This window comes from Photobacterium marinum (genome assembly GCF_000331515.1).
Lineage (GTDB): Bacteria > Pseudomonadota > Gammaproteobacteria > Enterobacterales > Vibrionaceae > Photobacterium > Photobacterium marinum.
On sequence record NZ_AMZO01000038.1, the window covers coordinates 1 to 57,671 of the forward strand.

Annotated in this window: 50 protein-coding genes (1 of these 50 running past the window's edge); 26 read left to right on the forward strand and 24 right to left on the reverse strand. The window is 44.1% G+C overall.

Going from position 1 to position 57,671, the window contains the following annotated elements:
• The first annotated feature begins 266 nt into the window (after positions 1-266).
• Positions 267-1,403, forward strand: a complete 1,137-nt coding sequence (locus C942_RS21590; protein ID WP_007470329.1) for a patatin-like phospholipase family protein — start codon at positions 267-269, stop codon at positions 1,401-1,403.
• A 183-nt stretch (positions 1,404-1,586) separates the two neighbouring features.
• On the opposite strand, the gene C942_RS21595 is transcribed toward C942_RS21590, so the two are convergent.
• Positions 1,587-1,952 carry a hypothetical protein gene (locus C942_RS21595; RefSeq protein WP_007470331.1) on the reverse strand — a complete coding sequence of 122 codons (366 nt, stop codon included), beginning with the start codon at positions 1,950-1,952 and terminating at the stop codon, positions 1,587-1,589.
• Between the two features lie 220 nt (positions 1,953-2,172).
• On the opposite strand from C942_RS21595, the gene C942_RS21600 reads away from it, so the two are divergent.
• The 4 genes from C942_RS21600 (at position 2,173) to C942_RS21615 (ending at position 4,696) form a co-directional block, all read left to right on the forward strand.
• Positions 2,173-2,730, forward strand: a complete 558-nt coding sequence (locus C942_RS21600; RefSeq protein ID WP_007470334.1) for a glutathione peroxidase — start codon at positions 2,173-2,175, stop codon at positions 2,728-2,730.
• Between the two features lie 100 nt (positions 2,731-2,830).
• Positions 2,831-3,490 (forward strand): HEPN domain-containing protein, encoded by a 660-nt coding sequence (locus tag C942_RS21605; protein WP_007470336.1) that lies wholly within the window; start codon positions 2,831-2,833, stop codon positions 3,488-3,490.
• Positions 3,491-3,595: 105 nt separating this feature from the next.
• Positions 3,596-4,312: a hypothetical protein gene (locus C942_RS21610; RefSeq protein WP_157372675.1), complete on the forward strand. Its 717-nt coding sequence runs from the start codon at positions 3,596-3,598 to the stop codon at positions 4,310-4,312.
• A gap of 102 nt (positions 4,313-4,414) precedes the next feature.
• On the forward strand, positions 4,415-4,696 hold the full coding sequence (locus tag C942_RS21615; protein WP_007470339.1) for a hypothetical protein: 282 nt from the start codon (positions 4,415-4,417) through the stop codon (positions 4,694-4,696).
• Positions 4,697-4,782: 86 nt separating this feature from the next.
• Here C942_RS21615 and C942_RS21620 read toward each other — a convergent pair whose 3' ends face one another.
• Entirely contained in the window at positions 4,783-6,768 is a 1,986-nt protein-coding gene (locus C942_RS21620; RefSeq protein ID WP_007470341.1) for a bifunctional metallophosphatase/5'-nucleotidase, read from the reverse strand.
• 602 nt (positions 6,769-7,370) lie between these two features.
• Here C942_RS21620 and C942_RS21625 point away from each other — a divergent pair.
• The 6 genes from C942_RS21625 to C942_RS21650 all read left to right on the forward strand — a co-directional run bounded on the left by C942_RS21625 (position 7,371) and on the right by C942_RS21650 (position 16,067).
• Positions 7,371-10,016 carry a TIM-barrel domain-containing protein gene (locus C942_RS21625; protein WP_007470343.1) on the forward strand — a complete coding sequence of 882 codons (2,646 nt, stop codon included), beginning with the start codon at positions 7,371-7,373 and terminating at the stop codon, positions 10,014-10,016.
• 117 nt (positions 10,017-10,133) lie between these two features.
• A complete protein-coding gene (locus tag C942_RS21630; RefSeq protein ID WP_007470345.1) occupies positions 10,134-10,850 on the forward strand; it encodes a tRNA-uridine aminocarboxypropyltransferase in 717 nt (238 codons plus the stop codon).
• Positions 10,851-11,065: 215 nt separating this feature from the next.
• Positions 11,066-11,974, forward strand: coding sequence for an N-acetylglucosamine kinase (nagK, locus tag C942_RS21635; RefSeq protein WP_007470347.1), 909 nt, complete (start codon positions 11,066-11,068; stop codon positions 11,972-11,974).
• 149 nt (positions 11,975-12,123) lie between these two features.
• Positions 12,124-13,410 carry a DEAD/DEAH box helicase gene (locus C942_RS21640; RefSeq protein ID WP_007470349.1) on the forward strand — a complete coding sequence of 429 codons (1,287 nt, stop codon included), beginning with the start codon at positions 12,124-12,126 and terminating at the stop codon, positions 13,408-13,410.
• Between the two features lie 271 nt (positions 13,411-13,681).
• Positions 13,682-14,986: a GGDEF domain-containing protein gene (locus C942_RS21645; RefSeq protein WP_036801434.1), complete on the forward strand. Its 1,305-nt coding sequence runs from the start codon at positions 13,682-13,684 to the stop codon at positions 14,984-14,986.
• 91 nt (positions 14,987-15,077) lie between these two features.
• Positions 15,078-16,067 (forward strand): Gfo/Idh/MocA family protein, encoded by a 990-nt coding sequence (locus C942_RS21650; protein WP_007470356.1) that lies wholly within the window; start codon positions 15,078-15,080, stop codon positions 16,065-16,067.
• Positions 16,068-16,206: 139 nt separating this feature from the next.
• On the opposite strand, the gene C942_RS21655 is transcribed toward C942_RS21650, so the two are convergent.
• Complete coding sequence (locus tag C942_RS21655) at positions 16,207-17,577, reverse strand: SLC13 family permease (RefSeq protein ID WP_007470358.1); 1,371 nt, start codon at positions 17,575-17,577, stop codon at positions 16,207-16,209.
• Between the two features lie 552 nt (positions 17,578-18,129).
• On the opposite strand from C942_RS21655, the gene C942_RS25660 reads away from it, so the two are divergent.
• Positions 18,130-18,255, forward strand: a complete 126-nt coding sequence (locus C942_RS25660) for a hypothetical protein (protein WP_007470360.1) — start codon at positions 18,130-18,132, stop codon at positions 18,253-18,255.
• Positions 18,256-18,316: 61 nt separating this feature from the next.
• Here C942_RS25660 and C942_RS21660 read toward each other — a convergent pair whose 3' ends face one another.
• Both C942_RS21660 and C942_RS21665 read right to left on the reverse strand, forming a co-directional pair.
• Positions 18,317-18,997 (reverse strand): SanA/YdcF family protein, encoded by a 681-nt coding sequence (locus C942_RS21660; RefSeq protein ID WP_007470362.1) that lies wholly within the window; start codon positions 18,995-18,997, stop codon positions 18,317-18,319.
• Positions 18,998-19,313: 316 nt separating this feature from the next.
• A complete protein-coding gene (locus tag C942_RS21665; protein WP_036801436.1) occupies positions 19,314-21,002 on the reverse strand; it encodes an NAD-dependent malic enzyme in 1,689 nt (562 codons plus the stop codon).
• Between the two features lie 442 nt (positions 21,003-21,444).
• On the opposite strand from C942_RS21665, the gene C942_RS21670 reads away from it, so the two are divergent.
• Entirely contained in the window at positions 21,445-22,803 is a 1,359-nt protein-coding gene (locus tag C942_RS21670; RefSeq protein ID WP_007470365.1) for an MBL fold metallo-hydrolase, read from the forward strand.
• Positions 22,804-22,814: 11 nt separating this feature from the next.
• Positions 22,815-23,273 (forward strand): hypothetical protein, encoded by a 459-nt coding sequence (locus C942_RS21675; protein ID WP_007470368.1) that lies wholly within the window; start codon positions 22,815-22,817, stop codon positions 23,271-23,273.
• Positions 23,274-23,444: 171 nt separating this feature from the next.
• Here the strand turns inward: C942_RS21675 and C942_RS21680 are convergent, their stop codons facing one another.
• Complete coding sequence (locus tag C942_RS21680; RefSeq protein ID WP_007470370.1) at positions 23,445-23,729, reverse strand: hypothetical protein; 285 nt, start codon at positions 23,727-23,729, stop codon at positions 23,445-23,447.
• Positions 23,730-24,151: 422 nt separating this feature from the next.
• On the opposite strand from C942_RS21680, the gene C942_RS21685 reads away from it, so the two are divergent.
• Complete coding sequence (locus C942_RS21685) at positions 24,152-26,530, forward strand: DEAD/DEAH box helicase (protein ID WP_007470373.1); 2,379 nt, start codon at positions 24,152-24,154, stop codon at positions 26,528-26,530.
• Between the two features lie 82 nt (positions 26,531-26,612).
• Here C942_RS21685 and C942_RS21690 read toward each other — a convergent pair whose 3' ends face one another.
• Positions 26,613-27,068, reverse strand: a complete 456-nt coding sequence (locus C942_RS21690; protein WP_007470376.1) for a tellurite resistance TerB family protein — start codon at positions 27,066-27,068, stop codon at positions 26,613-26,615.
• A gap of 246 nt (positions 27,069-27,314) precedes the next feature.
• Between C942_RS21690 and hrpA the strand changes: the two genes are divergently transcribed.
• Positions 27,315-31,196, forward strand: coding sequence for an ATP-dependent RNA helicase HrpA (hrpA, locus tag C942_RS21695; RefSeq protein ID WP_408633483.1), 3,882 nt, complete (start codon positions 27,315-27,317; stop codon positions 31,194-31,196).
• A gap of 165 nt (positions 31,197-31,361) precedes the next feature.
• On the opposite strand, the gene C942_RS21700 is transcribed toward hrpA, so the two are convergent.
• On the reverse strand, positions 31,362-32,666 hold the full coding sequence (locus C942_RS21700) for an inosine/guanosine kinase (protein ID WP_007470379.1): 1,305 nt from the start codon (positions 32,664-32,666) through the stop codon (positions 31,362-31,364).
• 261 nt (positions 32,667-32,927) lie between these two features.
• Positions 32,928-33,623: a DUF2786 domain-containing protein gene (locus tag C942_RS21705; RefSeq protein WP_007470381.1), complete on the reverse strand. Its 696-nt coding sequence runs from the start codon at positions 33,621-33,623 to the stop codon at positions 32,928-32,930.
• Between the two features lie 173 nt (positions 33,624-33,796).
• Between C942_RS21705 and C942_RS21710 the strand changes: the two genes are divergently transcribed.
• Complete coding sequence (locus tag C942_RS21710; RefSeq protein ID WP_036801437.1) at positions 33,797-34,774, forward strand: hypothetical protein; 978 nt, start codon at positions 33,797-33,799, stop codon at positions 34,772-34,774.
• Positions 34,775-34,854: 80 nt separating this feature from the next.
• Here C942_RS21710 and C942_RS21715 read toward each other — a convergent pair whose 3' ends face one another.
• Positions 34,855-35,298, reverse strand: a complete 444-nt coding sequence (locus C942_RS21715; RefSeq protein WP_007470386.1) for a DUF411 domain-containing protein — start codon at positions 35,296-35,298, stop codon at positions 34,855-34,857.
• Between the two features lie 113 nt (positions 35,299-35,411).
• Complete coding sequence (locus tag C942_RS21720; protein ID WP_036801438.1) at positions 35,412-35,807, reverse strand: hypothetical protein; 396 nt, start codon at positions 35,805-35,807, stop codon at positions 35,412-35,414.
• Positions 35,808-36,098: 291 nt separating this feature from the next.
• On the opposite strand from C942_RS21720, the gene C942_RS21725 reads away from it, so the two are divergent.
• From C942_RS21725 to C942_RS21760, 8 genes are all read left to right on the forward strand, one after another.
• Positions 36,099-36,455: a helix-turn-helix domain-containing protein gene (locus C942_RS21725; protein WP_007470389.1), complete on the forward strand. Its 357-nt coding sequence runs from the start codon at positions 36,099-36,101 to the stop codon at positions 36,453-36,455.
• A 340-nt stretch (positions 36,456-36,795) separates the two neighbouring features.
• Entirely contained in the window at positions 36,796-37,461 is a 666-nt protein-coding gene (locus C942_RS21730) for a LuxR C-terminal-related transcriptional regulator (RefSeq protein WP_083882390.1), read from the forward strand.
• Positions 37,458-37,907 (forward strand): CsgE family curli-type amyloid fiber assembly protein, encoded by a 450-nt coding sequence (locus C942_RS21735; RefSeq protein ID WP_036801439.1) that lies wholly within the window; start codon positions 37,458-37,460, stop codon positions 37,905-37,907. Before C942_RS21730 ends, C942_RS21735 begins: the two co-directional genes overlap by 4 nt.
• An 11-nt stretch (positions 37,908-37,918) precedes the next feature.
• Complete coding sequence (locus C942_RS21740; protein WP_007470396.1) at positions 37,919-38,320, forward strand: curli assembly protein CsgF; 402 nt, start codon at positions 37,919-37,921, stop codon at positions 38,318-38,320.
• A 13-nt stretch (positions 38,321-38,333) separates the two neighbouring features.
• Complete coding sequence (locus C942_RS21745) at positions 38,334-39,167, forward strand: CsgG/HfaB family protein (RefSeq protein ID WP_007470398.1); 834 nt, start codon at positions 38,334-38,336, stop codon at positions 39,165-39,167.
• 312 nt (positions 39,168-39,479) lie between these two features.
• On the forward strand, positions 39,480-40,037 hold the full coding sequence (locus C942_RS21750) for a hypothetical protein (RefSeq protein WP_051035886.1): 558 nt from the start codon (positions 39,480-39,482) through the stop codon (positions 40,035-40,037).
• A 21-nt stretch (positions 40,038-40,058) separates the two neighbouring features.
• Positions 40,059-40,838, forward strand: coding sequence for a hypothetical protein (locus C942_RS21755; RefSeq protein ID WP_007470401.1), 780 nt, complete (start codon positions 40,059-40,061; stop codon positions 40,836-40,838).
• A 3-nt stretch (positions 40,839-40,841) separates the two neighbouring features.
• Entirely contained in the window at positions 40,842-41,156 is a 315-nt protein-coding gene (locus C942_RS21760) for a hypothetical protein (RefSeq protein ID WP_036801449.1), read from the forward strand.
• A gap of 25 nt (positions 41,157-41,181) precedes the next feature.
• Here C942_RS21760 and C942_RS21765 read toward each other — a convergent pair whose 3' ends face one another.
• A complete protein-coding gene (locus tag C942_RS21765) occupies positions 41,182-41,886 on the reverse strand; it encodes a phosphatase PAP2 family protein (RefSeq protein WP_007470405.1) in 705 nt (234 codons plus the stop codon).
• 358 nt (positions 41,887-42,244) lie between these two features.
• Here C942_RS21765 and C942_RS21770 point away from each other — a divergent pair, with 358 nt between their 5' ends.
• Positions 42,245-43,801, forward strand: a complete 1,557-nt coding sequence (locus tag C942_RS21770; RefSeq protein ID WP_051035887.1) for a BCCT family transporter — start codon at positions 42,245-42,247, stop codon at positions 43,799-43,801.
• Between the two features lie 75 nt (positions 43,802-43,876).
• On the opposite strand, the gene C942_RS21775 is transcribed toward C942_RS21770, so the two are convergent.
• From C942_RS21775 to C942_RS21830, 12 genes are all read right to left on the reverse strand, one after another.
• Positions 43,877-45,340 (reverse strand): cytochrome-c peroxidase, encoded by a 1,464-nt coding sequence (locus C942_RS21775; RefSeq protein WP_007470408.1) that lies wholly within the window; start codon positions 45,338-45,340, stop codon positions 43,877-43,879.
• A gap of 470 nt (positions 45,341-45,810) precedes the next feature.
• Positions 45,811-47,250 (reverse strand): cytochrome-c peroxidase, encoded by a 1,440-nt coding sequence (locus C942_RS21780; protein ID WP_007470410.1) that lies wholly within the window; start codon positions 47,248-47,250, stop codon positions 45,811-45,813.
• Between the two features lie 480 nt (positions 47,251-47,730).
• A complete protein-coding gene (gene rsgA / locus C942_RS21785) occupies positions 47,731-48,771 on the reverse strand; it encodes a ribosome small subunit-dependent GTPase A (RefSeq protein WP_007470412.1) in 1,041 nt (346 codons plus the stop codon).
• Positions 48,772-49,038: 267 nt separating this feature from the next.
• A complete protein-coding gene (dgcA, locus tag C942_RS21790) occupies positions 49,039-50,007 on the reverse strand; it encodes an N-acetyl-D-Glu racemase DgcA (protein WP_007470414.1) in 969 nt (322 codons plus the stop codon).
• A gap of 13 nt (positions 50,008-50,020) precedes the next feature.
• Complete coding sequence (gene dgcN / locus C942_RS21795) at positions 50,021-51,025, reverse strand: N-acetyltransferase DgcN (protein WP_007470416.1); 1,005 nt, start codon at positions 51,023-51,025, stop codon at positions 50,021-50,023.
• Positions 51,026-51,805: 780 nt separating this feature from the next.
• On the reverse strand, positions 51,806-52,351 hold the full coding sequence (locus tag C942_RS21800; RefSeq protein ID WP_007470421.1) for a hypothetical protein: 546 nt from the start codon (positions 52,349-52,351) through the stop codon (positions 51,806-51,808).
• Positions 52,352-52,490: 139 nt separating this feature from the next.
• On the reverse strand, positions 52,491-53,213 hold the full coding sequence (locus C942_RS21805) for a DUF3581 domain-containing protein (protein ID WP_007470423.1): 723 nt from the start codon (positions 53,211-53,213) through the stop codon (positions 52,491-52,493).
• Between the two features lie 235 nt (positions 53,214-53,448).
• Positions 53,449-53,895 carry an NUDIX domain-containing protein gene (locus tag C942_RS21810; RefSeq protein WP_007470425.1) on the reverse strand — a complete coding sequence of 149 codons (447 nt, stop codon included), beginning with the start codon at positions 53,893-53,895 and terminating at the stop codon, positions 53,449-53,451.
• A 355-nt stretch (positions 53,896-54,250) separates the two neighbouring features.
• Positions 54,251-56,029, reverse strand: coding sequence for a bifunctional molybdopterin-guanine dinucleotide biosynthesis adaptor protein MobB/molybdopterin molybdotransferase MoeA (locus C942_RS21815; RefSeq protein WP_007470427.1), 1,779 nt, complete (start codon positions 56,027-56,029; stop codon positions 54,251-54,253).
• Positions 56,026-56,610, reverse strand: a complete 585-nt coding sequence (mobA, locus tag C942_RS21820; RefSeq protein WP_007470429.1) for a molybdenum cofactor guanylyltransferase MobA — start codon at positions 56,608-56,610, stop codon at positions 56,026-56,028. Before mobA ends, C942_RS21815 begins: the two co-directional genes overlap by 4 nt.
• Entirely contained in the window at positions 56,597-57,301 is a 705-nt protein-coding gene (locus C942_RS21825; protein ID WP_007470431.1) for an ABC transporter ATP-binding protein, read from the reverse strand. The genes mobA and C942_RS21825 overlap by 14 nt, the downstream gene beginning before the upstream one ends.
• Positions 57,302-57,316: 15 nt before the next feature.
• Positions 57,317-57,671: the 3' portion of an ABC transporter permease gene (locus C942_RS21830; protein ID WP_007470433.1), read on the reverse strand. The gene runs 347 nt beyond the window's last position; the window shows 355 of its 702 coding nt (coding positions 348-702); its start codon lies beyond the right edge, outside the window; it ends in the stop codon at positions 57,317-57,319.

Below are 57,671 nucleotides of genomic sequence, written 5' to 3' on the forward strand. Positions count from 1 at the left end.
TGAAGTGCATGAAAAAGCCAGCTGGGATTTCCTACTGGCTTCATAAAAAAAGCGTCAACCTATTTTAGGACTAGACATACAAGCTTCTAATATTAGCTTCAATTTGGTCAGTATTTGTCGAGGTGATAATGAGATGGACATCTAAGTTTATTATCTATTGCCTAACTAAAGTTGTACTAGGGTAATGGTAAAGGTTGTTGATCTGAAACTAATTTAGGTTGGCAACGTTCGTTGAGTTTATGAAATAGATTTTAAGGATGAATATTATGGAGAACAAGATCGGCCTTGCAGTGTCTGGAGGTGGGTATAGAGCAACACTTTACTCATTAGGGGCTATTTGGCGTTTAAATCAGTTTGGGCTCCTACCTAAATTGAAAACAGTCACAAGTGTATCGGGAGGAAGTATTACGACTGCCTATCTAGCGATAAAATGGGACCAATTGCATTTTAATAGTGATGATGTGGCAACTAACTTTGATGAAGTTGTAGCTTTACCTATTCAGCGATTTTGCTCTCGAACAATTGATGTTGAATCCGTATTATCTGGTCTATTCTCTCTTAAAGATACCGTTGGTGATAAAGTTGCTAAGGCTTATGATAAGCATCTTTTTAAGGAAGCAAATATTCAGGACATCCCGAATCATGCTCCGGAGTTTATTTTTTATGGGACTAATTACCAAACTGGTTCAAGTATTCGTATACAAAAATCAGGGATTACAGATTACAAGATAGGAAAATATCCAGTTCCTGATTTGCCTATAGCCAAAGTTGTGGGAATATCCAGTGCCTTTCCACCAGTTCTATCGCCAGTTACACTTAAAACGAATCCCAATTTATGGGAGAAGACGCAATATGCAGATTACTTCGAAAATCCATCATTAAGAACGAAGTTGCAACTTACTGATGGTGGTCTTTATGACAATCTTGGACTGGAAGCTCTCACTAAAGGTAACGGCGATTTTACTCATGTGATTGCCTGTGATGCGGGTGCACCGTTTAAAGTGCAGACGAACATAAAAACTAATCATGTAAGTCAATTATTACGAATGACGGATTTGATGACAGATCAACAGCGAGCTCTCAGAAAGCGCAAGCTAATAAGTGATTACAAAAAATTGGATGGTCAGGGACAGCATCAAGTATATGGTGGGACTTATTTTGGTATTAGCACTAAGATTAATAACTATGATTTTACTGATTCAATGACAACAGATTCAGATTTAACTGCAAATCTGAAAAATTTCCGGACTCGACTTAATGCTTTTAGTGCTGAAGAGCAGGGACGTTTAATTAATTGGGGATACGCGCTGTCTGATACGGCTATAAGAAAATGGGTAAGAGAACTACCGGCTGAAAAATTGTTAGTACGCGGCCAGTGGCCGATCATGAAGTATGCTCTTTAAGTGGTGAATAACAGGCTAAAGTGTTCTGTATGTTATTTTGCTGCTTGTTATAAATTAGAGGGCAATCAGTTGATATTTGGAGAGAATAGCAAGAGTTGATGCCAATGGCGTCTGACCGGAGTTGTTTGGACAAGTGCTCCTTGGGAATAGGTCTCACAGACGCCACGGGGAGAGTGAAGCAGGTTATTTAGCTGGCTTCAGCATTTCTTCCAGATATCGAACCACGAAAGCTGCATCCTGAGCCGTTGTGTTGATCTTTTCGATAATTGCTTTGGCACGCGCATCATCAGCATTCAGGCTGGCTGTTACTTTTTCGTTCATTGCGATAGCCATTTCACATTTCTGCTTACAATCAGCAAGCAGCGCATTCAGAAACTGCAGCTCAACTTCTCCACCTTCGATGAACAGCTTTGAGGCAATGGTATATACAGTGTGGAACTTGTTGGCCATGTCTTTCTGACCAGATTGACTTTCTTTTTCCCAGTCAGCAGCCCAGCTTTTGAAAATAGTTGCAAGATGCGGGTTGGCAATGATGTTCACTTGTTGCATTAACACAGAGTCCTTAGGTTCGGGTTAAGCGTGAATAGTAAAATAGCGTGAATCATGATGAAAGGGTTTATCGAGGGGATTTCTTTACCTGGATGAAAAGTGATCATTTTAAGAGTGTATGGCGTATCGAATTAAAGTGATTCGCAAACTGAACTTATCTGCCTCATTATGATTTAAATGAGAAAAGAGAAGGTAGCGCAACATATCCACGGAGAAGAAAATGATCGGGAAAACATTCGCCATTGCCATACTGATGATGTCAGCTTCAATGGTTGTTCATGCTAATGATGAACCACCAGCTGAGTGTGCTGATGTTTTGAATCATACTTTCAACAAGTTAAATTCGTCGGAAGCACTGTCGATGTGCCAGCAGTTCAATGGGAAGGTGTTATTGATTGTTAATACAGCCAGTCAATGTGGGTTTACTTCTCAGTTTGAGCAACTTGAGAATATTTATCAACAATACAAAGGTCGTGGATTTACTGTCATTGGATTTCCGTCAAATGACTTTCGGCAAGACAGAGGAAGTGAAGCCGACACTGCGAAGGTTTGTTATTTAGACTACGGTGTCACATTTCCTATGATGGAGCGTACTCAGATTCGAGGGGTGAGTGCTAATCCAGTGTTTAAAGTATTGGCAGAAAAGAGTGGTATTACGCCGAAGTGGAATTTTTATAAGTACTTAGTCGATAGAGACGGTGAAGTAGTAAGTGTGTTTGCGAGTAGTACTTTGCCGACGGATGACGCCATCACTGAAATGATTGACAATTTGCTTTAATCATTAATCATTAATCATTTAAAATTTATGTGACACAGGTACAACTCACTGCTCTTACCAGATAGTAAACTTGTTGCTTAATGTTTGTGAGAGTATGCCTATGTCCCTTAAACATGCCGGCTTGAAAACTCGTCACCGCAAAGAGCGTTCAGGCTACCCCAAATCATTATCAATGCGGGTACATCGAGCTTTGAGTTGGCTTGAGAAATCTGAGTTGTGCGAAGACTTGGATTCCCAGTACATTTTTTTGTGGATAGCATTTAATGCTGCTTATGCAAACGATCTTGATCTTGTTAACCGTCCGAGTGAGCGGGAATTGTTCCGGCATTTTCTAGCTCGTCTGGAAAAGATAGATACTAAAAGCAGGCTCTATAATTTGGTTTGGCAGTCATACTCGAATACGATTCGGGTACTGCTTGATAACCCTTACATCTTTGAACCGTTCTGGGACTATCAGCGGGGCAACATTACTAAACGCGCCTGGCAGGAGAAACAAAATAAAGTAAGTGATAAGGCAAACTGGGCTCTCGCCAATAAAGACACCGTATCCCTCCTTTCAATAATCCTCTGTCGTTGTTATACCCTTCGAAACCAATTAGTCCATGGTGGCGCAATGTGGCAAAGCGATATCAACCGTGAGCAGGTTCGGGATTGTACCCGCATGTTGGCGGACTTGGTGCCGTTGATTATTGATTTGATGATGGATGGTAAAGATTTAGGGTGGGGTGATTCAGTCTATCCCAACCTTAAAGCAAGTTAGTGATTATATTCTCGTAATTTCCAACGTTTTGGCTGCCAACTGGCAGCCTTTTTTCTATTCAGATCAGACTATGCGGAATTAAGGTGTATTAAAGTTGTTGCATATATGGTCGATACCTATAACAGATGGAATTGCTTAAGTGTTTCTGCTTTAGGGATACTTCAGATGATGGGGATGAAAGGCATGGAAAGGCTTATTCAGATGATTAACAGAAAATCTACTGTATTGTTTATCATCTTGTTTTCTTTAATAACTGCGCCATTTGTCAGTGCAAATCCTTTAGTCGGTAAAATGTATGACTATGAAAGTATTGGCGAGTCATTTTGTGATCAGCTTGATCAGGTTTTATCTTTTGAAGGTCGTCTCCAGGCAATTAAAAGCAATAAGCTGGCTTTCTTATCAGATAAGCAAATAGATGAAGTAAATAGAACTCTGACTAAGTTACGCCATATCAAGCAAATTCATGGTTCCAGAGATCAAGCTAATTTCTATGTGTTGGGTCGAGATATTGTTGATTCATCTTTGATGGATAATCACTGCTCAGTTCGAAATGTATTGCTAACGACAACCCAGACAATTCAAATCAGTTGTAAGGGACTGGGTTATGAACTGGATGGTGAGAACCTGTTTTCTGAATATGAGTACTCAAACTTCTTTCTGACCACCAAACAAAATAATGGTGAAGTTGTCATTAGTGCATATGTTGACGGAAGGCTGTCTCGTCTGAAACAACAGATAACAGTGGTTGATGATGATATCTCCCGTGTTTATGCCCCGATCCTGCAAGAAAATCAGCGAGTATTTAAAACTCCCAAGTCGTAATGACTGAATTTATTTGATCAATACGGTGTTTTTATTCACTTGTATTGTAAGTACTCAAATAAAGGTCTACTGTTAATATATACAGTGGGTTTGGAGGTGCTTATGATACAAGTAAACTTCGAGCTGGCGAAAAAGTCCTATGCGAAGGTACTCAAGTTTCCTTTGGGTGGCGAAATTGAGGAATATGAATACCTTGCTCTCAGGGTCTTTCGCTGGGATTTATGCCGGGCCGGGATGCCGATTGATCGGTCATTTGATTTACGCCTGAAAGCATCCGGTTACCGGATGATTGCAACTAAGCCGCCAAGTGCACATCGGCCGCTGCCTGCCTGTATCCTTGAAAAAATGAGTGATGATTGGAAACGGGAACATGGTTATCAATAACACGAATACAGAAGCGTTATAAAAAAGGGCCTTCTGAGTCAGAAAGCCCTTAGCTTGCTTGTTATGCGGTTTTTTGCATAGTGGTGTTATTGCGCGCGGTTGAACGTCACAACTTCATAGCTAAGCGGTGCCAGTGCTGGCTGTTCGTCAGCGACATAATCGATAACCGCTTGAGCATCTGTATTACAACGTGTGTTAGCTGCTTTACAGTTCGGGCCGCTCACTTCGTAGTGAACTTTATATTTTCCGCTCACTTCTTCAATGTTCTTTACTTTAAAGCCGGTTAGTTTGCCATCAACATAAGCAAGGTCCACGCGACCAGAATCTTTCTGCTGAGCTTTAAACAGCGGTGTCCAGCCATCGTTACCGGTTGCGTTGTAGTTGTTGATAGCAACGTTATAGATCTTGCTGTCAACGATTGGTGTCCAGCTTGGATCCGCTTTTGTACCCGTCATTACTTCCACGTAATCCAGCTTACCTTTCTGGTGAGTGGTTGTTTCAGTGTACTGGTAACGGATGTGACCGCCGTAAGGGAATTTACCTGCGTGGGCACCTTCCGGAAGCGTTGCGGTTACTGCCCCTGTAATCAGCGCTTTGATGTCGGCACCTTTCACCGGCAGGACTGACATAAAGTTTGAGAAAGGCAGCAGTTCAAGTGATACGTTACCTTCACGGTATTCGCCTGCTTCCATGTTGGTACGGATACCACCGGCACCGATCAGGGCGAAGTCCACTTTCATGCCTGTAACTTTTTGTACTTCTGTGCTGTTTGTCCAGTAGTACTGGCCTTCGGCAACCAGAGGTGCAACGTCTGAACCATGCTTGTCTGTACCGCGGTCGCCAGGACGACGCTCGTGGTTGATTTCATCAGCGACTTGGGAAATCACGCTACCATATGCTTTATCAACAGCTGGCTTGTATTTGCTGTCGATGTGAGAGCGCATTGCTACATCTTCGTCAGTGATGGTGATGTTTTCTTCTTCATCAATAAAGTTCACAACTTTGGTTGTTTCATCTTTATCGAATTTGCTGCCTGCTTCGCGCATTGGTGAGTGGTAGTACTCATCGTTGCTCAGCATAGTATTCAAACCGTTACAGGCTGCTACGTCACCATTTTCATCAAAGCTGACTTTCAGCTGGCCGATAGCCTGAGCATATTGGCCGGCCTGAACAACACAGGTCTGGCTTTCACCGTCAGGGTTATTGACCATCTGTGCGTAAATACCGTTATTGGCGTGACCAAGGTTGGTGAAATCGCCCAGCAGGGTGTGGGAGTGGCCGCCGACGATCAGGTCGATACCGTTAACTTTTGATGCGATATCCAGATCAACAGAGTTACCGATGTGAGTCAGAGCGATGATGTTGTGAATACCTTTGGCTTCCAGCATATCAACGGTTGCCTGAGCTGATTCCACCATATTGTGGAATTGAACCTTACCTGTGTTTGGTGCCAGGTTAGGCATGTCATCCAGAGCGATACCGAATACGGCTACCAAATCTTTATCTTTGGGCAGATTTTCCAGATCAGCTACCGGCGTTTTCTGGTTACCGTCAAACGCAAACACGACGTAAGGCTTCAGGTTGGTTTGATCTTTAAGGTCCGGGTCTTTGCTGGTATCAACGTTCGCGGCAACAATCGGGAAGTTGATGTCGTTCATAAACTGGTTCAGTTTAGCATTGTTCAGGTCGAATTCGTGGTTACCCAGAGCCATTGCATCCAGACCCATCTGACTCAGCAGGTCAGCATTCATAGCACCTTCATTCAGTTTGAAGTAGGCACTGCCTTGCCAAGCGTCGCCACCGTGAAGGAACAGGAAGCTGTTATTTTTCTCTTTAGCGGCTTCTTTGTACTCATTGGCCATCGTTTTCAGACGAGGGTAGCCGCCAAACTCGTTGTAAACCAGAGTGTCATTAGCCTTGAAGCTGGATTTAACCGGATCAAAATTGGAATGCGTGTCGTTAATATGAGCGACAGTCAGAGTAAATGCGTGTTCCGGTTGTGAAGGAGTCTGTGCGCAGCCAGCCAGTGCGGCTGTGACAGAAAGTGCGATGAGAGGCTTTGAAAGGTTCATTCAATTACCTGTATATCATTTTCTGGGGGTAGATAAATAAATGCCCCGCAATAGCGGGGCGAGCGCACTATAGCCAGAAACATATGCATGAGCAAACATATTTATTGATAACTAAGTATTTGATTTTATCGTTTGGCGTAAACGTTTACTTGTTAAGGCTTATAGCATACTGAAAATAAAGGTTTTTCAGGATAGAGGTTGGTTTTGTTAATATTTTGCTCAATAAGTTTGTTTGCTGACAAATCAAACGGTTGGCCGGATGAAAATCATACGATTGATCTTTGAGTGTTAAAGCAAGGAGAGAAGTGAATTTAGGCTATAACAACTCTAGCCATTCTAAACCAGAATCCTTGTCACAATCTGTGACTTTGATTTGCTTTTATTTGCACATTTAGTGACGAGTGTTATACAAACAAACTATTGATAATAATCGCTTTTAAGTTAATTTCCCCCGACGTATATTCCCGTTAATTATATCGAGACAGGCTAGTTCGTACTGTCAGCCATTCTTCTTGTTATTCAACTACGTTACTTTGGGTTACGTACGTTGTTTCGAACAGTTCACAGCTGACGTCAACTAGTACCATTTGAAGGGAATAACCATGACGGAAAAAACGCCACTACGACATTTGATGTTGGGGATCGCCGTGCCTGGCTTATTGGCAGCAAGCTGCTCAGCTTATGCCGATATCGGTCACTTTCGTTATCAGAATGAACCGAGCTATCGCCTTGAGCCTGCTCAGGTGTTTCGGATGCGCAAAGCCGTACCTGAAGTTAATTTGCGTAAGCAGCTAAAACCGCTGTTGAAAAAAACTTACTACAGTGAGCAGGCATATATTGATTCGTTGGAGGAGCAATTGGGCAAGGACGTGGTTGCACAGCACAAGGATTTATTCCTTGAAAAAGCAGTCCAACCGCAGCGAAGCCTGGCTATTGATGTGTTAGCTGATGATGTCATTCATATGGCTTTTAAAGATCAGCCTAAAGGTGAAGCATTACCTACAACTGAGCTTATTGATATCACCAAGTACAACGGCCCGTCAGCACTGCAAAGAAAGAACAATGGCTTTTCAACAGCAGACTTGCAAGTAACGGTTAACCCGCAAAACCTGTGTGTAGCTATGGTTTCCGAGTCAAAAGGACAGCTCAGTGAAATCTGTCCAGACAAGATGAACAGTTTCACTGTGAAGTCTGAGGGTGATTATCAGTTGAATGGTCTGGGGCAGGAATTCCACGATCCGGGCAAGCTAAATACCAACTGGTTGGGCTTCAAGCGCCAGGGCGGTAATAAGATGGAAGGCTATCAGGGTGGTGGTACTGGTAATACTCAGTTCCCAATTCTGTATGCCATGAGTCAGCAGCAACGCAATTATGCGATTTACTTAGATACCGTATATTCCGCAACCTGGGATTTCACAGGCACTCCATGGAAAATTTCTCAGCTTGAAGGCTCACCGAGCTTCCTGTTTATGGCTGGTAACGATCTTCCTGAATTGCGCCAGAAGTACATGTCTATGGTCGGTACTCCGCTTGTTCCGCCGCGTAAGATGTTTGGTATGTGGCTGTCAGAGTACGGTTTTGACAACTGGCAGGAGCTGGATGACAAGCTGGATACTTTGAAGAAAAACCATTTCCCGCTTGATGGCGTGGTAATGGATTTGCAGTGGTTTGGTAATGTTGATGCCTTCAGTCCGAACAGTCAGATGGGCACTCTGACCTGGGATCGTGAGAATTTCCCGGCTCCGGAACAGAAGATCAAATCGCTGAAAGAGCAGGGCGTCGGCATGATGCTTATTGAGGAATCTTATGTCAGCGACGGACTTGAAGAGTTCGGCAAAATGGCAGAACACGGGTATCTCGTGAAAGACCCTGAAACCGGCAAAGCGATTGATTCAGACCAGAACAACTATGGTTACTGGTGGGGTAAAGGCGGCATGATCGACTGGACCAGCGCCGATGCCGGTAAAGAATGGCATGACTGGAAACGTAAGCCGCTTATTGATATGGGCGTGATTGGTCACTGGACCGATTTGGGTGAGCCGGAAATGTATAACCCGAAAGGTGTTTATACCGATGGTCGCACGCAGAATGATGTCCATAATATTTTCAACTATAAATGGCTTGAAAGTATCTACGACGGTTATCAGCGTAATGAAACCGCAACCCGTCCGTTCATGATGTCGCGCTCCGGTGCACCGGGTATCCAGCGTTTTGGTGCGACCATGTGGTCGGCAGATATCGGTACTAACCTGGAAAGTCTGGCGAGCCAGTTCAGTATGCAGCCAAACATGGTTCTGTCGGGTATTGATTACTACAGTTCAGACATCGGCGGTTTCCATCGCAGTGCATTAAGCGCTGTACCGGAAAAACGAGAAGCAGCCCTGAACGAAACCTACACCCAGTGGTTTGCTTATAGCTCTTTGTTCGAAGTGCCGGTTCGCCCGCATACCGAGAATCTGTGTAACTGTAAGGAAACAGCGCCGGATCGTGTCGGTGATATGGCAAGCAACCAAGCTAATATCAAACTTCGTTACCAGTTGATCCCATATCTGTACTCTCTGGCGCATCGTGCCAACATTGCTGCTGAGCCGGTATATCCGCCGATGGATTATTACTTTGCTGATGATGCCAAAGCGCATAACCTCGCTGGCCAGAAGATGATGGGTAAAGATCTGATGGGGGCGGCGATTGCGAAAATGGGTCAGCAAGCTGTGGATGTCTACCTGCCTCGTGGTAAATGGTATGACTACCGCACAGGTAAAGCCGTTGACAGTAAAGGTGAATGGCTGAAGCAGTTGCCTGTTTATGATCAGAATCTTCTGACGCTACCGCTGTTTGCTCGTGATGGTGCGATCATTCCGATGAACCCAGAGCAAACAATGCCTCTAAGCAGTGAAGTGCCGCTGACATTAGCCGCTCGTATTTTCGGTAGTGACGGTGAATTCACCCTGTATGAAGATGATGGTGCAACCAATGCGTACTTGAATGGTGGGTTGCGTAAAACCACTTTCAACACTCAGCACAAAGGTTCTGAATTCAAGCTGACTATTGTTGCTGAAGGGAACTATGCAAATGCGCCTCAGGCTCGTCCGCTTCATATTGAATGGCTGGGTCTGCAAGGAAAAGTGAAAGCAGTTGAGCTTAACGGTAAGAAAGTACAAGGCTGGAAACAGCAAGGAGAAGAGTTAGTGATTGAGCACTCAGCATTACCAGTCAATAAGACAATTCAGTTGTCTGTAGTGATGTAGAAAGTACCAATCTACAAATCCTAGTAATTTAGAACTCCATAAATTACGCGGTTTTGATTGAAACAAAGAAAAGCGCCAGTAAAATGCTGGCGTTTTGTTGTTTTAGGTAAAAGCGCTATGCGTATTCACGCGGTACATAATTTATACGAAGAACGTTTGGCACGTTCGACACGTCCGTTCAGGGCAAGAGGCTGTAAGGTTGAACGTTGTAGCTACTGTATGCTGCGTGAGCACCTTTGTATTTGTTCAGAAAAGCCGGTTATTAAATCCGATGCGGCTTTTTTGTTGGTGATGTATGACGATGAGATTCTCAAACCAAGTAATACCGGCCGTCTGATTGCTGATCTGTTTGAAGATACTTTCGCTTATATCTGGTCGCGTACAGAACCAAATCAGGAAATGCTGGATCTTCTGAATGATCCTCAGTGGCAGCCTTACGTTGTTTTCCCGGCCGAATATGCTGAACCTGAGCGTGTGGCCGAAAAAGTTGAAATCAATACGGGCAAGCGCCCGCTGTTTATCATGTTGGACGGTAGCTGGGCTGAAGCGAAGAAGATGTTCCGTAAAAGCCCGTACCTGAATCAGTTCCCGGTTTTATCGATAAACCCGGAAAAGCCGTCTCGCTATAAGGTACGTGAAGCATCGAAAGAAAATCAGTTGGGGACAGCTGAAGTGGCGGCACGTATTATTGATTTGTACGGTGAGCAGCGAAATGCTGATGTATTGGATCTATGGTTCGACGTGTTCAGGGAAAATTACATTGCCGGAAAGATGAATCGTATGTTGCCGGAAGAGTCGGCTGTTAAGCAATTAAAGGCATACTTGACGACATAGAAATACCTCTGCTTGAGCGGAATAGTTTCAGCGAGAAAAGTAATTTTATAACAGTGAGTTGAAAATTTATGCAACGACTTGCTGTTTCTTTCAGCAAACGCGAGCTGTAACCATCTTCTGGCCCACTAAATTTGTGATACGTCACAGTCTGCGGGTGTAGATGTGTGGATAATTTTTTCAGTTTTGTTGTTTTATAAATTTGCGGAGAGTGCAGGATGTACTACGGCTTTGATGTGGGCGGCACCAAGATTGAATTTGGTGCATTTAATGAGAAACTGGAACGCGTTGCGACGGAACGTGTGCCTACTCCGGGTGATGACTACGACAAACTGGTCGAGACACTGGTCAGCATTATCAAGAAAGCCGATGAAGAGTTTGCCTGCGAAGGTATGGTGGGTATCGGTATTCCGGGAATGGAAGATGCAGAAGATGGTAAGCTGCTGACTTCTAATGTTCCTGCTGCGAAAGGTCGTACTCTTCGCAAAGATCTTGAAGAGCGTCTGGGGCGTTCAGTCAGCATTGATAACGATGCTAACTGTTTTGCGCTTTCTGAAGCATGGGATGAAGAGTTACAGGGCGAGAAGTCTGTTCTTGGTCTTATCCTTGGTACTGGTTTCGGTGGCGGCCTGGTATTTGACGGTCATGTATTCTCCGGCATGAACCACGTAGCAGGCGAGCTTGGCCATACCCGTATGCCGATTGATGCCTGGTTCCACCTTGGTGAAAATGCACCGCTGTTTAGCTGTGGTTGTGATAACAAAGGCTGTATCGACAACTACCTTTCAGGTCGTGGCTTCGAGCAGCTTTATACTCACTACTATGGTGAGGAAGTGAAAGCGATTGATATCATCAAACGCCATGCCGAAGGTGATGAGAAAGCCGTTGAGCACGTTGATCGTTTCATGGAGTTGCTGGCTATTTGCCTCGCTAACCTGTTCACAGCACTGGATCCGCACGTTGTTGTGCTTGGTGGTGGTCTTTCTAACTTCGAACTGCTTTACACTGAGCTGCCTAAACGTTTGCCGAAACACCTGCTTTCTGTTGCTCGTGTACCGAAAATCGTTAAAGCGAAATACGGTGATGCTGGTGGCGTTCGTGGTGCTGCATTCCTGAATATCAAGTAAGTATTATTCATCGGCGTTTTATAAACGGTTTTGTAAACGCCGCTGCTTACTGAATAAAAAGCACTGCCTTATTGGCGGTGCTTTTGTATATTTCCCTTCATTTTTTGCTAGAATCCGCGCTCTTGATTTTTACAGAACCGGAAAGCAGCATGCCATTTCAAGCCTTGGGACTTCAAAGTCCGCTAGTCGATACCGTTAACGCCTTGGGTTTCACCGAACCGACCCCGGTTCAGAAGCAGGCGATACCTCAAGTATTAGCCGGTCATGACATTATGGCAGGCGCGCAAACCGGTACAGGTAAAACCGCAGCTTTTGCTCTGCCTGTATTGCAGTGTTTGTTGGCACAGCCAAAGCCGGAAGTGAGTGTCGAAGCTCAGAGCGAAGAAAGTCGTGACGATCGCGCGAATATTCAAATCCGCGCACTGATCCTGACGCCGACCCGAGAGCTGGCTCAGCAGGTTTATGACAGCGTTACTGAATATAGTAAGGCGACGCCTGTAAAAACAGCTGTGGCTTACGGTGGAACCAGCATGAAAGTGCAGGTGAATGCCATCCGTTCTGGGGCTGACATTCTGGTGGCAACACCGGGGCGTCTGTTGGATCATGCTTATGTAGGTACAGTTGATTTGTCGAAAGTCGAATACTTCGTTCTTGATGAAGCTGATCGTATGCTGGATATGGGCTTTATCGATGATATCAAGCGAGTTATGAAGCGCATGAAATCATCAAAGCAAACGCTGTTCTTCTCAGCTACGTTTTCCAAGCAAGTGAAAAAACTGGCTTACGATATTCTCGATGATCCAAAAGTAATTGAAGTTACACCGTCAAATAGCGCGGCAGTGACAGTCGAGCAAATGGTTTATCCTGTTGATAAGCACCGTAAACGTGAGCTGCTTTCTTATTTGATTGGTTCCCGAAACTGGCAGCAAGTGCTGGTATTTACAAAAACTAAGCAAGGTTCTGACGCACTGGCCAAAGAGCTTGGTCTTGATGGTATTAAAGCGGCATCAATCAACGGTGATAAAAGCCAAGGAGCGCGACAGCGTGCGCTGAATGATTTTAAAGACGGCAAAGTTCGCGCTTTAATTGCCACTGACGTTGCTGCTCGCGGTTTGGATATTGAACAGCTGGAGTATGTCGTTAACTTTGATATGCCGTTCAAGGCTGAAGACTATGTTCACCGAATTGGTCGCACCGGAAGGGCGGGTCAGGCTGGCAATGCAATTTCATTAATGAGCCTGGATGAAGAATGGGCGTTGAAAGCGATCGAAGAGCTGCTAGACACCCGTTTGCCGCAACAGTGGCTAGAAGGCTATGAACCGGACCCGACAATTGAACCTCCGGAAAACCGTCGTCGAGGTCGCTCGGCGGATAAGCGAAGAGCAAAAGCCAAGCATAAGATCCATAAGAACCGCGGTCGAAATGTACGCCGTTAACTAGTTTCTGTTAATCAGAAATCACCCATTTATATAAAGAGCCGTCAGTGTAACTTTTAGATGCATTGGCGGCTTAAATATATCATTTGCGCATATCATTTTGCGCTTTTGGGTTAAAAGTGACGGTTTTTGGCTTTGGTTTGATGTGGGGGTGTGAAGTTGGCTCAATTATCCTAATCAATAGAATTATAAATTGTTGAACCTGAAGCTTTTTGTTAGTGTTCGCCCGTTTTCCATAAATTACGATTTGCAATACAAGTATCGGGGGAATATGGCAAAGCTAAGCCAGCATTTTCGACTGGCCCTTTACTTCCTTATTTTTGTTACAGTCTCATCCTACATCTGCTACCTCAACGGTTTGTTTGATACAGAATTAGTGATCTCTTCGAAGTTGGCATCTTTTAAAAACATTGATGACAGCAATTATGGAGGTTCCAGCATGTCATGGCTGAATAATGACGGCCGTTCGTTGTCGCTCGGGTGCAGACTGACTGATTCTTCGAAGTGGCCATTCTGTGGTGTATCAATGGTGCTGACGAATGGCATAAAAGGCATAGATTTAAGCAAGTATCACTCAATTGGCCTTGAGTTGGATTATAAGAGTCCGGTCAATGCAGAGCGGGTTCGTGTTTATCTTCGCAATTTTGATCCGAGTTATTCTGATATTAACGATCCGCTTTCTTTAAAATACAACATGATTGAATTTGAACCTGAAAGTAAAGAAGGCTTACTGATTGTGCCTATGAGGGCATTTCAGGTGCTTTCATGGTGGATTGCTGATTATGAAATTCCTATTGAATATGCCGGCCCGCAATTTGATAACGTCACCGAGATCCAAATTTCCACGTCAGGTAACGTTGCGCCTGCTGATTATGAGCTAAAAATCAAATCGTTGGTGTTCTACGGAGAACGGATCTCTGAGGCTGCACTGCTGAAGTTTAATATTATGCTTTGGCTGACTGCTGCTGGTTTATTGTTGGTATTTGAACACTTTAAGTTACGGCGTAACCTACGGGTCATTGAAGCCAAAGGTAACGAGCTAAGCTCAACGAATAAGGCTCTGCATGAAAAGACCCTGCATTTTGAACAACTGGCATTTATTGATGCTTTAACCGGAACTAAAAATCGTAATGCCGTCACAATCTGGCTTGATAAAGCAATGGAAGACGTCAGAGCGAATGGTCAGGCGTTCTCATTGATTTATATCGATATCGATCACTTCAAATCAATTAATGACACGTTCGGTCATCTCAAGGGTGATGAGATCCTGAAAGAATTTGCCACTGTTCTGAAGACTCAGATCCGAGGCAATGACGTGTTTGTGCGCTGGGGCGGCGAAGAATTTATTCTTTTTTGTCCTGGTGTCAGCCTTTCATGTGCAGAAGCTTTTGCTTTGCATCTGCGAACGGTGGTGGAATCGTACCAATGGGGTGATGATTTACCGATTACTTGTAGTATCGGCGTTGCTGAGTTGACTGGAAATGAAAGTTTTGAGTCTTTACTAAACAGGGCGGATAGTGCGCTTTATGCCGCAAAGCATGGTGGAAGAAACCAGGTTGAAGTGAGAAAAGTGTAAGAGCAAAAAATGGATATTAATAAGCTGCTCAGTAGTTTGATATGATGAGCCATCACTTTCATGGAATAGTAATAAGGAAGCAGAGACGATTATGATCCGCTTTGGTGTTATTGGTACAAACTGGATTACAGACAGCTTTATTGAAGCTGCATTAAAAACGGGTAAATACCAGCTGGTGGCTGTCTATTCCCGCCAGATTGAGAAAGCTGAAGAGTTTGCATCAAAATATGGTATCTGCCTGTGTTTCGATAACCTTGAAGAAATGGCCGCCAGTGATGAGCTGGATGCTGTCTATATTGCGAGCCCGAACTCTCTTCATGGACCACAGGCCAAACTGTTTATCGAAGAGGGTAAGCACGTTATTGGTGAAAAGCCGTTGGCATCGAATATTGCTGAAGTTGATGCTTTGATTGCAATGGCACAGGAAAAGGGCGTTGTGTTGTTTGAAGCTATGAAAACGACATATACCCCAAACTTTGTGCAAATCCGTCAGGCGTTGCCGAAGTTAGGTAAGCTTCGTAAGGTTTACTTTTCCTACTGCCAGCTGTCTTCCCGCTATGCTAAGTATCTGAACGGTGAAAACCCGAATACCTTTAATCCGGCGTTTTCAAATGGCTCGCTAATGGACATCGGTATTTATCCGCTCAGTGCTGCAATCGGCTTGTTTGGTGAACCGAACAGCTTTACTGCTCAGGGCGTGTTACTAGATTCCGGCGTTGATGCTCACGGTACGCTTGTTCTTCATTATAGCCAGTTTGACGTGGTTATCAGTCATTCTAAAGTCAGTGACGGTTTGATCCCAAGTGAACTGCAGGGGGAGTTGGGTACTATGCTGGTTGATTTCATCTCCGAATGTAAATCAGTAACTCTTCACCGTTCGGGAGAGCCTGCATTGGAGCTGACCTGCCCACAGGAAGATAACGCCATGTATTACGAAGCCGCTGAGTTTGCCCGTCTGGTTGAAACAAACCAGATTGTTCACTCAGGTCTAGCGCGTACTCAGATTGTCAGCAGTATTATCACGCAGGCACGTGAGGTTGTTGGCGTTCGCTTCCCTGCTGATGAAGAGATGCGAGTTTAGGGCCGTTGTTAAGATAAAGCTTTTATTTCCCTGAAAGCAGATAAAAAAAGGTGGCCGTTAAGGCCACCTAAGAGGGAACGATTATTTATTGTTAGTAGTGCAGGGCTTCATTTCATGAAGTTAGTTTATCTTACCGGGATTACCAGAACATCCAGGCGAAGACTGATAGTGCGCCGATACAAGCAACGTTTAGGTAGATACCGGCTTTCATCATCTCTGATTGCTTGATATGGCCAGAGCCGAATACAATGGCATTTGGTGGTGTGGCAACTGGCAGCATAAAGGCACAAGATGCAGATACAGCAATCAGTGCAGACAGGATGACCGGTGAAACACCCAGAGCTTCAGCAACAGTTGCGAATACAGGGACAAGCAATGCCGCACTGGCTGTGTTACTGGCAAATTCTGTCAGGAATACGACGAAGCCGGCAACAACTAAGATGGTGAAGAACAGACCTGCCTGCTCCAGGAATCCGCTCAGAGAGTGAGCCAGGAATACGCTGGCACCGGTTGCTTTCAGCACATTACTCAGACAAATACCACCACCGAACAGTAGCAATACACCCCAGTCAGTCGACTTCTCGATATCTTTCCATTCAACTACGCGGGATGCACCCAGCAAAACGATAGCGCCAAGAGCAATCATTGTGTCGAACTTACTGAAGCCACCAAGGAATGCATTAATTGGTTTGCTGAAAATCCACATCAGAACTGTCAGGGTGAAGATAGCCAGCGTGATTAGCTTACCGTTGCTCCATTGAACCGGCTTGTGATCCAGTTCGAAGGTATGGTTCAGGTCCGGCTTAAGCAGGAAGTAGAGCAGGGTAACAGCAATTGGTAGCAGCATCAGTGAGATTGGAAGGCCAAATACCATCCACTCAGTAAAGCTTAGGCCGACTTCAGCAGCAGCAATTGCGTTTGGCGGGCTGCCAACCACAGTCGCGATACCGCCGATACTTGCACAGTAAGCAATACCCAGCAGAACGAATACGTAGGTGCTGCGGTGGCTCTTTTCATTCACTTTATTCAATACACCCAATACCAGCGGCAGCATCATCGCAGTTGTTGCTGTATTACTGATCCACATAGACAAGGCGGCGGTAACACCAAACAGCAGGAATACTGCAACTGACATGCGTCCTTTGGCGATCAACAGGACTTTATCTGCGATAGCTTTGTCCAGCTCTTGTTTATGGAGGGCTGCTGCCAGGGCAAAACCACCCAGGAACAGGAAGATGATTGGGTTGGCGAAGTTACCTAATGCCTGAGGCGTTTTGAATATACCAAAGGCAATGGCCAGGATGGGAACCAATATGGCAGTGATACTGACATGCAGGGCTTCGGTCAGCCACAGTACGGCGACGAAGACCAGAATGCTTAAGCCGACAACAACGTCTTTTTCAAACGGTAAAGTGTTGAGCAAGAGGGTAAAAAGAGCGATGTTTGCCAGCAGAATGATGCTATTCCGATCGAACAGCCACTTTTTCAGTGTCAAGGTTAAGGCTGTCATATGCTTTCCTTTTCGATGGTCTTTAATGATGGTTGTACGGGTGTCACAACATTTTTGTTACGACGGATGTTACATGTTATTTGGTAATTGTTAATCACTTGGTGGCGGTTTGTTGGTCAATCTGTCTGGCAATTATATTTTTTGTGAGCTTGCTATTCTGGGATGTGTGGAAGTGCACCCATTAAAACTCTGAGTAGATGATCATTCTGCAATTTAACAGGAATCGTCATAATGATGGTTATATCAACTGTCACAAGATGGCAACATTAGAGAAAAGAGGGATAAGGTAGGTCAGGTTGTCTTGTTTTTGACTCGATTTTTGCCTGTTATCGAAATAAGTATTGATTGGTATTGAAATTATTAAAAAAAGTTAGCGTTCCGTGCTGGTTTTTTGACTGTTGTGGCGTCAATTATCCGAGATTTTTGTGTCGTCAGTCACAAAAGCGATTGCACTCAATGAATAGCAATAACAGCGTCCCTATGCCTCGTGTATCATAATCGCAGAAAATGATAGTTAATTATAAGATTAAATAAAGTTGAGGTTAGGTTGATATGAGTGCAAAAGCACAGACGTTGCGTAAGCGCGTTCACAGTGAGGCACAAGCGCATATGCGGGGAGTGAGGATGAAGTTTATGAAGTCGTTTATAGCGAAGACTGAAAAGCAGAAAGCGCGTTAACTTGAGCTCTTTGTTATAGCTGGATTAAAAAAGCCGCTGTTTTTACAGCGGCTTTTAACTTCTATTGTTCTGGTTTTACCGGGCCTTCAATTTCTACGGCTTGGGTGCTTATCGGTTCTTTAGGACCAGGGAATTTGGGTTGGATATCCAGTAGGTAGATATCAATCACAGCTTTGACTCTGGCCAGCACTTCGCGAACTCGTATTTTTAATCCGGCCAGGCCTCCAGGTTCAGGAACCGCGAGGCAGATGGCATCAATGTCGTTGTTTTTGGCAATAAACAGAGCTCGTTCGCAATGAAATTTCTGGGTAATGATAACGAAGTGGTTTGCTTCAAAAACGTTTTTAGCCCTTACAACGGAATCTAAAGTTCGAAAGCCTGCGTAATCAAGGACAATATCTTGCTCGGGAATGCCTGCTTTTAACAGGTCGCGCTTCATTGTCCAGGGTTCATTGTAAGAGCGGTGAGCGTTATCACCGCTCAGCAACAAAATGTTGACTTTATCAAGCTGATATAAAGAAAGTGCAGCTGACATGCGGTAGTCGTAATAGGGATTAAGGTTTTTTGCAATATATTTACTGGTTCCCAACACCAGCCCGACTGAGCGCTCAGGGATAAGTGAGGCGTCAGTAAAAATACGACCTGATGTAGATGATGAGACCCAGCGGTCAATGAGCAGGCTTGCGCTCACAAATACGATTAGCATCACTGCTGAAATACGAAATAAAGAAAGCAGCTTCATATGGTTCCGAATGTAAAAACTAAAACAAGCTCTTGTATTTATGCGCAAGGCACCGAGTACTTTTATTTCTATGAGCTATGAAAACAAATAACCAAAGCTGTTATCCGACATAGCCAAAGTCAGTCGCCAGGCAGGGTAATGCTGTGGTTTGTTACAAGTATAATACCCTAATACATTGATAATGTTATGCAAAAAGCATGTCAAATCTTCACCTGGCAGATTAGTCGCTTAAGATAAAAGCGAATCATCGAAGTGTTTACCTAATAGACATAAAAAAAGCCCGCATTGTGCGGGCTTTATAACAGAGTATTCTGGATTAGAAAGATGTGCGCTTGTAACGGCGGTACTCAGACTTCCAGAAGTTCGCATCAATTTTCTCTTGGATACGCTCATCTGTGCTAGCTGGTGCTTTGCCTTGCTCAACAGCTTTCTTCGCAACGGCAATAGCGATGCGGCGAGAAACTTTCTGGATATCTTCCAGAGGTGGCAGAAGGGCACCTTCACCATTGATTGCCAGTGGAGAGCATTCAGCCAGTGCACGGCTACTTTCCATCAGCATTTCATTAGTTACACGGTTTGCACCTACAGCTAGTACACCCAGGCCGATACCAGGGAAGATGTAGCTGTTGTTACATTGAGCAATCGGGTAAGTCTTACCGTTGTGTACAACTGGTTCGAACGGAGAACCTGTTGCAACCAGTGCGTTACCGTCAGTCCAGCGGATCAGGTCAGCAGGCGTTGCTTCAACACGGCTTGTCGGGTTAGACAGCGGGAAGATGATCGGACGTTCACAGTGCTTGTGCATTTCACGGATCACATCTTCGCTGAACAGACCTGGTACGCCAGATACACCGATCAGGATAGTCGGTTTAGCGTGCTGCATTACATCCAGAAGAGAGATGTTGTTGTCAGCTGTTTTCCACTTGTTGATCTTAGAGCGAGGCTGAACAAGCTTCTTCTGGAAGTTGATCAGGTTTGGCATGTCGTCAACCAGCAGACCCCAACGGTCAACCATGAATACCTGGCTGCGAGCCTGTTTCTCAGAGATACCTTCAGAAACCATCTGAGCGATGATTGCCTCTGCGATACCACAACCAGCAGAGCCAGCACCCAGGAAGGTTACGCGTTGCTGAGAAAGCTTGCTGCCTGCTGCTTTACATGCTGCCAGCAGAGAACCAACTGTTACTGCAGCAGTGCCCTGGATGTCATCGTTGAAGCAACATACTTCGTCTTTGTAACGCTCAAGCAGTGGCATTGCGTTTTTCTGAGCGAAATCTTCGAACTGGATCAGTGCATCAGGCCAACGGCGCTTAACAGCCTGAATGAATTCGTCAACGAAGTTGTCGTATTCCTGACCTGTGATACGAGGATGACGCCAGCCCATGTACATTGGGTCAGACAGACGTTGAGGGTTGTTTGTACCCACATCCAGAACGACAGGAAGTGTGTAAGCCGGGCTGATACCACCACATGCGGTGTACAGAGCAAGCTTACCGATTGGAATACCCATACCGCCGATACCCTGGTCACCAAGACCAAGAATACGCTCACCATCAGTTACAACGATAACTTTAACGTTGTGACGTGAAGCGTTGTTCAGCATCTCTTCAATGCGGTCGCGGTTCGGGTAAGAGATAAACAGGCCACGGCCACGACGGTAGATATTAGAGAAGTTTTCACATGCCGCACCTACAGTCGGAGTGTAGATGATAGGCATCATTTCAGAAATATGATTTTCTACCAGTCGATAGAACAGAGTCTCGTTCGTATCTTGGATGTTACGCAGGTAGATGTGCTTGTCCATGTCGTTGTCAAACTTCATGTACTGCTGATAAGCACGTTCAGCCTGTTCCTCGATTGTTTCAATCGCTTCAGGAAGCAGACCTTCCAGGTTAAAGAACATACGTTCTTCGACAGAGAATGCACTACCTTTGTTTAGCAGGGGTGTTTCAAGTAACGCTGGGCCAGCGTAGGGGATATATAGAGGTCTTTTATCGTTTTTCATGGAATAGACTCTGGTTATGGTTCGGTAGTTATTAATGAAATCGGCATTTCATCTTGGCCGTAATCCTATTCCTATAATCGGTTTATTTCAAAGGGAGATGCGAATATTTTTCAATAAAGTGATCGCCTTATCTGACCAGGTGGGGATTTTTCCCACTATTGTGGCGCAAGCGTAAAATCAATGTTTCGCATAAATTGAAAGCTTGAGTATTTATTCGCTTTTTGTACCTTTTGTAGCTTTTGTAACTACTAAAAGTTTTGTGCTTTTTGTGGCTTTTTTATGCTTGGTTTAGAGGGCTATTAAACAATTTCGAAGTAATTTGAGTATTCAAACATGGCTATGAAACGGGTTGGTCTCAGCACACCATATCGCAACCAGAGCTTATGCGCCATAGTTAACTACTATGTAGGTATAACTCTTATAAATCTGTACAGAGAAATACATGAAAATAGTATTTTTAGGTGGTTGTGAAACTGTTACCGGCTCAAAGTTTCTGGTTGAAACCCAAACAACCAAAGTGTTGATTGATTGCGGTTTATACCAGGGCTATAAATGGCTCAGACGTCGTAACTGGCAGCCGTTGGTTTGGATTGATATTGAACAGTTAGACGCTGTGTTATTAACTCATGCTCACCTTGATCACTCCGGTTATATCCCTGTCATATACAAAAAAGGCTATCGCGGACCTGTCTATACACATGTTGCGACCAAAGAGTTGTGCAGTATTTTGCTGGCCGATAGCGGTAATTTACAGGAAGAGGATGCGCGTTTTTATTCAAAGCATAAGATAAGCAAGCATGAAAAGCCGGAACCTTTGTATGACCGCTATACCGCGGAGCAATCTATGGAGTTGTTTCGGACGGTCGATTACGGTGAGCTCTTTTCTGTTGGCGATATTAAAGTCTGTTTTCAAAATGCCGGACATATCCTGGGAGCTGCCAGTATTATCATCGAAGCAGAAGGAAAAAAAATTGGCTTTTCCGGAGATGTCGGTCGGCCAGACGATATTATGATGCAGCCGCCGGATCCGCTGCCTGAGCTTGATTTGTTGCTATTGGAATCCACATATGGAAATCGCAGGCATAAGAAATTTGATCCGTTGCAGCAGCTTGCTGACATCGTCAATGAAACCGCGCAGAAGGGCGGAGTGTTATTAATTCCGTGTTTTGCTGTCGGTCGTTCTCAGGCTCTCATGCACATGTTATCTGTATTGATGGCAGACGGACGAATTCCCCGAATTCCCACTTATCTTGACAGTCCTATGGCGATTAATGTCTCGGATATTTACACCCGTTACTCGTCTGAACACAGGCTAACTCATTCACAGTGCTATGCTATGTGTAATGCGGCAATTTATACACGCAGTGTTGAAGAGTCGAAAGCGTTGGCAGAAATGCGTTATCCCCACATCATCATTGCTGGAAGCGGAATGGTGACAGGAGGCCGGATTTTGCATCACATAAAACACCTGCTATCAGACCATAGAACGACCTTGCTCCTGACCGGCTATCAGGCCGGAGGTACTCGCGGAGCTAAATTGATTGAAGGTGCTGATATGGTAAAAATCCATGGCAAATGGGTCTTGAATCGGGCTCGGATTGAAGTAATGCACGGAGTATCGGGTCATGGTGATTACCTGGAGATAGAGCAATGGCTGAAGCAATCTGATTTGCGGAAGGGAACGCCAATCCAGCTGATTCATGGCGACCCTGATGCTTTAGAGGGAATGCGTGACCATCTGCGGCGAAATACCGATTTTGATGTCGAAATTGCTGGTTATCAAAGTATTCTGACGATATGAGGTAATTGAGTATGCAAGTGGAAACATTAAAAGATGTCCTTCATTGGACAGAAGAATTTCATAAGTGCCTGGCAAACTGCATGGAGAGCTGTGTTGAACAGAGTGATAGTGAACGAGTGAAGTTGTTGTTGAAATACCTTGCTGAACATGAAGATAAACTGGTGAAGGTGATTGAAGGTTTCGAGAGAGGTGCCAGCGAAAATGTACTCAACACCTGGTGCTATGAATATTTTGATCAGCACCCGATAATCCGCCATAAACTGACAGATTGTCCGTTCTCAGAATTAGAACCGGATGACATTATTTCTGAAGTGACCCATCTTCACTCTCAGGTCATTGAACTCTATAAATACCTGAGTGACAGAGCAGAACCGGAATCTAGTAAAGAGCTACTTGCTGAACTTACCGAGTTGGAAAAACACGAAGCAATGAGAATGGTGCACGGCGCCAACCGATTGCAGGATATGTAACCGCCTTGCAAGCATTTTAGTTTGACGTTGTTACAAGATGAATGTCGTCAGAGAAAATACCGCAGAGCAATTTGAGGTTGTTCTGCGGTAGTTTGATATTGGGATGAGATCTTTTTGTAAAATAGAAGAGAAATAGTGGAATTACACATTGGGAGTGTTCTGTTAACTCGATTAGTTTTTTCTGATTCTGCTATTCAACCATTGGAAGAATAGTAGCAAGGTATAGAAAGGGTTAGTTGCCAAGTTATACTGCTCTAGCGCATACAGATAGTTTGAATCAAATTTCTTAACAGCCTCAGTGGCGTTTTCAGCGTAAATTACATCGTCTTCAACTATAAAACCTTGAGCCAGTAGGGCTTTCTTTTCAATCAGGAATGTATCAGAGGACATATCTAGGTAAGTAAATTCTTTTCTGTGAGTGCCCGGAATAGAGAAAAATTGATACTTCTTGGTCATATAACGCCTTTCATTTTAAATATGATAAAACTAATGAATTGTCGCCGATTGTTTGTGTCAGAGTGGTTTATTTAATAGTGAACTTTTGTTCCACATACTCTTTATTTAGAGTTTGTTGTGTTTTTAATAAAGAAGCAGGGCTGAGCATATGTCCGAATACTAAAATGGTGGTTATCGCGATGGCCGACTTTAAATTCAATTAAACCTCCGATGTTTAATCATCAACTCTATATGCCAACATGAAACACGAGCTATTTCTTACTATTCGATATATGTAATACAAATGCAAGTGGGTATGAATGGGAATGTTGTCTGGATTGAACTTTTGTAACCTCATTGTGAACAGCCCCACGTCCTCAATGACTTTCACCTTAATTGCTGACAAAATAAGGGATTAATTGGATTTTCCGCAGAAGTTGTTCATGTCACACACGTTACCGATTGATTCGTTAAAAGATACTTTCTTTTCTCTCCTTGAAAGTCAGCATTTGGTTGTCGAAGCAGAAACCGGGTCGGGTAAATCGATCCGATTACCTGTATGGGCAGCTGAAAAGGGAAGGGTACTAGTTATCGAGCCTCGTCGGGTCGCGTGTACGTCACTGGCTGAATATGTTGCCGAGCTGTCTGGTGAGAAATTGGGGCATGGGGTAGGTTATTCCATCCGCTTTGATAATCATTTTGAAGAAAACAGCCGGATTGTATTTGTCACCCCGGGTGTTGCTCTGCGTTGGCTGAGTGAAGATCAACTGACATCTTTTGATACCGTTATCATTGACGAATTTCATGAACGCCGTTGGGATACGGATCTGTTACTGGCGCTGCTGAAAAAGCTGAATAAACATCGGCTGGTGGCAACGTCTGCAACAATGGACGGGCTGCGCCTCGCCGACTATCTTGGTGCTCATCGTCTGCAGGCTGAAGGGCGAAATTTCAATGTTGAAGTTGTACATGTTGCCAGTGACAGTCGCAATATGCCGGATATCCGCGGAATTGAAAACAAGGTCCGTCAGGTTATTGCAGACAACTATCAGCAGCATGAAGATATTCTTATATTCCTGCCTGGGCGTAAAGAAATTGCGCAATGCCAGTCTCAGCTCAAGCAACTGTTTGATGAGCAAATCACGTTGGGATTGATCGATGTGATTCCTCTTCATGCATCCGTGACTGATAATGAAAGGCGAAGGGCGCTGACGGAAAGTGATAAACAGCGAATTATTCTGGCTACCAATGTGGCGGAAACCTCGCTGACTATTCCCGGTGTGACCTTGATTGTTGATACAGGTTTAGAACGTCGTACTCACCAGCGCAATGGCCGAACTGTGCTTGGTCTTCATGCTATATCCCGAGCTAGTGCTGAGCAGCGAAAAGGGCGGGCTGGTCGAGTCAGTGAAGGTAGCTGTATTCGCTTATATGGCAAGGCTGCACCATTGGAGTTGTTAACGCCGCCAGAGTTGCACCGTGAAGAGCTGGTGGAGCCTATGCTGGCTGCTGCCTGCTGTGGATATCAGTTTGAAGAGCTTGAGTTTATTGATGCGTTGCCATCACAGACGGTTGAGCAGGCAAAAGAGAAGCTGAAGCAAATGGCGGCTATAGATGGCAATGGTCAGGTAACAGAACATGGTAAGCGTCTGTATCCGTTGCCTATTGATACCTTGTTTGCACACCTGATTACTGTTATGCCAGATAAGGCCTGTCGCGAAGCTATGGTTGATCTCTCGGCAGCGCTGAGTACGCCACAGAAGATATGGCAATTGCCGTCGGGTGAAGAAAAGCGAGAGCAACTGGCAAAGTGGCAGCCTGTGGCTTGTGATGTCATGACCTTGATTAAACTGCTGCGAGAACCGACACCGGAATTCCTCAATGTGGATATAAATGTACTCAAGGAAGCTCGCCAGCTTGCAGATCAGATCCGCGAAGCCTTGGAGTTACCTAAACTCGAAGTGGCTACATCTGTTAAACGAGAACCATGGTTGCAGGCAGTTATGAAAGCGATGCCTGAGCTGGTGTTTGTTCGTCGCGAAAGGCGCAGGCAGGCTCTGGGTAACGGTTATTGTGAAGTTAGTATTGGCCGTGACAGCCGTTTTGCTGATGATGCAGAGGCGGCTATTGTGTTTGATCAGTTCTCGCTTCCGGGTAAAGGCGTAAAACAAAACCTGACTCTGGCAACCTGTATGTCTCCGATCTCTTTTGAGCAAATGCTTTCACTGGAAATGGGTGAAGACCAAATCGGTGATAGCCAAGTGAATGAAGAGGGCTGTCAGGTTGAAGTTCAGCGGGTTTATGCTGGACGGGTTATTCAGACTCGCTGGCAGCAACCAGAGGGAGAAGCGGGGCGTCAGGCGCTGGTGACTATGATCATGGAAGGCGCAGTACTGGAAGGGCTGGCAGAGAAAATTACTGCTGATGTTCACCAATGGAACCTGTATCTTGCGCTTGGCCGCTATCAGACGGATGTATGTACCCGAGCTGATGAGCCGGTTGATGCTACGGTGTGGGTTGCTGAGCAACTGGATGCCTTAGGTGTGGAGTCTGCTGAAGATCTAGAACTCTTTACCATTGATGATTTTGAGTTTGACGGTATACCGACATGGGAGCGGGAAGATTTTGACCAGCAATTTCCGTATCAGGTGGTGCTTACAGATTTAACCATGAAGATTGAGTACCATATCGCCCGTAAACTGGTGGTTGCTGTTCATGCTTCAGGTAACCGTAAGCAGGATCCTAAACGTTGGGAACTGCCCTGTTGGCAAGGGTGGAAGGTGCAATACCGTAAAGCAAGCCGGACGATAGATGTTCGTTGATTGTTTGAACCACCGCCAGCAGCGGTGGTTTTTTCTTTTTGCTTGTGCGATTAAGGTTTGTTGATTATTTGTCAGTATGTGCTTAATGATTTAGTTGCTGAGCTGAAAGCTTGGCACGAATGAACTCTGAGTGGTCGACATAAATCAGTTCGGAAACTTGGCGGATAACGGCTTCTTCCAGTGGATCTATCACGCCGTCCGCATAAGCGACTTGCCACATTGCCTCAATAAGTTGATAGCGCTGTTCTGGCATCAGTGAACGCAGCTTTGTTGTGAATTCATACAGCGACACAGATTCTTTACTGTGGATGTGGGCCTGCTTTAGTAAATCCGAAGCTTGTTGTTCACTAATTTGCAGCAGATTAACCAGCAGGTGCACTTTGGCTGCTTCTTCGCGTGGGTCAATCTCGTGGTCGGCGTTAGAAACTTCGCAGAGCAGGGAGGCCATGGCAAGATTCATTGATGGGGTATCGACCGCACCTCCGTCAGTGCCTTCGTTCATTAGTTGGCGAAACAGGGTACGTAATTGTCTGAACATGTGATGCCTCTTGTAATACAACGTCTTTATTCTGATTTGTGGTTCCGACACGCTAAATTCAAGAGCGGTGTTGATAATCCACATTATTGAGACTGCAGATAATACCGTTCAGTTCCGTAAACCTTAACGCGCAAGATAGCGTCAACCTTGTCAGAAATGTGATAGAATCCCGCAAGTTTTACTTAATACCAAGCTGAAATATCAGGAATTCCTTTGACTCAGTTGAATACTCCTCAGTCAGACGTTTTGAATAACGAGAAAACGTTAAAAGCCGCGATTAAAGATTGCATGATTCGCGATCGTTTTCGTTTGCACAAGCGTGTGCAAGGTGCGGCAAAGATTAAGAACGAAAAGGCTAAGCATGCCGTTTTCGATGAAATTGCAATGGACATTGCTAAGTCCATGCAAACAGTCCAGTTGCGTGCAACGCAGCGACCGAAAATCACTTATCCGGAACAGTTGCCGGTAAGTCAGAAAAAAGACGATATCGCTGAAGCGATTAAAAACAACCAGGTTGTGATTGTTGCCGGTGAAACCGGTTCAGGTAAGACAACCCAGCTACCTAAAATCTGTATGGAACTGGGCCTGGGTACTACCGGTATGATCGGCCATACTCAGCCACGTCGTCTGGCTGCCCGCTCGGTAGCCAGCCGAATTGCCGAAGAGCTGCAATGTGAACTTGGCTCTTACGTCGGTTATAAGGTTCGTTTTAACGACAAGGTATCGGATCGCAGTCAGGTCAAACTGATGACCGACGGTATTCTGTTGGCTGAAATTCAGAGCGATCGCTACCTGAATCAGTACGACACCATCATTATCGATGAGGCTCACGAACGCAGCCTGAACATCGACTTTATCCTTGGCTATCTGCGCGAGTTGTTGCCGAAGCGTCCTGATCTGAAAGTGATCATTACCTCAGCAACTATCGACCCGGAACGTTTCTCGAAACATTTCAGAAATGCGCCAATTATTGAAGTTTCCGGTCGAACCTATCCGGTTGAAGTACGCTACCGTCCGGTTAATGAAGATGGCGACGATCCTGATCGTGATCAGCTACAGGCGATTTTTGAAGCGGTTGATGAGCTGTGCGATGAAGGTTTGGGTGACATCCTGATCTTCATGAACGGTGAACGTGAAATCCGTGATACCGCCGATGCGCTGGAAAAACGTAATCTTCGCGACACGGAAATTCTGCCGCTGTATGCGCGTTTGTCTGCCGGTGAGCAGAACCGGGTATTCCAGTCACATAGCGGTCGCCGTATTGTTCTGTCGACGAACGTGGCGGAAACCTCGCTGACTGTTCCTGGCATCAAGTATGTTATTGACCCGGGTACGGCGCGTATCAGTCGATACAGTTACCGTACTAAAGTACAGCGACTGCCTATCGAACGCATTTCACAGGCGAGTGCTAACCAGCGTAAAGGTCGATGTGGTCGTGTTCAGGAAGGTATCTGTATCCGTCTGTATTCGGAAGAAGACTTCCTGTCTCGTCCTGAATTTACTGATCCGGAAATTCTGCGTACCAACCTGGCATCTGTAATTTTGCAGATGACAGCGATCGGGCTGGGTGATATCCAGGCATTCCCGTTCGTGGAAGCGCCGGATAACCGTAATATTCAGGACGGTGTCCGTCTGCTGGAAGAGCTGGGTGCGATTAATTCGAAAGCGAAAGATCCGCGTAAACGCCTGACTGCTGTTGGCCGCCAGTTGGCTCGTCTGCCGATTGATCCGCGTTTGGCCCGTATGGTGCTGGAAGCGCCGAAGCAGGGTGCGCTACGTGACGTAATGATTATCGCGAGTGCCTTGTCTATCCAGGATCCGCGCGAGCGTCCGATGGAAAAACAACAGGCATCGGATGAAAAGCACCGTCGCTTTTACGACAAAGAATCTGACTTTATTACTTTTGTGAACCTCTGGGACTATGTTCAGGAGCAGCAAAAAGCGATGTCGGGCAACCAGTTCCGCAAGCTGTGTAAGAAAGAATACCTGAACTACCTGCGCATTCGTGAATGGCAGGATATCTACTTTCAGGTTCATCAGGTTGTGCGTGAACTTGATCTGCGTGTTAATGAGCAGGAAGCAAGCTATCAGGGTATTCACACGGCATTGCTTTCCGGCATGCTGTCACACATCGGCCTGAAAGATCAGGAGAAGAACGAATATCAGGGCGCACGCAATGCCCGATTCAATATCTTCCCGGGGTCTGGCATTTTCAAGAAGCAGCCGAAGTGGGTAATGGTTGCCGAGCTGGTGGAAACCTCCAGACTATGGGGTCGCATTGCTGCCAAAATTCAGCCTGAGTGGGTAGAGCCTTTGGCCGAGCACTTGATGAAGCGCAGCTACAGCGAACCGCATTGGGAGAAGAAGCAGGCTTCTGTTGCCGCATTTGAAAGAGTGACTCTGTACGGAATTCCGGTTATTGCTAAGCGTAAAGTCAATTACGGCAAGATTGATGCAGTAGTTTCCCGTGAAATCTTTATTCGTTCTGCGCTGGTGGAAGGTGACTGGGATACTAAGCACAAGTTCTATCATCAGAACCGTAAGCTGTTGCGTGAAGTTGAAGAGCTGGAGCATAAGTCCCGTCGTCGAGATATTCTGATTGATGACGATGCGTTGTTTGATTTTTACGATCAGCGAATTGAACACACCGTAGTTTCCGGTCGTCACTTCGATACCTGGTGGAAGAAAGCATCTCGTGAAAACGCGGATCTACTGAACTTTGAGCGTGAAATGCTGCTTAAAGGCGATGCCAGCCATGTTACCGATTTGGATTACCCGAACTTTTGGCATCAGGGTAACCTGAAGCTTAAGCTGAGTTATCAGTTTGAGCCGGGAGAAGACAGTGACGGTGTAACAGTTCATATTCCGCTGCCGATCCTTAACCAGGTTGAACCTGATGGCTTCGACTGGCAGATCCCGGGTCTTCGACATGAACTGGTTGTGGCTCTGATTAAATCACTGCCTAAACCGGTACGTCGCAATTTTGTGCCGGCGCCGAACTATGCTGATGCCTTTATGGCGCGTACTGAAGTGATGGCAATGCCTCTGCTGGATTCTCTGGAGAAAGAGCTTAAGCGTATTTCAGGTGTTACCGTTCTTCGTGAAGACTGGAATCTGGAACAGGTTCCTGAACACCTCAAAATTACCTTCCGCGTTGTGGATCACCGTAATCGCAAGCTTCGTGAGAGCAAGGATCTTTACAGCCTGAAAGATGGACTGAAAGAGAAGGTTCAGGAAACGCTGTCTAAAGTTGCAGATGATGATATCGAGCAGGATGGTCTGAAAACCTGGAGTTTCGGTAAGCTACCTGAGCGTTACCAGCAAAAGCGTGGCGGCTTTGAAGTGAAAGCCTATCCGGCGATTGTTGATAACAAAGACTCGGTAGGCATTAAGCTGTTTGAAACAGAAGAAGAGCAGCATACTGCAATGCAGCAGGGCCAGCGTCGTCTGGTTCTTCTGAATGTACCGTCACCGATAAAATATTTGCACACCAATCTGCCGAACAAGTCGAAGCTGGGCCTTTACTTCAACCCTTACGGTCGGGTGATGGATCTGATTGATGACTGTATTGCCTGTGGTGTCGACAAGTTGATCGAAGAGAAGGGTGGCTTGGTATGGGAGGCGGAAGCCTTTGACGCGCTGAAAGAGCATGTTCGCGCCGAGTTGGGTGATACGGTTGTTGATATTGCTAAACAGGTTGAAGAGATCCTGACGACAGCATTCAACATCAACAAACGCCTGAAAGGCCGCGTTGATTTGACAATGGCATTTGCTCTTTCTGATATCAAAGCTCAGATTGAAGGTTTGATCTTCAAAGGTTTTGCCACAGAATGCGGCTGGCGCAAGCTGCCGGATATTCTTCGTTACATGAAGGCGATTGAGCGCCGAATGGAGAAACTGCCGATTGATCCAAACAAAGACCGCATGCACATCTTGAAGATTGAGTCTGTGGTTTCGGATTATAAAGAGTTGCTGAACAAGATTCCGAAAGGCCAGCCTGTTCCTAAGAAGGTGAGAGATATCCGCTGGATGATTGAAGAGCTGCGTGTAAGCTATTTTGCTCAGCAGTTGGGTACGCCATATCCGGTATCGGACAAGCGTGTTCGCAATGCTATCAACGAGTGCTGATTTAGTTTAGTTCGATGAAATAATGAAAGCCGAAGCATCAGCTTCGGCTTTTTTACGTCCAGAGAGCGGGAGGGGTCAGCACTAGTCATATTCCTCTGTTGCGCTCGCTTAAGGTATAAAAAACGGAGCGCGATGCTCCGTTTTTCAAATCAGAAACTGTGGGGATTAACGTTCCCAGTATGCTTCTTCCAGACAGTCTTCACGCTCAGGCAGGCCACGGGACAAGCGAGGCGCATGCTGAGTCAGTACCTGGTAGCTAACGCGGTTCGAGTACTGACAGATCTGAGAGAAAGATGAGTAAGTCAGGAACTTAGCAACGTGCTTGGCAGAATTCGGCACATTAACTTTGTGATAGCAGTTAGCAGACATGTCATGCAGAAGCGCAGACAGAGCTGCATCACCAGCACCGTTAGTGTTCTTAATTTCTACCGGACCACCCAGGTATGGCGCGATGTGTGAGTAAACGCGGATTGGGTTCTCACAGTCGGCTTTAGCCATCGGACGGCTGAATTCGTACTTGTTAAATTCAGCAATACGACCAGGCAGCAGCGGTAGGGTAGATTCACGTTTCAGGTGATCGTCAGTGTAACCTGCCATATACAGGCCAACAGGGCCAGCAGTACAAAGAACCAGGTCAACCCAATCAAGTGCTTTATCAGCAGCAATCAGCGGATCTTTTTCACCAGTCAGTGCTTCAGCTTCTTCTTCGTTCATCGCAACACAAGTTACGTGTTCTTTCAGAAACTCAATCCACCATTCTTGTTTGTCTTCAATAACGTACTTAGTACCCAAAGTCAGAACAACAGGAACGTTATGTTTTTTTGCGAACTCAATGGCTTTAAGCGCCGACTCTTTCATCGGTGCGCCAGGTTTGCCGCGGACAAGGTAAGAAGAAAGAACCAGTGCGGATGCGTTTTTGAATGCTTTTTCCGGAATATGCTCCGGGGTTAGCTGGTTCATTTCACCTTCGTTGATAGCGAAAGTACGTTCACCATCTTCAGTGATCAGGGTGTAGCAGCGGCCAATTGGACCATCAACAGGCTGAAGGTAGTCCAGATCCATACGGCAAGAAGTATTGCAAAGGTAACGGTACGCGTAGGAGCCGATCTTCAGGTCTTTACTCATTACGCCCAGCAGAATCGATTTATCGTCTGCCAGTACAGAGTAGTTATGAAGAGTATTACCAATGGTATCACCAGGGTATTCGTGGCTGATCAGGTTGCGTTCCTTTAGTTCCTGATAAAGCAGTTCTGCTTTGTCTTCGTCAAGTACTAGAGAATGACCTTTACTCAGAGAATGGCGTTGCAGGAAGTCATCATCAACTCGAGCTTCGATGTCGACGATAGTTTGACCAACACCAACAAGGTGTGTTCGAGATAGCGGATTTTCTTGCTGGATTTGAGCAACTAATGGATCGCGGGCATCAACTGGAAAGTAATGCTTTGACTTACGCTGACCAGGGAATTTCATGTGTGAAAGCTATCGGTTTTTTAGGGAATTTTGTTTCATCATATCACAAAAATGGGATTTACATCCCACTTTATTGCGGTTTGGTGACGAAAACGGTTTTTTTGGCTTTTTTTTAAACAAATTAAAGCTAGCCAATATTACTTTGTGAGCATAAGTGCCTGAATAATTGAGGAATAATCACTCAATTATAAATGCAGCTGCGTATGGTGGCAGCTGTATATTTAAGCTTACAGAGTATCGTTCTTTAATTTGGGAGGAAGTTTAGCTCAGTAATTTAGGCTCATGGGCTCTTGTTCCGCCAACAGGGCGGTTTACATTAATTGAGCGACCTTTCTTCATGCCTCTTTCATAGTCGTCGGTCATCGCCTTCATTGCTTCCTGAAGCTGTTTTTTGAAGGTTTCGCGATCAACGTTCTTAAACTCACGGTCGATGTAATTCGTCATGCGTTTGTCATGATCATCATCGGTAGTAAGCTCTGGCAGCTTTTCCAGCGCGCCTTCAATCCAGCCCGCAAGGAATGAATTGACACGGCGGGTCACTTCAGAGTTACTGGTACCAGTGCCCTGAAAGCTGTTACGGAACTGGCCAGTTTGCTGGTTCATTTCGCGGTAAACAACGTCAAAAGCAAAGGCGGCAAAAATAGCGCGTTCAGCGGTGCCGATAAATTCGGCTTGCTTCAGCCCTTTGTAATTAGTCAGAACACACTCAACACCAAAACGGCGGTTAATGCCACGAATGATTTTGAGGATCTGCTGACTGATATCAGTCGGTAACAGAGTCGATGCCTTGGTTTTGCCCATCTGAATGAATTCAATATCATCTTTTTCCAGACCATATTTGAGCATCAGGCGGTGGGCCATCTTAATCGCTTGAGCGGCTTCATTGACGTTCGCTGAGTTGCCCAGTTCAAGGCATTTTGCAATCTTCTTAAGCGCCTTTCGCTTCTGTTCAGACATTCAATCACACTCATTCACAAAATGGTCGCGTATTTTAGCTTTTTATGCCATTAAGTACAAATTTCGCAGCCTGATCTTGCGTGTTTTGGCCTCTTTGAAAATACGGTCAAACTTGTGAAAGCTGATCTTCAAACGCATAATTGGTAAGTGGTTTCCGACATAATAGTGCCGATATGACAACTTCTTACCAATCCATCGATGTTCCTTATGAGTTTCGCCATACCTGCTGGTTTTGTGGTGAACCCTATTTTGAGTCTTATTCCTTCATGCCGTCCCCGAATTATGAGCATCAGGAGTTGCCAGTTATGGTGCCATGCTGCCAAGAATGCTATTCCTTTTGTCACTCAATAAAAGCAAGTGGGCTGGACTTGCTGCGTGATAAGGTGAAGGAAAAGCTTCATAAAAAATATGAAAAGCATCTTCAGATTGGGGTGAACTGGACCAAAGAAGAACTGGAACAATCTGAGTTTGAAGGCAAGGCCCTTGAAGGGTTTCGTGAAAGTGGCTGGAAGATGTTCGAGATTGCCAAGGCGCGGGTGAATTACACTGGGTGGCCGTTAACTATTGATGGTTTGCCAGTAACCGGAATGAGTACCAGTTTCCATGTCGAATATAATGGGATTACTTATACCAGCCTGGTACAGGCTGTTGAGCAATTAGCGAAGGCTTATAATATTCCGCAACCTTATCTTGAAGAGGTCGTAGAGTTGGTTGGCCGGAATAGGCTGACATATGCGATACGTTTTGCAAAAAGCACTTATGGCTACTCGGCAGAAGACAGGGAAGCCAGTATTGGCAGCCTGAAGGCAATGCTGGCTGAAGAGGAAGCGCTTTCTATAAGCCAACAGGTTAATGAGAAAGGAATTGATGTTGGAATTGGTGAAATTAAGGAGCTGATCCTGTATCGAACCATGGTTTCTGCTCATGCGATTCAATGGATTTTGAAGCAGGGGATTTCGACATTAAACCAGCTGGCTGAGCAGGAAGAGGCGTTTTTCGAGCATTTCAGCAAGGACTCAGAAATAGCAGCATTTACCTACTTTAATGGTGTGCAAATCTATTTGGAGAAACGGGAGACTGAACCTGACTGGGCTGAAAATGAAGATCCGAATCGCGCTTTGTTTGGACGATTAGCCGGTTCGAAAATTTAATATTTATAAAAGATTAATGCGGGCTGCGAAGTTGATATTACTTCGCAGCCTCCTTGGTTTTATCTGTATTAGTTTTGTCTCTACTGGTTATGACGAGCCCAAACCATCGTTTTGCCATTTTCGTCAAAAGCCAGCACTTCATACGGATGTTTTGTTTCGTTGTAATCCATTCCAGGTGATCCCATTGGCATGCCGGCAACAGCAAGGCCGATCATGCGTTTCGGCTTAGCTTCCAGAAAACGCTTGATATCTTCTGCCGGGATATGGCCCTCAAAGGTATAGCCTTGAATTTGGGCTGTATGGCAGGAAGCATATTCAGGTCGGATCCCGAGCTTTATTTTGATTGGCGTCATGTTCTTTTCATAAGCCTGTTCAAGCTCAAAGCCGTTCTCTTCCATATGCTTTACCCACTCTTTACAGCAGCCGCAGTAAGGAGAAAGGTAGTTAACGCCCTTGATGGTGTTAGCCATAGCGAAAGAGCTGGATGCCAGCAGAGATAGTGCAATGAGAGTTTTGAATTTCATTTTTCGACCCTTTGTCTAGTAACTGATTGAATAACAATATTTTCAGTCGTGACTTTGATGCTGCGCAATGAGTTGCTTTATACAGGTTGACCCAGAGCAGCGGTCAAAATCACTCACGCAGACATCGGTGGTCGAAGGATCAATTCATGGAAGTGGTATTGCTCACCGTCAGGTTCAGTGAATAGCGGAGTAGAAGACGGAGTCAATAAAGTGTTGTTATCACTAAGGATGGCAAAAGGAACACTACTTATGTTGTGGCAGTCTGAATTATCACAACAGTGATCGCTGTGATTCATGGCTTTTATAGCAGAATCAGAGGTACTACAGTCTGATGAATAGTGATTATTGTTATTGTGACAACAGTGGTTTTCACTGACTTTATGAGAGTAGGTCAGGCAGTGAGAGGGATGTGAGTTGGCTTCTACAGATACAGCACCTACAGATGACATTGTCACTGTAAACAGCATTGCGAGCATGACAAATTTAGCAATGATGCGCTGTAAGAGCATTGATGACCTGATAGGTGAGAGTTTCTGATAAAACAGATTATAGATCCTCGTAATTTCAGGCAATAGCTTTTGTCATAAAATCATAAAAAGGTAAGCGAATGCCTAAAAAAGAGACAAAAGAGTTAATGCCTTGAATTTCAATTAACTCTGCATAAAAAACATTACATGCTTGACAAAAAAATGACAGTCCGGTTTAGAGGGAGCCTATACCTTACATATTTCTGACATTTTGCTGAGAGTTCTGGGGTTTAATCTCAATGAACAATCAAGATGGCGTTAAGGTATTTGGGTATGCAATATACAGAACAAGACCGTCAGGTTTTACACGATACGTGGATGAGCTACAAAGCAAAAATGCGTATTACTCAGATTGAGATGGCTAAAAAGCTGGGTTTGAGTCAGTTGGCTTTTTCTGACATCTTACGAGGGCAGGTTCCTCTTGAGCATAGCTTTGTCAATAAACTTTGTAACCTCATTGGCGTTGACCCGCTATTGACACTACCTTCGCTCAGGGAGCAGATTGGTGGCTCTTTACCTAACTCAGTGATATTGACGAATACCTATATCGTAGACGGCAACATAAAAAATGTACGATATAGTGGCAATCAGATTATTGTTGAGTATGAGCATAGTGTTCAAACTCACTAAGAGTGAGTCATATAAGCAACTGGGCTTGTATCTGGTTTATATGAATCAGCCGAATTTTCCACAAGTTCAAATATAAAAGCCTTGCAAATTAGCAAGGCTTTTGTTTTTCATAAAATTTTACTAAGGTAGTATTTTTTTATTAAAACCATTGTTAAAATTTTATTAAATCTCATTCGAGTAAAAAGTCACTATTGTCTTAATACTAAGACCCGCAATAATCCTTATCTTTCAGTAACATAATGTCATTAGTCAACAGGCTGAGAATTTTGTCTTGATGTCCTGACATTATCATCTACCTTTAATAAAGTCTTAGTAATAAGATATTAAATAACAAGGGAATATGATGAGTGGAATAAAATGTAATGAATTGATATTCATCTGTGACTCCAGCTTGCAATCATCATTTTTTAGAGGGTTTCTAGAAAAATCAGTCGGCATCACGATCAAAAATGTCACAATTGACGGTTTAGAACAATTAAAATTCGGCAGTAAACAGCCTGTGCTATTTATCATGGATTATTCGCATATAGATGACAAATCGCTGGATTCATTCGTTAAATATGTTGTTGATAATCATATAACTTCCTATCAGGTAATGATTAATACACCGATATCTTTTGATGCTGCAATGGTATCAAAGTGGCCAAATATAGTTGGACTTTTTTATGTTGGTGATGGACTTGATGTTGTTTCCAAAGGAATGCAAAAAATAATTAGTGGGGAGTTATGGTTAAGTCGCCCCCTGACACAGGAAATAATTGCTCTATACAGAAAGAGTAATTCACTAACAGTGCAACCTACAGTTAAATTAACTACACGTGAAAAAGAGATTCTTCAGTTACTTGTTATGGGAGCTTCTAATAACGAGATAGCAGAAAGCTTATTTGTTAGTGAAAACACAGTAAAAACACACCTATATAATGTATTCAAAAAAATAAATGTTAAGAATCGAATGCAAGCATTTATGTGGGCGAAAAACAATCAAACTAATAGCTTGCCGTTATGAATATATTCAAGGTTGGCCTGTGTTCAGTCATTTTAGTTTCTACCGGAATTAATGCGGGAGAACAAAAGCCTTTAGAAAACGGACCGCCGTTAGAAAATGGCAAATCCCTTGACGACTTAAATGAAATTAGTGGTGTCGTTATTGATCGAACAATGACTCGTTTTGGCGGAGAGTTTTATTCAGTGTTTTCGCAATTGCTGAATGATAAATATGAAGACCTAGAAGAGAATTTAACTGTAAAAGAAAGAGCAACAGCTCTTTCTGGAAGTATTATTACGATATTTCATCGGCAGACTATTATTTATCGAACAGCTCTTTCACCAGGTATACAGCAGATAGAGTCTAAAGCAAATGATGCTGTTAAAGCTGTAGGATCTTACATGGTGAAATGGCGGCTTGAGCGATACTTAAAAGATACCTTCGATGTGGATTATGATGAAATCTGAGAGGATTTAAGATGAAACGGTATGGACGCATAATTGCTGGCTCAATTCTGGTTTCAGCCAGTGTGTCAGCAACAGAATTGGTATATACACCAATTAATCCGAGTTTTGGTGGTAATCCATTAAATAGTAATCATTTATTGGGTATTGCCAATGCTATAAATGATCATAAAGCACCACAGGATGATTTATTAACGGAACAAACAGATCTGGAGCGACTAGCCGCAAGTTTAGAGTCAAGGTTGATAAGTCAATTGTTATCAGATGTCGGAGAAGGTAATACAGGACAGTTAGCGACAGATGATTTTTTGCTTAATGTACTGGATGACAATGGCAGCCTGACTATTCAGATTACGGATAAATTAACTGGCGAATCATCAACGATACAGGTAAGCGGGCTGGTGCCTGATTTATAAGGAGATATTTTTGATGAAAGCTTTAGCTTGGGGATGCTTGCTCTTTTTATCTGGTTGTTCAACGTCAATGGATATACCAGAGACAAGTAAAGAACCTACATTAATGGCCAGAGGGACGGCCTATCAGGATTTGGTTTCTTTACCGTTACCGAAAGGAAAGGTTTATGTTTCTGTTTATGATTTTCGAGATCAAACTGGGCAATATAAGCCGCAGCCCAATAGTAACTTTTCCACAGCTGTTCCGCAGGGGGGAGCCGCTTTGTTAACAACAGCTTTACTCGATTCACGGTGGTTTATGCCATTAGAACGGGAAGGCTTACAAAATTTGTTAACAGAAAGGAAGATAATAAGAGCTGCACAGAAAAAAGATGAGATACCAACTAATCATGGTGTCCATTTACCCTCACTGGCTTCTGCAAATATCATGGTAGAAGGAGGTATTGTTGCGTATGACACAAATATTCAGACGGGAGGCGCTGGAGCCAGGTACCTAGGTGTGGGGGCTTCTGGGCAGTACCGAACGGATCAGGTAACAGTTAATATCAGAGCTGTCGATGTTCGAACTGGTAGAATATTATTAAGTGTTACAACAAGTAAAACGATTTTATCGAAAGAACTTCAGACAGGCGTATTTAAATTTGTTGATTATAAGGATCTGTTAGAAGCCGAACTTGGTTACACGACAAATGAGCCTGTTAACCTGGCTGTTATGTCTGCTATTGATGCAGCAGTTGTTCATGTCATTGTTGACGGTATAAAGACTGGTTTATGGGAGCCATTACGTGGAGAGGATCTACAGCATCCAATAATCCAAGAATATATGAATAGATCAAAACCGATTATTTAACACCAGATGAATGGTTAAAACTAAACCCTCTTTTAGAGGGTTTTTTTATGTCATTTTTTTATCATGGTTATGTTGATAATGAGAGGGTGTGAAAAACTCAGGGTTCTAATTTAAGTTGTTGATTATATGTGTTTATTTAACATTAAATTATTATTAATGAGAGGGGAGTAGTACTTTTTTATAGGTGAATTAACTTATGATTCGTTTGTTTTTACTAGGATTTAATTGTCAGATTCATACACCAGTTTACGGATTAAATTAACAGATGGGTAATAATATAATCACAAGTTGAATATATTTGACCTGTAGGAAATGAAAAAAATAACTATTGCACAAATTTGCGTCTCAACAGTTACTTTTATTTGTTGTAATGCGCAAGCTAGTGATCTTGCGTTAAATGAGTTGAGTCATCTTTCTGAACTTCAGTATGGTTATGATAACTATGCGTCAGTTGAATTGAATAATGCATATAATGGCAGGGTTGATATTATCCAGGATGATTATAATCAAGGATATGGTAACTCAGCTAAAGTTTTGCAAAAAGGCGAGAACAATGATGCCTATATTGCACAATATGGCAGTGGGAATATCGCTTATATAAACCAATATGGAAATCGGAATACCGCACATATCACTGAATATGGCTCAGGTAATGCCGGGTTAATTAAGCAATATGGAAATGATAATGAAGCCGCCATTTTACAAAAAGGAGATGGTAATCAAGGACAGATAACACAATATAATGATGATAATAAAGCTCTGATTGTACAAAAAAGTAATGTTCAATATTTTAAAACTGATATAACCCAGAATGGTGGTCAAACTCATGTGATCATTAATGGGATGAACAAAGGTATCACCATCCGGTAAATTTACTTTAAGGAAAATACAATGAAAAATCTAGCTCTATTAATTTCAGCAGCATTAGCATCTGCCTCTGCAGTGGCATCATATGATAACGAGTCAATTGTTAAAATTAAATATGACTCTGATTATAATGATGTTTATGTTGATCAGTATGGCGATGATAATTTTTCAAAAGTGAAGATCGCGTATGACTCTGATTATAACTATGTAGATGTTGATCAGGGTGGTGATTACAATAGTTCATATGTGAAAATCAAGGGTGGCTCTGATTATAACGATGTATATATTTATCAAGGTGGATATGGCAATTACTCTAACGTAGAGATCAAACATAACTCAGATGATAATTACGTCGGTGTTGCTCAGTATGGTTCATATAATAGTTCAGATGTGATTATTGACAACTATTCAGGATATAACAGTGTCTATGTTTATCAAGATGGCTACTATAACGATTCAGATGTAACAATTGATTATAACTCAAACGGCAACTATGTAGATGTTTATCAATATGGGTATTCAAATGACTCAGACGTACTGATTTCTGGTGGTTCTGATTATAATGGGGTTTATGTTAGTCAATATGGTTCTTACAATGTTTCTGCAGTCGATATCAATTACGATTCAGATTATAACTATGTAGGTGTTTCACAAGATGGTGACTACCATTATTCAGATGTTGATATTACTAATTACTCTGACTATAACACTGTATACGTTAGCCAGTATGGTTATGCACAGTACTCTCTTGTTCATATCTCAGATTATTCATCAGGTAACTACGTAGGTGTTACTCAGAACTAAGATATGAAATTGATAACCACAATTGCTTTACTGTTTGCTGCATTCCTGGTGAATGCAGCAAATTTCAATCCCCTGAATATTGGCTGTGACGTTAAAGGCGATACAATCAAATTAGTTATCGCCAATAACACAAGCCATCATGTGAAGCTTAATGTTGTGACTGGATCAAACAACAGAGTATCTTCAGGTTCGAGCGGAAATTCAGTTAGTTCCTTGTCATTTAGCAAGTCTGATTTTCCAGTTGAACTGAGCAGTACTGTATCCAGTACGTTTGTTATAGACAATAACTGTTTCATAGCAGAAAAAAACGCTTCGTAAGAAGCGTTTTGTGTTTTAGCCTTTTTTATTCCCTCTCGGGCAGCAAACAATACAGTACTGCGGCGCAACCAATAGAGCCAAGCACATCGGTTGGCCAATGCATTCCCAGCCAGATTCGACTTACGCCAACACCAATTGCCCAAAGAATAAGGATTCCTGCCGGAATGAAGTTTTTTCTGCGACAGAAGAAACCGCCCCAGAAAACGACACAAATTGCTGCAAAAATCGTATGGCCAGAAGGGAAGGAGTAGTTAGTTTCTCCCTGCCAGTGTGATGTCCGCCAATAACTGACACTGTTCGTTGCTGCCTCAATTGCTGCATCTTTCTCTGCGTTAGTCAATTGGTAGAAGCCTGTTGCTGATTCAACAATGCCCAGGCTTTGTAACTGATAAGAGTACGGGCGGGGGACTTCGGTGAACTGCTTTAATGCCGTTTTGGCGGCGAAACTTAAAACCAGCAAAACAGCAAATTGAGTAATCAGTATGAATACTTTTTTTCTCGGTAATTTCAATAGAAATGGGATAAGAGAGAGTATTGCCACAGTGACCAGAAAACCAGGGTTACCGGCAGAGCCTGTCAGCAGAGAAAAAACAGCTCCTGTCACATCACTGACTTCGCCGATCAGTGTCGGTTTTGAGAAGAACATCAGAATGCCTGACATGGTGGTGGCATAAATCAACAGCGCAATAAATCCCGGTATTTTTTTTGTTATGAATGAGGAAGTTAGCATTTTGAACTTTGAAAGAAGAAATATGAGAATGAATTCTAACAGAGCCTAGAGATGTTCATGTGAAATTAATGTCATTTCACATGGATTTGCTGTGTGCTTGTTGATTTTTTGCACATTGGCATGAAAACAGTAGAGTCATTAGTGATGGCTAATTATTTCGTGCTCTAACTATTTAACGATACTCTTAACTCGTTAACATCACGCATAATTTCCCGTTCGTAATGTGTCAGGCACTGCTTTGGCTCACGTTTTTTGAGATAAATCAAAGTTTTTTTTTGGGGAATAAAATCATTTTTTGCTGGTTATATAGGCTCTAAGCTGCTAATGTGCTGCCCCTCACATTAATAGTGAGAATATTATGCACAGTTCTACACATAAGGTTGGTGATAAATTAGTTCCAACTCTAACGATTGGGTTTATTAGTTTATTCCTCCTTTCCTCGCTCATTGACTTGTCGCTTGTATCGAGTGTCATTCAGTCAATGTTCTCCTTTGTCACTGCACAGTTCGGCGCCTTCTGGCAATGGCTGATGGTGGTAAATTTCGCTCTTGCTCTCATCATTGCGGTATCCCGGTACGGAAAAATCCGAATGGGAGCTCAGCCAAAACCAACCATCGGTACTTTTCGCTGGCTTGCGATGATTATGTGTACTCTGTTGGCAGGGGGCGGGGTTTTCTGGTCTGCAGCTGAGCCTATCTACCATTTCATAACACCGCCACCAAGTTTTCCACTGGCGACTGGCTCAACAGTTGACGCAGTTACGCCTGCGCTGAGTCAGAGCTTTTTGCACTGGGGCTTTCTGGCCTGGTCTGTGCTTGGTACGCTAGCGACAATTGTGCTGATGTATGCGCATTACCAAGCCGGTGTTAAGTTGCGTCCACGAGCGCTGCTTTACCCATTACTTGGCACCAAGCTTGAAAATCATTGGTTTGGTTCTGTTGTCGATACTTGCTCTGTGATTGCGGTAGCTGCTGGTACTATTGGGCCAATCGGATTTCTTGCATCACAGTTGGGTTACAGCCTTGAATCTGTTGTCGGGCTAGAGAATAGCGTTAATAACCAGTTGGCGATTCTTGCTGCTGTTGTGGCAGCTTATGCAATGTCGGCTTTCTCCGGCATGGATAAAGGCCTTCAGTGGTTGAGTCGTGTTAACGTTATCGGTGCATTTGCCTTGTTGATGGCGATGTTGGTTTTTGGACCGACACAATTTATTTTCGAGCAATTTGGCGCAGCATTCGGAGAATACCTGCATCAATTGCCAACAATGAGCCTGAATACATCAGCGCCGGCGTGGAACGCGTGGTGGACTTGGTTCTTCTGGGGATGGTTTATTGGCTTTGCTCCGATGATGGCCATTTTCATCGCACGAATTTCAGAAGGACGTACCATTCGCGAGTTAATCATTACTGTCGCAATTGGTGCGCCGATCGTGACAAACTTCTGGTTTACCGTACTTGGCGGCACAGGTATCTTTTTTGAGCTTCAAATGCCGGGAAGTATCTCCGGACCACTTGAAGCGGCAGGTTTGCCTGCTGTGTTACTGGCGTCATTGTCGCAACTGCCTTTCAGCAGTGTATTAGTACCGGCGTTTCTGGTATTAACAACGACCTTTGTTGTTACAACCGGTGACTCAATGGCCTATGCCATTTCTATGGTTGTATCCGGTGACAGTGAGCCAAGTAAGTATCAGCGACTGTTCTGGGCGATTGTGATGGGATGTGTGGCCGCAGTGTTGTTGGTGGCCGGTGATGGTGGCCTAAACGCATTGCAGTCATTCATTGTGATTACAGCAGTGCCGGTATCTTTGCTTGTTGCAGCGACACTGATAACTGGACCGATGGCCGTTCTGCGAATGAATCAACAGAAAAATCAGCAGACTTGGGAAGAACCGCAGGTCGTGAACTCTAATTACTGAGCCGGATTACTTCTGCTTTGTTGAACCGATTAAAGCCGGTAGTTGATATCATCAGCTACCGGCTTTGCGCTTAAGCTAGTGACGAGTCAACCTTTTCTCATCATATTTCTTCGACTTATAGGGTTTTGGTTCTTGAACAATCGTTGTGTCTGACAATGTTTTCAGATAGGCGACAATGGCTGCTTCATCTTCAGGGGTTAATCCCAGATTGCCGATAAAGCCTAATGCTGAAGTATCACCGAATTCCGGCAGAGGCCAACAATCGTTTGCTAGAGCTTGTTTCTCCGTTGCTTCTGGTATTCCCTTGCTCTCACAAGATGGCTTGGCAATCGCTGTATTGTAGAAGTGAACAATACTTTCAAGGCTCTTAAAGTAACCGTTATGAGCATAAGCTTTTGTTGTACCCTTACCTAATCGCAAATCTACATTGCGTAATGTTGGCGTTTTATGGCTGCCAAGGTGGAACGGATTGGACAATTCTTCCATTGACTCTGTTGTAGCATGTAGCCCTTTATCTGGTTCTGGTCGACCAGGGATCTCATAGTTTCTCGGGGTACCTATGTTGTGGTAACTGTCATCTGTATACCGTTCGAATTTTGATGTTCCGTCTCGGTTTCCTCCACGGTGGCAGAAGCCGCAGCGACCTTGACCAAACTGAAGATCATCTCGGTTTTCAGCTACACCATAAAACAGGTCATGCCCCATGTTTTCCTGGTCTGTGAAATCATCCAGAGGAAACTTTCCGTCAGCATCTTTTTTTAAAGCAAAGTCTCGCTTAGAGTCGTATGGGTTATTTTCGTAAGACATTTGCCATGCGCCGAGAGAAACAGCAAAGCGGGCGAATACCTCATCAATACCTTTTTCCTTACAATCTAGCTCTAACCCCCATGTATATTTATAAAGCTCAGCACCCCATTTCGTGTCAGCCACAAGCTTACAAGTGTCAATTTTCCCTTGCGTGCCTTCACCGACTCCTTGCTCTACGGGGTTGATAAAGGGACTGGCATGAGCTTGGTCTGTCATTGGCCCTTTGTATTTGCTATATAACTCTTTGTAGTGATCATTAATGAAGATGTTCAGCCCGTCTGTTGAATCGCCTTTTGCCCGTCCGTTCCAGAAAGCGCCACCACATACACCGGTAGGGAATCGCCCACAGCTTGTTAAGTTTGGTAGTCCGTTTACCTGACCATCTAAGGTTAAGAATTGGACATACTTATTTGTTGGTGGTTTGAGGTTACCAACGGTGTGTGGATCTGCGCCCGTTACTGCGACCTGTTTTTTGTTCACGCCTGAGACACCATTCACACCTCCGGCCGCAGGAAGATGACAAGAAGAGCATGACTGTCTTGTCGGATCTGAAATATTTGCAAAGAATAAGCGTTTACCAAATTCTTCAATATAGGTGAGATCCGATTCATCAGCCTGAACATTTGTCGTGATTAAAGTGATTCCAATGAAAAGACCTAGTGAGGTAAAGAGTGTTCGTTTGGTTGTTGCAACCTTAATAGGTTGACTATTCCTGAGAGTTAATTGAGTCATTATTTTGCACCTTATGCATAAGATGATTCTATAAATTGACCAGCCATAATGAGATGATGTTTTATCCACCATTTTCTGTTATTAAATTGCGTTGCACTATTCAAGGAAAAATTAGTCCTTCCAAAACAGAGACAATTCTCAGAGTTAATAACAATAAGAAAATAGTGTCATTATTTTGCCTGAGTTTATAAAGTGAAAGATATGAGAGGTTTGTGGCTTGCTTTTGATAGGGGGAGTCGTGTTAACGTAATTAAATTGTGTCAGGAAGGTAAATTGGTTTTCTAATCAGTATGAAGTGAGATGTTAAATATCTATCTATGTTGTTTTTTTATGAAAGGTAATTCTATGATTATTTTATTCGGTCTTAATTTGTTTGTGTAAATTATCTAGTCCGGTTAATTTTGAATTAAGTGAGGCTCAGTTGCTAATTCATTTATTAGCACTGATGGCCTCACTTTAAATGGTCTTTCTTATTTCAGTCGGGATTCATCAAAGTCACCTGACTTATATGGATGAAGTTCTTCAACAACACTGTTGTCGGTTAGTGTTTTGAGATAGGCAACAATAGCCGCTTCGTCGGATGCTGACAAACCAAGATTTCCAATAAATCCCAGGGCAGAGGTATCTCGAAATTCTGGTTCAGGCCAGCAATCACTCGCCAGCGCTTGTTTTTCTGTTGCTTGTAAAATACCTTTACTCTCGCAGGTTGGCTTGATAATAGCCGTGTTATAAAAGTGTACAATGCTCTCTATGCTTTTGAACCAGCCATTGTGTCCGTAGGCTTTTGTAAAGCCGCCACCGGGACGTTGATCCAGATTACGCAATGTTGGTGTTTTATGGGAACCCTTATGAGCCGGATTTCCTGTTGTTGCCTCAAGGCCGATGTCAGGTGCAGGGCTACCCGGGATTTCATAGTTTCTCGGAACACCAATGTTGTGATAGCTATCATCAGTGTAACGTTCAAATTCACCTGTTCCGTCGGCAATACTGCTCAGGTGACAGAATACGCATCTGGCTTGACCAAAGCCAAGGTCATCACGGTTCTCTGCTACACCATAAAACAGATCATGACCGAGGTTTTCCTCATCGGTAAAATCATCTAACGGGAATGAACCATCGGCATCATTTTTCAGAGCTATATCGCGTTTTGAGTCGAAGGTATTATTTTCATAGGACATCTGCCATGCGCCTAACGACACCGCTAGTCTTGCAAAAACTTCATCTATGGATTGCTCATTGCAGCTGAGTTCAAGTCCCCAGGCAAAGTTATACAGCTCTGATCCCCATTTGGTTGCAGCTACTTGTTCACATACTGCAATTTTGTCTGTCTTACCTTGCTCTACCGGATTAACGAAAGGGCTGGCGTGAGCCTGATCTGTAACAGGACCTAAATATTTACTGTACATTTCCTTGTATTTGTCACTAACGAAAATATCGATGTTATCGATTGAGTCACCTTTGGCTCTACCATTCCAAAAAGCACCACCACATGTAAAAGTAGGGAATGAACCACAATTACTAAAACGGGGCAGACCCTGAACGTTACGACTTTGATCAAGGAATTGAACGTATTTATTTGTAGGCGGTTTTAGCGTGCCGACAGTATGTGGGTCAGCGCCGGTGACGGCGACTTGATGTTTATTTACTCCTGATACGCCATTGGTACCACCAGCTTCAGGTAAATGGCATGAAGAGCATGACATTCTTTCAGGGTCTGAAATGTTTTCAAAGAATAATCTTTTTCCTAATTCTTCAATATATGTCAGCTCTGATTCATGTGATTTAGCTAAAGATTGAAATGAGTAAAAAAAAGTACCATATATAAATACTAAAAATGCATTTTTAAAAAAAGAACTCTTATTTTGTTTTCTTATAGTTGTTGACATTGAAATGGGGATTGATTGAGTCATTCTATTGCACCTTATTTCGGAAGTTATTTTGTTAGGTTGTTACATGCAATAAGCTCATCGCAGAACTCAAATGAAAGTACCTAGCCAACTTTCGTGAGCTCTAATTGGGAATATAGGGCTGGCGGAAGAAATCATTTCTCATTTTTGAGAAAGGAGCGGGTAAATATGGTTTTCTTTTATGTTGTTGAATAAATGGTGATTTGTTGTTTTTGTCTTATTGGCAAGAATGAGTGTAGAAAATATCGTGCAATATTGATGGTAATTTGAATGACTATTCATGCAAAAAAAGTTTTTAACATTACACTCTCTGTTGTTTTTGTCTTTGTGCTCAGGCAGGGTTGTAAGTTGATATGTGGAAATTAAATTTTCCATTTGGTTTTAAAAGGCCTCGTGCTGAGGCCTTTTCGATTAATTTAAATCCGAATGGCTATATATCCGGCTTAGCTGTAAATACTTTTTTGACTAATTTTACAGTCATCGTTATCCATTTTTTTGTCTCCTTTTTTCCTTTTGGTAGGCTTTGCATAATTTGCCGAATGCTCGATCATTCGCGCGCCTTTCAGCAAGTGTTGCGCCGTTAAATGCCTGCTCACGATTCAGCTTGTGGTAGTTATTCAGCCGTCTTTCGTCTAAATCGCCATTTGCTATTGCCAACTGAACAGCACAGCCAGGTTCATTGTTGTGCTGACAGTCCGAGAATCGACATTGTTCCGCTAGCAGGCTGATATCAGCAAAGGTTGTGTCCAGCCCTTGTTCACAATCAGCGAGTTGAAGCTCTCGCATTCCCGGAGTGTCCAGTAACAGCCCTCCAGCCGGAGTCAGATGAAGAGACCTGGAGGTTGTGGTGTGACGTCCCTTGCTGTCATCTTCTCGAATACCGCCGGTTTGTTGGATTTCAGAGCCCTGAAGGGTATTGATCAGGGTTGATTTCCCTGCGCCAGATGAGCCCAGAAAGGCAACTGTTTTACCATGTCGACACCATGAGCTGAGAACAGAAGCACTGTCCGGCTCAAGGCCGTTAACAGCTTCGACCATCAGCATGGGATCAAGTTGTTGTACCTGCTGAACATATTGTGCTGGGTCATCACACAGATCAGCTTTGGTCAGTACGATGACAGGTTCGACACCGGCTTCGTTAGCGAGAGTCAGATAGCGTTCGATACGATTGAGGTTAAAGTCATTATTCATTGAACAAACGATGAATACCGTATCAATATTGGCTGCAATTAACTGTGAATCCACTTTACTGCCAGCTGCTTTTCGACTGAATAAAGAGCTTCGCTCAAGTTGTCGAACAAACTGATTCGTTTGAGATAGCAGAATCCAGTCACCTACAGTAAGGGGAGGCATGTTGGCGGTGACAGGCAGGTTTTGTTCACCAGACTCAGTCATGAGAGCAAGCTGACTACGATGCTGAGCCATCACTCTTGCTGTATGAACGGTTTCCCACTCATCAAGAGAGAGTTGTTGTTGAAAAAAAGGTTTCCATCCAAGTTCAGACAAGAAAATAGATTTACACATTACAGATTTACCCCTGACGCGTTATGCGTCATAAAAGAATTTTGATGTTCAGGGGCAAGATTGGCCCCGGTATAAGACCGGGCAAGAGGGAGAGGGTTAGATTTGGTTGTCTCGCTCAGCCCGGTTAGTTTTTACTACAATCATCAAAATTTCCTCCGTTAGTTGATATAAGGGTTGTATTAGTTAATAAATAGCTAATACAACCGTCAGAACTTAACAAAAGTTTGGCTCTAATACCATAGGTGTTCTGACGGTTGCTCGTTTTTATCAGGCTGTAACGCCGTTAAGTTGAATTGCACCTTGGCGATATAATAGCCCGTTCACACGATCTTTCTTCAGCAGCAGCGGGCCGTCGAGGTCAACAAGATCTGCTTTGGATGCAATAGGAAGTGCTGTTTCCATGGCCAGAGAGCTTCCGACCATACAACCTACCATCACTTTAAACCCAAGTTGATGAGCTTTGGCTTCAAGTTTCAGGGCTTCAGTTAATCCGCCCGCCTTATCGAGCTTAATGTTAATCATCTCGTAGCAACCGATCAGTTCGTCGAGATCATCAGTGGTATGGCAGCTTTCATCGGCGCACAATGTGATTGGGTGCTTGATACTGAGTAGTTGAGCATCCTGTCCTTTTGGTACTGGTTGTTCAATCATTCTAATGTGGAAAGGAGATAACTGGTTAAATATATTTTCCAGGTCAATTTCTCCCCATGCCTCATTGGCATCAATGATCAGTTCTGCTCCCGGAGCAACAGTTCGTACTGCGTTTACTCGTTCAATGATTTGTTCATTATTAAGCTTTATCTTCAGTAACCTTGCCCCTTGTTTACATAACTCTTTTGCTTGCTGGGCCATTTTTTCAGGGCTGTCCAGAGAAACAGTCATTGCGGTGACGATTTCAGGTTCGATATCGAAGGCTTGGTAAGGAAACTCCTGTTGTAACTCCAGTCGCCAAAGTGCGCAATCGACAGCATTTCGTGCCGCTCCGGCAGGAAGTAGTTGTTGAAGAGTCTCGCGGTTGAGCTCAACACCGTCCGGCAGCGAGTTTAATGAGTGAACCTGTTTGATGACAGACTCAATGCTCTCGCCATATCTGGGGTAGGGGGTGCATTCACCTTTGGCCGACGTTTTACCGTCGTTGATGGTAACCGTGACGACATCCTGGTGAGTCCGGGTGCCTCGAGAGATAGTAAATGGACGGGCAAGCGGGAATTGCTCTTGGACGGCATTGATTTTCATTCTATTTCCCCCGTTATATTGAGAGGAGGTTGTTAACAATAGTCGCAACCCCAAAGCGAACCGGATCGGTTACCGGCATTTGATATTGTTGCTCCATTTTCTTACATAGTGCAAGGGCATCGTCTTGATTTAGTGAGGAAGAATTCAGACAAATACCGATGAATCTTGCATTTTTGTTAGTCAGCCGAGCAGCATTCAGGTTGACATCAATTGTTTCTTGAATTGAAGGGAGCGACATGTGAGGGAAGTGGCGTATATGTTGGCGTCCGACTTCGTGACATAAAACCATAGCGTCAGGTTGAGAACCATGTAAAAGCCCAAGGCTGACTCCGGCATAAGCCGGATTTAATAGAGAACCCTGGCCTTCAATAACATCCCAGTCATGATCGGTAAAAGCCGGACTGATGGCTTCCGCTGCACCTGCGATGAAATCAGCGATGACGGCATCAACAGAAATACCTCGTCCGGCAATCAGAATTCCTGTTTGTCCGGTTGCCCGGAATTGTGCTCTGAGACCCTGAGCTTTCATTTCTCGCTCAATTGCGAGAGAGGTATACATTTTGCCGACTGAGCAGTCAGTTCCTACAGTCAGTAATCTTTTTCCCTGGCGTTTTTTACCGTTGCCCACTTCCAGCGGTTGATCATAATGGCGAACATCAAATAGTTGGCAATGGTTCTCTTTTGCGGTTTGGTTGAGAGAAGGGATATCAGCAAGGCGCTGGTGCAAACCAGAGGCTATGTTATAGCCGAGTTCAAGTGCGTGCTTTAGCGTCTCCAACCACGTTTGAGGGAGAAACCCTCCGGCATTAGCTGTGCCTATTATCAGGGTCTTAGCACCTTGTTGTTTTGCTTCTTGTAAGGATAGATCAGTAAGTCCGACTGATACTGTATCGCTATTTAGTCTGTATTGCCCGACGCATAGCTCCGGGCGCCAGCTCAAAATTCCTCTGGCTGTTTTGGCCGCCAGTGGGTCAGTGACATCACCGAGAAACAGAAGATAAGGTTGTGGAATTTGCATACAACGTCCTTGAGTATGTGAAAACCAAAGAATACCACTAAAAAATGTCAGTAATTCGATGCCGAATAAAATTTGTTAGCAGGGTATAACTTGAGTTTATAGCAATTGGCTAAGCGAAGAAACATAACAGCATTCTGCTATCATTTGTTTGAAGGAAATAAATTTATGGAAATGATGTTGTGGAAAAGGTTTTGTGAAAATATTGGCTGCTAAATAGCTCGGATAGATCTATTAGGGCGAAGTATGTAAAGCGCGGTTTTAGATTCCGTCCCGGTCAGGAGAGCTGCGTTTTGCAGCCTTCTCCTAAAAAACAGTCTAATCAGTGAATTAACCGATTATTTCTTCTTTGGTGTGTTTTGTTGCTGCATACGTTTTGTAGTCAGATAACGCATTGCAAATAGGCTTTCAACGTTCATTGTTTTCTCCTTATTTAAACAAACTGTAATTAGCGTTTTGCTGAGTTTTGTTTCTGCTGTTGTTTGCTGGCCTGTTTCACCATGTACTGAGCTACAAGAAACTGATTCAAATCAAACATACTGTCACCTTTGTAATTTACTTACAATTTAAGTCTGCGTTGTGATTTATTTGTCATCACATTGATTATGTTAGTGTGACTTACATCACTATGCAAGAGCTTTGTGTAATTTAATTACAATTTTACCTGAAAGCTAATTACATTGATGTATTGAGTTGTCCTGCAGTAAAAATGGTTATGAATTAGGGGGAAACTTGAGGAAAGGAACCCGCCATAAAGGCGGGTAAGTCGCTAGCAGATAGCCATCATTTCTTGTCGGCTACTGGCACCATGATGTGAACATATGGGGTATCTTTCCACATTACATATGGGCCGCCGGTACTAGGATCATCAGTTAATCCTTCAAGCATTGCTTTTGGCACGATAATCATCAGGTGAGGGCCGGTTTCAACATAGTCATCGGCTTTCTTAGGATTCGGATGATAGGGATCTGAGTTACTGACACCCGCCCCCAGATCACCTTGTAACATATAAGAAATTCCGATTTTGTCTGCTTTGAAATCCTTTTTGTTGACCATTGCATCCAGCATTTCCATCCAAACGGCATCGTTACACATTGGCATGCCGTCATCGGGGAAAGTATCCGGTAGGCAAGTCCAGCCGTTGTTGCCTTTGATAACTTCCTTACCTTTTACAATAACTGTTGCGTTGTCACTGATTGCGGCAGGTGCTGCAGATTTTGCTCTGGTGATAAGTGCATCAAGATCGTCACTTGCGAATGCAGTGTTGATAAAGCTCACTGAACACAGGAGTGCAGCTACGCCTATTTTAGGCACTAAGTAGTTAGCCATGATTATTACTCCACTACTTTATTAATTGGCATTGTACCAACCTGTAAAGTATAGGGGGGATGTATCGTGGCTGAGCGAATGTTCAAAACTTAAAAAGCCGACAATAAAGTCGGCTTTTTAATGACTGTTTTTTCAGAACTTATGCTGCTGCAAGAAGGGCTGAAAAGTCTACTTTGCGCTGATTGAAGCGGTTAACCAGATCGTCGATATCATCCTGGCAGTATGGTTTCAGACCACTCATTACCATACGTTTGCGGCCGGTACCGACTACTTCACCGTTTTCTTTAAAGCAGAATTTCAGGGTTACGCTACCGCGCTTGCCGTCTACATCGATATCAGAACCTGTTAGTTCAACGGTGGGTGCAGTGATGTCTAGACGTTCGAAATCAAGCTCCATGCTTTCATAAATTACCAGCGGGCGAGCCGGGTTAATCATGATCTGCTTTGACTCCATCAGCGGAACCATGATGTGTGGGAAATTCATGCCAGAGAACTGAACATAGCTCTTAGTCACTTGTTCAATCAGAGCCTGGTTGTTAGTTACATCACCTTCACGAGTAATGTGCAGGTACTCTTTTCCTTTTTCATCAACCATTGACAGTTCGCTGTCAGATTTCTGCTCAAGGCCCAGAGCGACACCGTCATTGATCATACCGGCGAAATCGAAACGCATCTTTTGGCTCAAGCCTGCTTTGGAGAGAACAACAGAGAAAAGCAGATCACCAGGAACACAGAAACGTTTGTTATCTTCGTCATGAATAGGATTGAAATCACCGGCGATTTTTTTCGCAAAGTGACTTGCTTGCTCACGTGTAAAAGAAAATTCACCGTTCTGTTCTGAGTAATACGATTCTAAAAACATGCCTAACTTATGAATACCTTCGTTAATCGAACTATCAAATATTCTACATGAGATGTTCACAATAATTGGTCTAGCCAGTGAGACAGCTAAAAAGCTTGATTCTCTTGGCAGAAAAATGTAGGCAACAGTTTGCACTTAACTCTCTGAATAACAAGAAAATTAAAATCGACAGTGTTCGTAAATTATATTTCAGGTTATTCAGTAGTTTAACTATGCACTGTTTCCTGCTGTTTGATTATAGCTTGTGGCCCTGATAAATGGTGGAAAAATCCCGGTTCTGAAACACGGACACAAGCTCTTTGGGGAAGAAAAGAATGTTGTCGAGTTTATCTAAATGAACCCACTCATAACCAATTTGCGCAGGATCCAGATTGCTGGCCTGAGCGATAAAGTTGGGTTTAATACCTTCAACGAAGACTTCAAGCTGGTGGAAATGGTCCGGTAGGTAAGGTGTAGGGGAGCGGTCGGTGATTAAATCTCTGATGCATAAAACGTCACCCATTTCTGCTTGTATACCCAATTCTTCCATTAGTTCTCGATGAAATGCTTCTTCGAGTGTTTCGCCGTGCTCAACGCCACCGCCGGGCGTGATATACCAAAAACCACGGTCATCCTGATGTTTACACAGCAAAATGTGATTTTGACAGTAAAAAACTGCGCGTACTGAGAGTCGTGGGTTCATATTTCTTTCCGAATCAGAAGCATGATCATTAATTTTAGAAATGAATCAGAAAAAGTATGATTTTTTTGATGCAACTACGGGCATAATTATGTAATATGCCCCCCTGAAAAACATCGGCTATGCTTATAAAGCATTGTTTTATAAATTAAAAAAGAACGGTTTCATGGCTAGGGTTACTTTATCTGAGCGAAATAAGAAGTACAAAAAAGTACGCATAACCATCTTCTAGACGTGTAGAAGCTCAGGAAAATAAAGTAGCACGGAAGCTGCAAAAAAAAGCCCCCAGAAGTAGTGACCAATCACTGTTTCTGGGGGCTAAATAATATCTGTTAGTTAAGACGGCAGGTAAATAGGGTTACACTCGTCCTTGTAGCGGAATTACCCGTACTCTCTCACCAATTTCAACACCAGGTTGTTCAGGCACAATTTCAATCAGGCAGTTTGCTTCACTCATCGAACGAAGAATACCTGAACCTTGCTGACCAGTTGTTCTTACCGCCAGGCGTCCGTTTGCATCGATACTGAAAACACCACGGCTGTATTCAGTTCGTCCCGGACGTGAGCGAAGTTTCTCTGTCGCAACAGCTTTAAATACCTGTGGTTGCCAGTTATCTATCCCCTGAAGTTTACGAATTGCAGGCTCTACAAATTGCAGGAAGGCGACCATGACTGCCACCGGGTTACCCGGCAGGCCAAAGAACGGCTTCTGGCGAATTTGACCAAAGGCAAGCGGACGACCTGGACGCATGTTGATACGCCAGAAGTTGATCTGGCCCAGTTTGTCGAGGATGGTTTTGATGTAATCCGCATCACCGACAGAAACGCCACCGGAAGAGAGAATCACATCAGCTTGCTTGCTGGCTTTCTCTAAGGTTGCTTCTAACGCAGCTTCACTGTCTTCAATAATACCAAGATCGATGACTTCACAGCCGACTTTAGTCAGCATGGCGCGCAGGGTGTATCTGTTTGAATCATAAATGCAGTTTTGCTTTTGTTCTTCTCCCGGTGCTTGAACTTCATCACCTGTTGAGAAGATCGCGACTTTAATCTGCTTGTTGATACACACTGAATTCAGGCCAAGAGAGGCGATCATCCCCAGCTCAGGCGCTGTGATTTGGGTACCAGCTGAAACAGCAGTCTGACCGATAGCCAAGTCTTCACCGGCTTGGCGTACATTCTGCCCTGCACGAATTGGGCCTTTGGTCGTATCGAAGGTGACGGTGTCACCATTCTGTTGTGCTTGTTCACGCATAATTACGGTATCAGCATTGGCCGGAACCGGTGCGCCGGTCATGATTCGAACCGCTTCACCTTGTTGCAGCGGTTGATCATAGCTATGGCCAGCCATTACTTCTGCAACCACGCGGTAGCTTTCATGTTCCAGATCATCGCCTCGGATCGCATAACCATCCATTGCCGAATTGGTGTGCTGCGGAACATTGACCGGGGACAGAATGTCCCGTGCGACAATTTGTCCCAGAGCCTGCTCAAGTGATACTTCAAGCTCGTTGTTTGGTGGGACGATTTGTTTCAGAATGCGCTGTCGGCCCTCATCTACAGACAACATGCCTGACTGTTCAAGATCGCTACAGCTGAATCCTGCTTCTGTTGGCTCCTGATCTTTTTTAGTAAAAGCGACAACAAAATCTGTTAGCTGATTAAGATCATTGATATCAAGCTGAGGAAGTTCGGTTTTCGCCGGTACGTTAGCTGCAACCGCAATGATGTTTTTATCGTCCGGATGTAGCCAGGGTTTGCCGATTTCTTCACGGTGAAGCTCGATTTTCGGGAAATCCAGCTTTTTGAAACCTTCAACCAGGATTAGGTCAAGTTCAGTCTGATCCAGTTGCGTGATTAGGTGGGGAAGGTTCGCTTCTTCATCTGGTGTTTCCGTTACCAGTGCGCGGCGGTAGCGGGATGAAATCAGCATTTGTGCGGCACCGGCTTTACGCAGGCGATAGCTGTCTTTACCTTCTTTATCAACGTCGAAATTATGGTGAGCGTGTTTGATAACTCCGACTCTGATGCCACGCTCAACAAGCTTAGGCAGCATGGCTTCCAGCAAGGTGGTTTTACCTGTACCGCTCCAGGCCGCGAAGCCTAACAGGGGCAGGGATGCATTAATCTGACTCATAGTTCCTGTCCAAATTTTTGTAGTTCTTCTGGCGTGTTAAGGTTCACAAACGCGTTTGGTTGATCACTGAAATCAACAGTAGTCATATTGCATTGTTTGTAAAGAAGAATGATTTTCCGATCGCCGTTTTCAAGAAATTTTTCGAGTTTAGGCAGGATCCTGCGGTTCAACAGTGTAACCACAGGCTGAATATGTTCGCCGTCATGGGCGACAGCAATGTCAGTATTTTTACTGCATGCTGCGCTCATACGCGCTACCAAATCATGTGGCAGCTGAGGGCAGTCACAGGGAACAAAGCCAATCCACTCATCGTCAAGGTGGTGCAGGGCAGCATGCATTCCGCCTAAAGGACCCGGATAGTTCTGAATGTGGTCACCGAAAACTTTGCCGTAGCTACGGTAACGCTCCTGGTTGCGGTTGGCATTGATGGTGATGGTGTCAGTTTGTGGCTTCAGCGTTTCCATCACATGCTCAATCATTGCCCGTCCAGCCAGTTCGACTAGTCCCTTGTCGTTTCCACCCATACGGCTGGCTTGTCCGCCAGCCAGGATCACCCAGCTTGTGTTCTCAGGCGTAGGCATAGTCATTCTTGTCCTCATCGACGAGCTGCAGATCTGCCCGTTCTACTAATTGTGTTTTTGTTATTGTCCACTGGCGGCGGCAAAGGGCCGTCAGGGCATTTTTCTGGTGGCTGGTTATAACAAGGCTGGTGCCGCGCTCAAGCAGGTCTTTGGCGAGGACAACTTGTCTCTCAATCGATTCTTGATCGAGGCTGGCGCTGGATTCATCCATCAGCAATACGCCGGGTTTCAGCACCCATGCTCTCGCCATGGCCACGCGCTGGCGTTCACCACCTGAAAGTACGGAAATATGTTCGTCCGCCAGCGTTTCCAACCCTACCATACGAAGGGCATGGATGGCTTCATTTCGACGCTGCTGGCGGTTGCTGATGGTGAATTTCAGACCATAACAGACGTTATCGAACACAGTGCCGTCAAACATATAAGGCGTCTGGTGCATATAGATCACGCCGCCCTGAGTCTGACCGCAGAAAAAACGGTTTAGCCAGGACTGCTTATGCAGGTTTACCTGGCCGGTAGTCGGTTTTTGCAGGCCGGAAAGAATTTTTAAAAGAGTGGTTTTGCCTACACCGTTGTCGCCGCTTAGATAGATAGCATCTTTAGGGCCAAGGCTAAGCTGAGGAATATGAAAAAGCAGGCGATCCTTGAAACGGATCGATAGGTTTTCTGCCTGGATAGAAATTTGAGACATTACCTGTTCCCCGGCTTAGTTAGTGCGCAGGTGGCCTTTACCACGAGCGACAGACAAAAAGAAGTTTAACACCAGTGCCAGAATTAATAGCACCATACCCAGGGCAACACCTTGAGCGAATGCGCCTTTTGAGCTTTCTAGCGCAATGGCGGTCGGGATGTTGCGGGTTGAATTCATAATATTGCCGCCAACCATCATGGAACAGCCGACTTCGGTAATGATGCGGCTGAATGATGCAATGACTGCGGCAAGCAGTGAGAAACGGCTTTCCCACATCAGGCTGCCGAATGCTCTCGGATAGCTTGCGCCCAGTGTGATGGAAGTTTCCCAGGCACGTCGGTCACTGTGCTGAAAGGCCGCGTGCATCATG

Excerpts from the sequence above, each read along its gene's own strand:
- C942_RS21765 (WP_007470405.1), bottom strand. The coding sequence starts at position 41,886 with ATGCTAACTTCCTCATTCATAACAAAAAAAATACCGGGATTTATTGCG.
- dgcN (WP_007470416.1), bottom strand. The coding sequence starts at position 51,025 with ATGCAAATTCCACAACCTTATCTTCTGTTTCTCGGTGATGTCACTGAC.
- C942_RS21815 (WP_007470427.1), bottom strand. The coding sequence starts at position 56,029 with ATGAGTCAGATTAATGCATCCCTGCCCCTGTTAGGCTTCGCGGCCTGG.
- C942_RS21745 (WP_007470398.1), top strand. The coding sequence starts at position 38,334 with ATGAAAGCTTTAGCTTGGGGATGCTTGCTCTTTTTATCTGGTTGTTCA.
- C942_RS21670 (WP_007470365.1), top strand. The coding sequence starts at position 21,445 with ATGAAAATAGTATTTTTAGGTGGTTGTGAAACTGTTACCGGCTCAAAG.
- C942_RS21710 (WP_036801437.1), top strand. The coding sequence starts at position 33,797 with ATGACAACTTCTTACCAATCCATCGATGTTCCTTATGAGTTTCGCCAT.
- dgcA (WP_007470414.1), bottom strand. The coding sequence starts at position 50,007 with ATGAAAATCAATGCCGTCCAAGAGCAATTCCCGCTTGCCCGTCCATTT.
- C942_RS21620 (WP_007470341.1), bottom strand. The coding sequence starts at position 6,768 with ATGAACCTTTCAAAGCCTCTCATCGCACTTTCTGTCACAGCCGCACTG.
- C942_RS21610 (WP_157372675.1), top strand. The coding sequence starts at position 3,596 with ATGGTCGATACCTATAACAGATGGAATTGCTTAAGTGTTTCTGCTTTA.
- C942_RS21655 (WP_007470358.1), bottom strand. The coding sequence starts at position 17,577 with ATGACAGCCTTAACCTTGACACTGAAAAAGTGGCTGTTCGATCGGAAT.
- C942_RS21600 (WP_007470334.1), top strand. The coding sequence starts at position 2,173 with ATGATCGGGAAAACATTCGCCATTGCCATACTGATGATGTCAGCTTCA.
- C942_RS21740 (WP_007470396.1), top strand. The coding sequence starts at position 37,919 with ATGAAACGGTATGGACGCATAATTGCTGGCTCAATTCTGGTTTCAGCC.
- C942_RS21675 (WP_007470368.1), top strand. The coding sequence starts at position 22,815 with ATGCAAGTGGAAACATTAAAAGATGTCCTTCATTGGACAGAAGAATTT.
- mobA (WP_007470429.1), bottom strand. The coding sequence starts at position 56,610 with ATGCCTACGCCTGAGAACACAAGCTGGGTGATCCTGGCTGGCGGACAA.
- C942_RS21755 (WP_007470401.1), top strand. The coding sequence starts at position 40,059 with ATGAAAAATCTAGCTCTATTAATTTCAGCAGCATTAGCATCTGCCTCT.
- C942_RS21770 (WP_051035887.1), top strand. The coding sequence starts at position 42,245 with ATGCACAGTTCTACACATAAGGTTGGTGATAAATTAGTTCCAACTCTA.
- C942_RS25660 (WP_007470360.1), top strand. The coding sequence starts at position 18,130 with ATGAGTGCAAAAGCACAGACGTTGCGTAAGCGCGTTCACAGTGAGGCA.
- C942_RS21805 (WP_007470423.1), bottom strand. The coding sequence starts at position 53,213 with ATGTTTTTAGAATCGTATTACTCAGAACAGAACGGTGAATTTTCTTTT.
- C942_RS21780 (WP_007470410.1), bottom strand. The coding sequence starts at position 47,250 with ATGACTCAATCAATCCCCATTTCAATGTCAACAACTATAAGAAAACAA.
- C942_RS21735 (WP_036801439.1), top strand. The coding sequence starts at position 37,458 with ATGAATATATTCAAGGTTGGCCTGTGTTCAGTCATTTTAGTTTCTACC.
- C942_RS21680 (WP_007470370.1), bottom strand. The coding sequence starts at position 23,729 with ATGACCAAGAAGTATCAATTTTTCTCTATTCCGGGCACTCACAGAAAA.
- C942_RS21725 (WP_007470389.1), top strand. The coding sequence starts at position 36,099 with ATGCAATATACAGAACAAGACCGTCAGGTTTTACACGATACGTGGATG.
- nagK (WP_007470347.1), top strand. The coding sequence starts at position 11,066 with ATGTACTACGGCTTTGATGTGGGCGGCACCAAGATTGAATTTGGTGCA.
- C942_RS21760 (WP_036801449.1), top strand. The coding sequence starts at position 40,842 with ATGAAATTGATAACCACAATTGCTTTACTGTTTGCTGCATTCCTGGTG.
- C942_RS21595 (WP_007470331.1), bottom strand. The coding sequence starts at position 1,952 with ATGCAACAAGTGAACATCATTGCCAACCCGCATCTTGCAACTATTTTC.
- C942_RS21590 (WP_007470329.1), top strand. The coding sequence starts at position 267 with ATGGAGAACAAGATCGGCCTTGCAGTGTCTGGAGGTGGGTATAGAGCA.
- C942_RS21690 (WP_007470376.1), bottom strand. The coding sequence starts at position 27,068 with ATGTTCAGACAATTACGTACCCTGTTTCGCCAACTAATGAACGAAGGC.
- C942_RS21750 (WP_051035886.1), top strand. The coding sequence starts at position 39,480 with ATGAAAAAAATAACTATTGCACAAATTTGCGTCTCAACAGTTACTTTT.
- C942_RS21645 (WP_036801434.1), top strand. The coding sequence starts at position 13,682 with ATGGCAAAGCTAAGCCAGCATTTTCGACTGGCCCTTTACTTCCTTATT.
- C942_RS21630 (WP_007470345.1), top strand. The coding sequence starts at position 10,134 with ATGCGTATTCACGCGGTACATAATTTATACGAAGAACGTTTGGCACGT.
- C942_RS21800 (WP_007470421.1), bottom strand. The coding sequence starts at position 52,351 with ATGGCTAACTACTTAGTGCCTAAAATAGGCGTAGCTGCACTCCTGTGT.
- C942_RS21715 (WP_007470386.1), bottom strand. The coding sequence starts at position 35,298 with ATGAAATTCAAAACTCTCATTGCACTATCTCTGCTGGCATCCAGCTCT.
- C942_RS21705 (WP_007470381.1), bottom strand. The coding sequence starts at position 33,623 with ATGTCTGAACAGAAGCGAAAGGCGCTTAAGAAGATTGCAAAATGCCTT.
- C942_RS21665 (WP_036801436.1), bottom strand. The coding sequence starts at position 21,002 with ATGAAAAACGATAAAAGACCTCTATATATCCCCTACGCTGGCCCAGCG.
- C942_RS21720 (WP_036801438.1), bottom strand. The coding sequence starts at position 35,807 with ATGCTCTTACAGCGCATCATTGCTAAATTTGTCATGCTCGCAATGCTG.
- C942_RS21640 (WP_007470349.1), top strand. The coding sequence starts at position 12,124 with ATGCCATTTCAAGCCTTGGGACTTCAAAGTCCGCTAGTCGATACCGTT.
- C942_RS21700 (WP_007470379.1), bottom strand. The coding sequence starts at position 32,666 with ATGAAATTCCCTGGTCAGCGTAAGTCAAAGCATTACTTTCCAGTTGAT.
- C942_RS21825 (WP_007470431.1), bottom strand. The coding sequence starts at position 57,301 with ATGTCTCAAATTTCTATCCAGGCAGAAAACCTATCGATCCGTTTCAAG.
- C942_RS21605 (WP_007470336.1), top strand. The coding sequence starts at position 2,831 with ATGTCCCTTAAACATGCCGGCTTGAAAACTCGTCACCGCAAAGAGCGT.
- C942_RS21650 (WP_007470356.1), top strand. The coding sequence starts at position 15,078 with ATGATCCGCTTTGGTGTTATTGGTACAAACTGGATTACAGACAGCTTT.
- C942_RS21685 (WP_007470373.1), top strand. The coding sequence starts at position 24,152 with ATGTCACACACGTTACCGATTGATTCGTTAAAAGATACTTTCTTTTCT.
- C942_RS21660 (WP_007470362.1), bottom strand. The coding sequence starts at position 18,997 with ATGAAGCTGCTTTCTTTATTTCGTATTTCAGCAGTGATGCTAATCGTA.
- C942_RS21615 (WP_007470339.1), top strand. The coding sequence starts at position 4,415 with ATGATACAAGTAAACTTCGAGCTGGCGAAAAAGTCCTATGCGAAGGTA.
- rsgA (WP_007470412.1), bottom strand. The coding sequence starts at position 48,771 with ATGTGTAAATCTATTTTCTTGTCTGAACTTGGATGGAAACCTTTTTTT.
- C942_RS21625 (WP_007470343.1), top strand. The coding sequence starts at position 7,371 with ATGACGGAAAAAACGCCACTACGACATTTGATGTTGGGGATCGCCGTG.
- C942_RS21775 (WP_007470408.1), bottom strand. The coding sequence starts at position 45,340 with ATGACTCAATTAACTCTCAGGAATAGTCAACCTATTAAGGTTGCAACA.
- C942_RS21730 (WP_083882390.1), top strand. The coding sequence starts at position 36,796 with ATGATGAGTGGAATAAAATGTAATGAATTGATATTCATCTGTGACTCC.
- C942_RS21810 (WP_007470425.1), bottom strand. The coding sequence starts at position 53,895 with ATGAACCCACGACTCTCAGTACGCGCAGTTTTTTACTGTCAAAATCAC.